Source organism: Thiobacillus sp. SCUT-2 (genome assembly GCF_035621355.1).
Classification (GTDB): Bacteria; Pseudomonadota; Gammaproteobacteria; order Burkholderiales; family Thiobacillaceae; genus Thiobacillus; species Thiobacillus sedimenti.
In genome coordinates, this window is sequence record NZ_CP141769.1 from 620,253 (window position 1) to 676,221 (window position 55,969).

Below are 55,969 nucleotides of genomic sequence, written 5' to 3' on the forward strand. Positions count from 1 at the left end.
GCATGCACCCGCCCTGTCAGTCTGAGGACGCGTTGCCTGGCGTCGTATGCCATCGCGCTCGCGCGCAGATCGAGCGTGTCGTCGTGAATCTCGACCGGCCCGGGCGAGCGCAGCTCATCGCGGTCGGGATAAACGAGCAGCCGCGCCGAGCGCAGCGTCATGCGCGACTGCCCGGGGCGGGCGGCACGCTCCACCTGCACGTCGCCGCGCAGCTCGACCTCGTTGCCGTCCGGCGATACGGTCGCCTCGCGGGACACCGCGGTGACGTCGCCCGACTGTTCATCCAGCTGGACGAAGCGCGGCGATTCCAGCTCGGTGCGCTTGCTGTTTGCGTAATGGCGCAGCCGTTTGGCCGACAGGCGATAGTGCGGCTTGCCGGTCGCGTCGGTGCGCATGGCGTCGAAATTCTCCATGATGCCCTCGGGATCGCTGCGAGTCGGTGCATTGCCGTTGCCCGGCGTCTCCACCAGGCGGTCGATCCAGAAGCTCAGGATGCCCAGCAGCAGCAGGATGGCCAGCGGCAGCCACAGCGTTCCGCGCGAGATCATGCCGTCCCCGGCCGGGGCGCAGCTGCTGCGCGTCGTGTGCGACCGGTCATTTCAGATACGGCGCCAGCGCCGCGTCGAGCGTCCCCTGCGCGCGCATCAGGAACTCGCAGGCTTCGCGCACCGCACCGCGGCCGGCTTCGCGCGTCGTCGTGTAATGGCTGTAGGCCTTGACCAGGTCGGGTGCGGCCGGCACCGTGATGGCCAGGCCTGCGCGCCGCATGACCGGGAGGTCGACCACGTCGTCGCCCATGTAGGCGGTGGCTTCGCAGCCGATCTTCAGGTCGCGGCACAGCGACTCGTAGACGGCCAGCTTGTCGTGCGCGCCCTGGTGGACGATTTCGATACCGAGGTTCTTCGCGCGGTGTTCGACGACGCGCGAGCTGCGTCCGGTGATGATGGCAAGTTCGACGCCGCTGCCCTTGAGCATCTTGAGGCCGTGGCCGTCCAGCGAGTTGAAGCCCTTGTATTCCTGGCCGTCGTCGGCGAGGAACAGCGTGCCGTCGGTCATGACGCCGTCGACGTCGAAGGCGATCAGCTTGATTTTTCGCGCGCGCGCGAGGAGGTCGGCTGTCATCACACCACTCCCGCTTTCAGCAGGTCGTGCATGTTGAGCGCGCCGACCAGCAGCTTGTTTTCGTCGACCACCAGCAGGCCGTTGATCTTGAGGCTTTCCATTTTTTCCACCGCCGCGACGGCGAGCTCGTCCGCGCGGATCGTCTTCGGGTTTCGGGTCATGAGGTCGGCGATCTTCGACTGCTGCAGATCGAGCGGGCGCTCCAGCGCGCGCCGCAGGTCGCCGTCGGTGAAGAGGCCTGCCACCTTTCCGGCGGCGTCGACCACGGCGGTCATGCCGAGGCCCTTCTGCGTCATTTCGAACAGCGCGGCCTTGAGCGTCGCGTCGAGGCCGACCTGGGGCAGCGCGTCGCCGCCGTGCATGACGTCGCGCACGTGAATGAGCAGGCGGCGGCCGAGGCTGCCGCCCGGATGGGTGCGCGCGAAGTCGTCGGCCGAGAAGCCGCGGGCGTCGAGCAGCGCCACGGCGAGCGCGTCGCCCAGCGCGAGCGCGGCGGTGGTGCTTGCCGTGGGGGCCAGGTTGAGCGGGCAGGCTTCCTTGTCGACGCCGGCATTCAGATGGACGTCGGCCTCGCGCGCCATGGTCGAATTCGCGTTGCCGGTCATTGCGACGAGCTTGGCGCCGCGGCGCTTGATCAGCGGCACGATGCTGACGATCTCGCTGCTCTCGCCCGAGTTCGACAGCGCCAGCACGACGTCGTCGTGGGTGATCATGCCGAGGTCGCCGTGGCTGGCTTCGCCGGGGTGCATGAAGAACGCGGGCGTTCCGGTCGAGGCCAGGGTGGCGGCGATCTTGCTGCCGACATGTCCCGACTTGCCCATGCCCGACACCACGACGCGGCCGGTGCAGGCCAGGATCAGGTTCACCGCCTCGGCAAAGCCGGCGTCGAGGCGGGCCGATATCGCATGCAGCGCATCGGCCTCGATCTCGAGGACCTGACGCGCCAGGGCGAGCAAATGTTCGGGCGAAGTGGCTTGGGGACGCATGGGCGGCAAGTATACTAAAGCCTGCCTGTCCCACCCCGTTTTCCCCGATGCATTCCAGCCTCCAGCTCGTCCTGATTCTGCTTGCCGTGGCCGTGCTGGTGGCCGCTGCCGCGCGGGCCCTTCGGCTGCCGACCATGCTCGGCTACCTGCTGACGGGCATCGCCATCGGGCCGTTCGCACTGGGCTGGATTCCGGACCGTCCGGACGCGCGCTACCTCGCCGAATTCGGCGTCGTCTTCCTGATGTTCTCGGTCGGCCTCGAATTCAGCCTGCCGCGCCTGATGACGATGCGCCTGACCGTATTCGGCTTCGGCGGCGCGCAGGTCGTCGCCACCATCGCCCTCACGGCCCTGATCGCCTGGCTGCTGCACCTGCCGCTGCTTGCCGCGCTGGCGCTGGGCGGCATCATGTCGATGTCGTCGACCGCGATCGTGTCGAAGCTGCTCGCCGAGCGCCTGGAACTCCAGACCCCGCACGGCCGGCAGATCTTCGGCGCCCTGCTGTTCCAGGACCTCGCCGTCGTGCCGCTGCTGATCCTGATCCCGGCCTTTGCGCAGGAATCCGGCGCCATGGCGACCAAGCTGGCGCTGGCTGCGCTGAAGGCGGTCGCCGTACTCGGCTTCCTGCTGTTCGTCGGGCAGCGGATCATGCGGCCGTGGTTCCAGTGGGTGGCGGGCCACAAGTCGCCCGAGCTGTTCACGCTCAATCTGCTGCTGTTCACGCTCGGCCTTGCCTTCCTGACCGAGAGCGCAGGGCTGTCGCTGGCGCTGGGCGCCTTCCTCGCGGGCATGCTGATTTCCGAAACCGAATACCGCTACCAGGTGGAAGACGACATCAAGCCCTTCCGCGACGTGCTGCTCGGCCTGTTCTTCGTCACCATCGGCATGCGGCTCGACCTGATGCAGGTGCTGCTCAACTGGCGCGACGTGCTGCTGCTGGTGATGGCGATTCTCGTCGGCAAGGGGGCGCTGGTCGCCGGGCTGGCGATGGCCTTCGGAAGCAGCCGCCCGACCGCGGTGCGCACCGCGCTGGGGCTGGCGCAGGCGGGGGAATTCGGCTTCGTGCTGCTGGCGCAGGCGGCGGACCTGCATCTGCTCGGCGCCGGCATCACCCAGCCGGTGCTGGCGGCGATGGTCGTGTCGATGCTGATCGCACCGCTGGTCTTCCATCGCATGGACGTGTTGACGCGGCTGATCGCCGGCAGCGAGTGGGCGGGCCGCGCCAAGGAGGTCCACGACATTGCGGTCAAGACCTTCGGCAAGAACCAGCACGTGATCGTCTGCGGCTACGGGCGCAGCGGGCAGAACCTGGCGCGGCTGCTGGAGGCCGAGGGGCTGAGCTTCATCGCGCTCGATTCCGATCCCGAGCGCATCCGTGCGGTGGCGGCGTCCGGCGTGTCCGTGGTCTACGGCGACGCCAGCCGGCGCGAGGTGCTGGTCGCTGCCGGCCTCAGCCGTGCGCAGGCCGTGGTCGTGACCTACGCCGACGTCCACTCGAGCATGGCGATCCTGCGCCACGTCCGGGAACTGCGGCCGGAGCTGCCGGTGATCGTGCGCACCATCGACGACACGCACATCGATGCGCTGAAGGCCGCGGGCGCGGCCGAGGTCGTCTCGGAGGTGATGGAAGGCTCGCTGATGCTGGCCTCGCATGCCCTGATGCTCCTCGGCGTGCCGCTGTCCCAGGTGCTGAAGCGCATCCGCGACGTCCGCGAAACGCGCTACGCGATGATGCGGGGCTTCTTCCGCGGCGCCAGCGACGTCGACGACGAACTGGACCAGGACGCGCAGCCGCGCCTGCACACGGTGCTGATCACCCAGGGCGCGGCCGCGCCCGGCCACACGCTGGAGGAACTGAAGCTCGACGACCTGCTGGTGGAGGTCGTCGCGATCCGCCGCCAGGGCATCAAGGGCGTCGACCCGCAGCCCGATACGCGCATCCAGGTCGGTGACGTGCTGGTGCTGCGCGGCGCCGCAGACGGACTCGCGGCGGCCGAGTTCAGGGTGCTGCAGGGGTAGGGGGCAACAAAAAGCCCGCCGAGGCGGGCTTGGGTTGGCGGGTGGGGGAATCAGACCCCCATGCAGACCGTGTAGGCAGTGGAGTCGACGATGCTGGCGGTGGCGACCGGTGCGCCGGCGGGGCTCGTGACGGTGCCGACCATCAAGGAGCCGGTCGCGGTGTTGCCGTCGTCCAGTTGAGTGTCGAGCTGCTTGGCATACTTGCCCAGTATGCTGCCTGAGCAGATGAAATAGGTCCCGTTCATCCCCGTGAACGGGGCGGTGCTCTGGATGCCGACGATGCCACCTACCGCGTTGCGTTGTTGAAAAGTCGATGCAGTGAGATCAGTGGCCCCGGGGGCGAGTCCTGCCATCCGCACATGTTGCCAAAAGAGAACGGAATTCGAGGATGAGGCCCCATTTGGCGCGTCATCCCAATTGCCTCCGATTATGCCGTCGCCGTCCCCGTTTGTTGCCGAGGCGCCAACGTGTGTCTGCGCGGCATTGTCATCACCCGGGAGCGCCCTGAATTTGTCCTGATAGCCGTAGATGAACACCGGGACATTGCGGAAATCCGTGGCGAGATTCTTCACGCGGGCGCTGTTGATCAGTTCCTGGCCCTTGAGGATGCCGCCGAGCAGCAGGCCAATGATGACCAGGACGATCGCGATCTCGATCAGGGTGAAGCCCGACTGGCGTCGCGCGAAGTGGGGGTGCGGCATGGCGCTCTCCGTTGTTATTGGCCAGTCGTGCATTTGCAATTTGCGTGCCACCTGGCGCAAATTGCTAAACGATTGATGATAAATTACAAATTTCCATAAAACAGGTCTGGATGGGCATCCGGTTGACGAAATTGCGACGGCGGTGCGGGATTTCCGTCATGGGCGGCCTGCAAGAAGGGCCGCCTACTCCATTTCCTCCAGGCAATGCCGTTAGCAAGGGCATGCCGATCGTCTCCCTGTCCGAACTGCATTCGCATCCATGACCGAACGTACCGAAACGGTGCCCGGGCGGGCCTGGCTGCCGGCGCTCGCAAGCCTTTTCACGCGCGTGGCGCCAGGCCGCTGGCTGGCGCTGATGCTCCTCGCCCTGCATGTGGCCGTGGTTTACGACGCGGATCTCTCGGTGACCCGTGCGTTCCTGCTCGCGCACTATGGCCTGTTCCTGCTCTGGCAGCCGCTGGTGCGCAGCGAGGCGCGCATCGAGCCGCGCCTCGCGCTGCCGGTGTTCGCGATGGCGGCGCTGCTGGTCCTGGTCGACAGCACCTGGGTCATGGCCCTGTGGCTCGCGATCCTGGCCGGCCTGGTCGGCGCGGTGGCGGCGTCGCAGAACGCGCGCAGCCAGCACCTCGCCTACCTGCTCGCGCTGGGTTATCTGCTCGCCTTGCTGCTGGCATGGGTGCTGCCGCAGAGCCTGGGTGGCACCTCGCTGCCGGAAGAACTCCGGGCGGCCGTGCGCTATGGCTTGCCCGTGTTGCCGCTGGCGATCCTGTTCCTGCCCGGCGGCTGGCAGCGCACGGCGTCGTCGACGCTGGACTTCATCTACGGCCTGATGCTGTCGCTGCTGATCGTGGTGATGGCGCTGGGCGTCTTCGCCGTGGTGGCGATTGCCAAGGTCAGCTATGCCTGGGCGCTGGTGCAGACGCTGCTGGGCATGGCGGCGCTGCTGCTGGCCTTGTCCCTGCTGTGGAATCCGCGCGCCGGCTTCGCCGGCCTGGGCCAGGTGACGTCACGCTATCTGCTGTCGGTCGGTCTGCCGTTCGAAGGCTGGGCGCAGCGGCTGGCGACCCTGGCCGAGCGTGAGCGCGATCCCGAATCCTTCGTCCGCGATGCGCTTGCCCGCCTCGACGAGCTACCCTGGATCCGCGGCGGGCACTGGCAGGCCGCGCGCGGCGAAGGCAGCTTCGGCGAGCCGGCCGCGCATCGGGTCGACCACGCGTTCCATGGCCTGTCGCTGACCTGGTATTCGGCGCGCCCGCTGACGCCGGCGCTGGCGCTGCACGTGCGGCTGCTGTCGCAGCTACTCGGCTATTTCTATGCCGCCAAGGTGCGCGAGCAGACGCTGCGCGAGCAGGCCTACAGCCAGGCGATCCACGACACCGGCGCGCGGCTGACGCACGACGTGAAGAACATCCTGCAGTCGCTGAAGACCCTGCTGGCCGCCGCGGACGTGTCGACGCCGGAAGACAGCGAACGCCTGCTGGCATTGATGAAGCGCCAGCTTCCGCAACTGGCGACGCGGCTGTCGCAGACGGTCGACAAGCTGAAGCAGCCGGCCGAGATGGACGTCGCGCATGTCCCCGCGCAGGCCTGGTGGGCGGCCTTGCAGACGCGCTACGAGCACGACGAAGTGCGCTTCGTCGGGGAGGAGCTGGACGACACGCCCTTGCCGCAGGATCTGTTCGACAGCGTGGCCGACAATCTCCTGACCAACGCCCTGCGCAAACGGCAGGGCCAGCCGGATGTCGCCGTCGAAGTCCGCCTGGCGCTGCATCCGCTGGTGTGCCTGACGGTGACCGACAGCGGCGCCGCCGCGCCCGAGCATGTGGCGCGCAACCTTTTCCAGAGTCCCGTCGCGTCGGATTTCGGGCTCGGCGTGGGCCTCTACCAGGCGGCGCGGCAGGCAGCGCGCACGGGCTTCCGGATGGAACTGCCGGAGAATCGCCCCGGCCGCGTGACGTTCAGGCTGCAGGCTACGGATTGCAGTCCGAACCCGTAGGACAGACGCGGGCGATCAGGTAGCTTCGCGAGGCCCAGGCGGCCAAATCGTCGAATTCCCCGCTGGCCGAGTCGGGCTTGGTCGGCGAACGGCTGATGTAGATCAGGTTCGTGTTGAGGTTTTCCGTTTCGTCGAGTCCACTTGGCGCCGCGAGGGTGTTGCCGTTGACGTTTCGCGCGCCCCACCCGTTGGGGCCGTGGGATACGAGCACGAACACGACGTCCTTGGCGACGTCCGGATTCGTCTTGTCGCAGGTGTGCGTGGTGCACACGGCGAGCATGTCGGGGAACACGGTGCTGGCCGAGAATCCGCTCGAGGTGTCGGCAAAGGCCGAGATGACGGCGTAGCGCAGACGGTTGCCCCAGGCGTCCTGCGGCGCGGTGCCCAGGTCGACCCATGGCAACAGGCCGTGCTGGGCGGCGCAACTCGTGCCGACGCGATCCTCGCGCCCGTCGCCGGTGGTGTCGGGGCACGGCAGGTAATGGTTGGTCGCCGGGCTGCTTGCGTAATGCGTCATGGCGTAGCCGAGAAGCGCCGTGCGCGCGTCCTCCAGCGTCCGGTTCGTCTCGGCAACCCGCCGCGCCTGGATTTGCGCCGTCAGCGGGACGGCCAGCCCGCCGATCAGGATGGTGACGATGATCAGCACGATGGCCATCTCGATCAGCGTGAAGCCGCGTGCGGTTCTCATGGTGCGGGTTCCTTGGCAGGGGGAAGCGGGGCCGGCGGGGTGGGCCGGACCACCTGATAGGGTTCGTAGATCCGCCCCTCGGCGCGAAGCTGGCCGGGTTTCAGGCCGGCGACGGCCGCGCCGTCGCGCGCGGCCTTGCCGTCGATCCAGCGCGTGGTGCGGCCGTCCGAGCGGACGACGATGCCGTCGTAGCGAAGCGGTGGCGGGGCCGTATCAGGCGAGGCCGGCGTGCCCGGGCCACGGGCTTCCGGGGCGCGCGCCCGGATCGCTTCGAGCCGGGCACGTTCGGCCGGCGTGAAGAACAGTCGGCCCGGGTCGGGCGGCGGCGCGGCGAGCGCGGCGCCGAGGCCCGCCAAGCACATGCCCAGGATGGCCAGGCAGCGTTCGATCATCGGCTTGCGGGAACGCGGCCGCGGGTCATTCATGGCGGCCTCCGGCGGCCGTCGCCACGGTAAACCAGAGCAGGTCGCACTGCGCACGCAGGTGCGGGCGGCTCGCATCGTCGGCGGTTGCGGCGTCGAGGCGCGACAGCTGGCAGCCCTGGACCCGCACCATGCCCGGTGCGCGCGCCTTCAGCGCCTCGAGGAATCGCAGCAGATCGGTTTCCACCAGCAACGGCAGCGTCAGCGTCATCCGTGTCTGCCCCAGCGGCAGGCCCTGAGCCAGCACGGCCGGCGCGGGCGTGCGGGGGGTCAGGCGGTAGGTCAGTCCATACAGCCCGGCATCCCGGTTGGCGAGCTGCACCGCTTCGATCCAGGCGAGCCGGTCTTCCTCGCCCACGAATCCGTGTGCGGCAAGGGCGCGGTAGTCGGCCAGATGCGAGGCGATGATCTGTTGCTGCTGGCGGCTGCGGTCGAGCTGCTGGCGAGCCTGGTTGACCGCGGTCTGCTGCTGGAGCAGCTCCGCGCGTGCCCGCGTGGCCTGGCTGAGCCCCCACAAGGTGCCGGCGCCGGCGAGCACCAGGGCAGCCAGGAGCAGCAGCAGCGGCAGCTTGAGGACCGCAAAGGGCGGGCGCGTCATGAGCGCGCCTCCCGGTACAGCAGGCGCAGGCTGAAACGGGCCATGGGGGCGCCGGCGGCATCGGCATCGAGTGTCTTGCCCGATAAGGTGCTGCCGGAATCGGCATTCACCGGGCTGCTGCGCAGCGTCACCTCGCGCACGCCGGGCATGGACTCGAGCATGTGGATGAAGGCTTCGATGCGTTGCATCGCGGCGCGGTAATTGCCGTCGAAGGAGGCCACGGCGGCGTCGATGTCGACCCGCACGCCGTCCCCGGCGGCCGGCGAATCGTCGCTCCAGTCGAGCCTGTCGAGCATGATGTCGGGTGCGGAAAGCAGGGGCTGGCCGACCACCGCGAGAAGCCGCGCGATGTCGGGTTGCGGGGCCGTCAGCCGGCGGGCCACGGCCACGGTCTGCACGAGCTGATCCGGCGTGGCGGCGTCGGCCGGGAAGCTGCGGGCGATGGCGCGATAACGGGCGTCGTATTGCTGATGTTGCTGTGCCAGCAGGCGTGCCTGGTCGGCCAGGTCCTGGGCGTGCAGCCAGAAGGCTGCGGTGAGGCCCAGCCCCGCCAGCGCGACGAGCCCGGCGGCGCCATGCAAGGCGCGCCGCCAGCGAAATTCCGTATGGTGCTGCAGCAGTTCGGGCGGGGCCAGGTTCAACTTCGGCACTTCGCCGGCGATCGCCGCCAGGGGCGCGACTTCCGGCGTCGCGGCCAGGAAGTCGTCGGGAATGCGCAGCGCGTGCGCGAGCGCCGGCATGTCGATCAAGCGGGTGCTGAAAGCCGGGTCCGCGTTGAGCGGCGCCTGGGCGCTGTCCAACTGCCCGCTCGGGTCGAGCAGAAGCACGTGCAGACGGGCCTCGCGGGGCAGGATGCGCTGGCCGCTGAGATACAGCTGGGTCTTGGCGATTTCGTCGGCCGCGTTGCCCGGCAGCTGGGTCGGCGATTCGCCGCCGATCAGCCGCGAGAAGCGCAGCAGCCCATTGTGGTAGTAGGACAGCCGCAGGCCGCTGCCGAGGCGGCATGCCAGCAGCGTGTGCGCGGACTGCTCGCGCAGTTTTTCCAGAAGGTGCTGGTACGCCAGGGCCATCGGGGCGATGCCCGCGAGCGGAACGCGTTCGCGATGCAGGATGCCGAGCCAGGGCGTCAGCCATTCCGCGTCCGGCAGCGCGGCCAGCAGGTAGCGATCGTCGCGGCGGCCGGTCGTCTCGCGCGTCTGCCGCCATGCACCGGTGAAGCGTGTGTTGCGGAATACCTGCTTGAGCTTGCGCGCAAGCAGTTCGTCGCGGGCATGCCCTTGCACGTGCGGCATGACCTCGCACCGATAGTCCTCGTCCACGGTGTCGGCGACCACCAGCGTGGGCAGATGGGCGTGCCGGGCGATGATCTTGCGGAACGCGCCCAGGCCTTCGGCATTGGGCAGAAAGTCGCCCAGCCAGTGCATGTGGCCGGGGCGCCAGTCGAGCACGCCGACCTGGCGCGGCGTGGCGAAGAGGAGAAGGCGGTGGCCGAGCATCACAGCGGCATGTTCCCGATGAGGTCGTAGACCGGCAGCAGCACCGACACCAGGATGCCGCCCAGCACGAGGCCGAGGATGGCGGTCAGCATCGGCTCGAGCACGCGCAGGCCGTTCTCGATCGAATCGAGCACCTCGCGGTTGTAGAAGAACGTGACATTGTCGAGCGCTTCGTCGAGCGCGCCGGTCGTCTCGCCGACGCGCAGCATGCGGATCACCAGCGGCGGGAACAGCGCCAGCGACTGGAAGCTCTCGGACAGCCCGCGGCCGTCCGCGATCTGCTGCCCCGCGCGCCGCAGGCCGGCGGCAATCACGCGGTTGCCGGCGATCAGTTCGCAGGCACGGAGCGCCTCGAGCACGGTGACGCCCGAACGGTACATCATCGCCAGCGTGTTGGTGAAGCGGGACAGCACGATCTTCTGGACGATCGGGCCGACGATGGGCAGGCGCAGCTGGGTGCGGTCCCACCATTCCCGCCCGGCTTCGCTCTTCCGCACCCACAGCGGCAGCCCCACGCTGATCGCCAGCACGACGAGGAGACCCAGCAACCAGTAGGAGCGAAGCGCATTCGAGACCGCCATCAGGACGAGCGTCGGCATCGGCATGGCCACGCCCATCGTTTTGATCAGGCCCAGGACCTGCGGCACCAGGTAGACCAGCAGGAACACGATTGCGGCGCCGACGACGGCCAGAACCATCGCGGGATAGATCATCAGCCGCTTGGCTTTCGCCGCAACTTCCTCCTGCCACTTGAGCGACTCGGACAGCCGCTCGAAGACCGCATCGAGCAGGCCGGTCTGCTCGCCGGCGCGCACGCTGTGGACGAACACGGCGCCGAAGACCGAGGGGTGCGCCGCCAGCGCCTGCGACAGCACCTTGCCGCCCTCGAGGTCTTCCAGGAGCGCGGTCAGCACGTCGCGGAAACCGCGCTTCTCCATGCTGTCGCGCAAGTCGCGCAGGCCCTCGAGCAGGGGAATGCCCGCGCGCGTGATGTAGCGCATGTGGATGCAGAAGGTCACCAGGTCGCGTCGGGTGACGCGCTCGCGACCGGTCGGTGCGTATTGCCGCGACAGCTCCGACAGCGTGACGAGGTCGAGCCCCATGCGCTTGAGGCGCAGTTCGAGATCGACATCGTTGACTGCCGACAGCGTACCCCGGACGGTACGGCCGGTCTGGTCGATCGCGCGGTAGTCGAAGAAGGGCATCGCTAGTCGCCTCTCGCGCCGGCCCGCGGGAGGGGGGCGACCGACGGGCCGCTGCAGGAACGGAGCAACGCACGCGGCTCACGAAGGCGAGCGAGCGGGGCCATCGTCACACGCGCCCCGTCAGGTCAACCACGCGCGACACCTCCGACAGCGACGTGACGCCATCCAGCACGCGCTGGACGCCGTCTTCGGCGAGCGGATGGTAGCCATGCTCGAAGGCGGCACGACGGATCTCGTGCAACGGCGCCTTGTTGGCGACGAGCTCGTCCAGCTGCGGGTCCATGCGCAGCAGTTCGATCAGGGCGAGCCGCCCCTTGTAGCCCTTGTTGCTGCATGCCGGGCAGCCGGCGGCGCGATAGATCCGCGGCGGGGCGGCAGGGTCGGCGCCGAGGATGCGCGCCTCGTCTTCGTCCGGCGTGTAGGCTTCCTTGCAGTGCGGACACAGCTTGCGCACCAGGCGCTGGGCGATGACGCCGATGATGTTGCCCGACAGGATGCCGGGCTGGATGCCGATGTCCATCAGGCGCGGGAACACGCCGAGGGCGGAGTTGGTGTGCAGGGTGGTGAACACCTGGTGGCCGGTCATGGCGGCGCGGAAGGCCATCTCGGCGGTGTCCTTGTCGCGGATCTCGCCGACCAGGATGATGTCCGGGTCCTGCCGCATGATCGAGCGGATGCCGTTGGCGAAATCGAGCTTGAGCGTTTCGTTGACCGAGCTCTGGCGCATCAGCGTGACCGGGTACTCGACCGGATCTTCCAGCGTCATGATGTTGACGGTCTCGTTGTTCAGGTGCGAGAGCATCGAGTACAGCGTGGTCGTCTTGCCCGAGCCGGTCGGGCCGGTGACGACGAGGATGCCTTCGGGGCGCGCCATCATCAGCTGCAGTTCGCGCAGCGCGTCGGCGGTGAAGCCCATCTGCTCCAGCGGCATGATCGACTTCTCGCGGTCGAGGATGCGCAGCACCACGTTTTCGCCGTGGATGCCGGGCTGCGAGGAGACGCGGAAATCGATCGGACGGCCGTTCAGCGTGAGCGACATGCGCCCGTCCTGCGGCGCGCGCGTCTCGGCGATGTTCATCCCGGACAACACCTTCAGCCGCACCAGGATGCCCGGCCAGTAGGTCTTGTGCAGGCTGCGAATCTGTTCCAGCACGCCGTCCACCCGATAGCGGATCCGCAGGAAAGCATGCTCGGGCTCGAAGTGGATGTCGGAGGACTCGCGCTTGACCGCGTCGGTCAGCAGCGCGCCGACCAGGCGTACCACCGGCTGCGTGTATTCCTCGGTGTCGGGATTGAGACTGGCATAGTCGACCTCGCCGGTCTCGATTTCGCGCAGGATGCCGTCGAGCGAGAGGTCGAAGCCGTAGAACTTGTCGATGCACTCGAGCAGCTGCGCCTCGGCCGCCAGCAGGGTGTCGATCTCGAGCTGCCCTCCCAGCGCAGCCTTCAGCTGGTCGAGCGCGACCACGTTGAACATATCGGTGGTGGCGAGCGTCAGCACGTTGCGGGCCGCATCGTGCGCGATCGGCAGCAGGTGGTGGCGGCGCGCAAATTCCTCGGGTACCAGCTGCAGCGCCTCCGGGTCCGCGACGACCTGGCTGAGATCGATGCCCTGGCTGCCCAGCGCGTTGGCGAGCTGGTCGCGCAGCACCGCCTCGGTGATGAAGCCGAGCGAGACCAGCTGGCGGCCGATCGGCAGGCCGGTGGTCTTCTGTTCCTTCAGGCCGATGCGCAACTGGTCGAGCGTGATCAGGCCCTGGGTCACCAGGGTCTCGCCCATGCGGAGTTTCTTGCGGCGTTCCATCGCGGGCGCCTATCGAAGCGACTGGAGTTGCTGCACGCGGGTTTCGGCCTGGGCACGATCGAAGCGATGCGCGCCGCTGCCCGCGAGCGCCTTCTGGTAATACGTCAGCGCGCTGGGATACTGGTGCAGTTGATCGAGGCTGACGGCGAGGTTGAAGGCGTAGTCGCGGTTGCCGGGCGCGCCCCGGTAGGCCTCGAAGTAGGCTGCCTGGGCCTCGCTCCAGCGCCCCTCGCCGGCGTAGAGGTCGCCGAGCGTCTGGTACAGCTGCGGGCTCGGGTCGCGGTCGAGCAGGGTCTTCAGGCGGCTTTCGGTTGCCTGGCCGTCGGCGCTGCCCAGCAGGTCGAGCAGGGCGGCCTGTGCGACCGCATTGCGGGGATCGATGTCGAGCACCTGGCGATACAGGGCCTGGGCGTCGGCGTCGCGATTCTGCGCGCTGGCGATCACCGCCAGGCCGAGCAGGGCGTCCGGATTGCGCGCATGGGCCGCAGCCTGCCTATACAGGCGCTGCGCGTCGCTCAAGGCGCCACGCTGATACGCGGCGTAGGCCTGGGCCAGCAGCGTCGTCTCGGCGTCCGGCCGGAACACCGGCGCGCCGATCGCCGCTGCCGTGGCGGCGCGCGGGGCGGGCTCGGCCGCGCTCGCGCGCGGCGCAGGTGCATGGCCGGGGTGCGCCGCCGGTGCGGTCGTGGCAGGGGCGGTCGTGGGCTGCGCGGTCGAGTCGAGCGGAGCCGGCGTCGTCGCGCGCGGGACGGAAGGCGACCCCGGCGCGGAGGGTTTCGGCAATGCGGCGGGCACACCGGGCAGGACGGGCGGGGCGGGCTCCGCGATGCGGGGCGATGGCGGCTGCTGCGGTGCCGTCTCGACCGGCTGCAATGCGAAGTAGAGATAGACCCCGTAGCCGAGCGCAATGATTGCGGCGACGACGGCGGTGAGTGGTACCAGCGACAAGTGCGGCAAGCGCAGCCGAAAGCGGGGGGGCGTACCCGCCGTGGCGTCGCTGCTGCCGAACAGCAGGCCGGGGGGCTCCACCCATTCGCGCGCCTTCGCGGTACCCGGAACCGCCGGTTCGAGTTCGAGATCGCCCTCGATGCGCAGTTCCGGCTCGGCCGTGCCGCTCCCCCCGCGCGCGGGGTTTGCCGCCTCGGCCTGCTTCAGGGCCTTGAGCAGCAGGCTCACCGGGCGCTCCGTGCGCGCGCGGCGCTCATGGCGCGCTCCGCGCGGTGGGCAGCAGGCGCTGGAACTGCCGCAACTCCTCGCTTTCCAGCGTCGGGTTGGAAACGACGATGGGGCGCAGGAAGATCACCAGCTCCGTCTGGTTGTTCATGCGCTCGTGCTGGCCGAATACGGCGCCGATGCCTTCCGGGCGGGACAGAACCGGCAGGCCGTCGCGCGCATTGTTGCTGTCGTCCTGGATCAGGCCGCCGAGAATGACGGTCTGGCCGCTGCGCACCTGCAGCAGCGATTCCATCTCGCGCACCTGGATGACAGGAATGGAGTTTTTGACGCCTCCGGCTTTAAGATCGGGATTGGGGTCGTCTACGGCCCCCACCTTGCGTGAGATGGTGGGACGCACGGTCAGCGACACCATGCCGTTCTCGTTGATCTGCGGCAGCACCGACATCACGATACCGACTGGCACCGTATGGGCGGTCGTCGTAAACGTAGTTGTCGTGTTGTTGGCATTCTGGTTGGTGTCCGCCTTGAGCGTGAAATACACCAGATTGTCGACCACCTTGAGCAGGGCGGTCTGGTTGTTCAGCGCCATGAGTTTGGGGCTGGACAACACCTTGGTCTTGCCGAACGATTCCAGCAGGTCGATTGCTGCCGTGAAGCCGTTGTTGCCGGAATTGGTGTAGGTGGCCTGGATAAAAGGCGACAGCGCCCCCGCCAGCGCACTGGCGCCGCCGCCTGCGGACGTGGTGATCTTCCAGCCGGTGGTGCCCTGCAGCGCTTTCGACCAGTCGATACCCGCGCGGTACTGGTCCTTCAGCGTCACTTCGACGATGGTCGCTTCGATCAGCACCTGGCGTTGCGCGGACTGCATCACGCGGTCGAGGTATTGCTGCACCAGTTCCTGCTGGCGCGCGGTGCCGAGCACCGTGACCGTGCCGGCGACCGGGTTGACGGCAACGTCGTATTTCCCGTCGCCGGACGGCCGGTTGGCGAACGCCGCGTTGAACAGGCTGGCGGCGCCGGGGCCGGCCTTGCTCGCGGCCTCGGCCTGGGAGACCCGCTCGGCGCGCTCGGCCTTCTCGGCCTCCAGCTGGGCGGCCCTTTCCTCGGTGCTCTGGGTGACGGCGCGCGTGCCGGCGAGGATGGTGCGGATGTTGTCGGCGAGCACCGCCCACAAGTCGTTGTTCGAGCGGCTGGCGACCGTGGTGGTCGAGGAGTTGCCGCTCGTCGCGCCCGGCGCGAGGCCGGAGGTGCCTGTGCCGATGTTGCCGACGCCGGTGCTGGCGATCTGGGCCGCCACGCCGACGCTGGAGGTGGTGTCGCGGGCGACGTTGACGTAGTTGACCGCATAGGTCTTGGCGTAGGGGGTGTCGGGCATGATCGACACCGTGCGGCCGTTCATCTCGTAGCGCAGGTCGGCCTGCCGGGCGATGCGGTCGAGGATGGCGGGCAGCGGCTCCTGCACGGCATTGAGCGAGACGCGCCCCGAGATGCCGGGGTAGAGGTCGATGTTGTACTTCGTGTCGCGGGCGATCGAGAACAGCAGGTCCTTCACCGGCACGTCGTTGACGACGACGGTGTAGGTCGGCACGGGCGGGCTCGGTTTCGGCGGCATCAGCGCCGGCACCGCCTTCACGGGCGCGGGCGGCGGCGCCACCGGCGCGGCGGCGGGGCGCGTGATATGGTCGGGGGAGGTATCGAACGCCCGCGGCGGGACGCAGCCCGCCAGCGCGACGGCGGACAGCGCCAGGCCGGTCACTATGGAGCGTTTCAACAGCGCATTCCTCATCAGCGAGCCCTTATCCCAGTGGCAAGACTACCGCGCGCATTTTGCCGACCGTGCGCAGAAACGGCGTACCGGCGGGGGCGGGAGGCAGGGCATGCAGTGCCGCCAGGGCTGCGTCGCGGCTGGGAAACTCGCCGGCGAGGATCATCCAGGCGGGCGCGCCCTGACTCAGCCCGTGCAGCACCCGCACCGGTCGCGGCGTGGCGGCATCCAGCCCACCCAATAATACGGCTGCCTCGGCCGCTTCTTTAGCGGAAGCGATCTGGATCACGCGGGTGCCGGGCGCGGCGGTGGCCAGCCAGCGCTCGGTCTGCCGGGCCAGCTCGGTCACCCGGGCCGCCGGGTCGGCCAATGGCGGACGGGGCGCGTCGGCGGCGCGTGCCGGTGTGGCGGGCGACGCCAGCGAGTGCGCCTGCCAGGCGACGAACGCCAGCAGCCCGAGGCCCGTCGCGACGCCGGCCGCCAGCGCGGCCCAGCGCGGCAGCTGCCTGCCGCCCGCCGCCCGTTCCGCCGTCCGGATGTCGGCATCGCCGGCGGCGGCATCGAGGTGCGCCGGGGTGAGCGTATGGGTTTGCGCGGCGTAGGCGGCGAGCAGGGTCTTGTCGGCCAGCACGTTGATGCGGCGCGACAGGCCGCCGGAGAGCCGGGTCATGCGCGCGATCAGCGCCGGGGGAAAGAGGTCGGGGCCGCGGTAGCCCGCCACCGACAGCCGGGCGCGGAGGTACTCGGCGACCTCGTCCTGGGTCAGCGGCGAGAGGTCGAGGCTCAGCGTGACGCGGTCCTTGAGCTGGCGGATGCGCGGGTCGGCAAGGTGGGCATCGAGCTCGGGCTGCCCGAACAGCACGATCTGCAACAGCTTGTCGGTCGCGGTTTCCAGGTTGGTGAGCAGCCGCAGGAACTCCAGGTTGTCCAGCGCGATGCCCTGTGCCTCCTCGACGAAGACGACGACGCGGCGTCCGGCCTCGTGGCGGGCCAGCAGCGTGGCGTTGAGTTGCGCCAGCCGGGCCTGGCGGCCGGTCTCGGGCGCATCGACGCCGAGGTCGGCGAGGATCGCCGCCAGCATGTCGTCGGGCGACAGCGTGGGGTTGCCCAGATAGACACTGTCGACGGTGGCGGGCAGCTGCGCCGCGAGCTTGCGGCACAGCATGGTCTTGCCGCTGCCGACCTCTCCCACGACCTTGATGATGCCTTCGCCCTGGCCGATGGCATACACCAGCGCCGCGAGCATTTCCCCGCGCTGGCCACCGGGATACCAGTATTCGGTGTTCGGCGTGATGCGAAAGGGCGCTTCTTTCAGGCCGAAATGGTCGAGATACACAGCGACGGCTTAGTCGGTTCCGTAGGTTTGCATGCGGCTGTACAGCGTCGTGCGGTTGATGCCGAGCAGCTTGGCAGCCTGCGACAGGTTGCCGTGGGTCATGGTCAGAGCCGCCTCGACATAGGCTTTTTCCCACTGGCGCAGGGTGACGTCGAGGTTGAAGTTGGCCAGCGTCTGCAGCTGCTTGCGGGCAAGTTCGATGAGGGCCTTGCTGTCGCTGGCCAGCGGAATTTCCTGCGGATAGGCCTGGTCGGTGTCGAGCTCGGCTTCCAGCTGCTGGGCGTTGACCGCCATGCCCGGATACTTCGTCGTGAGCCGGATCGCGATGTTGCGCAATTCCCGGACGTTGCCGGGGAAGTGGTAGTCCTCCCACATCTGCTGCGCGCGTGCGTCGAGCGCGAACGGCAGGCTCTTGGCCTCGCGCGCATAGAAATCGCGGAAGTGGTTGAGCAGCACGAGCTTGTCCTCACCCATCTCGCGCAGCGGCGGCACGGCAATCGAGAACACCGACAGCCGGTGGTAGAGGTCGGCGCGGAAGCGGCCGGCCTTGATCTCGGCGCGCAGGTCGCGGTTCGTGGCGGTCACCACGCGGGCATTGGAGAAGCGCGGCTGCGTTTCGCCGACGCGCTGATATTCGCCATTCTCCAGCACGCGCAGCAGCTTGGCCTGCAGTTCCAGCGGCAGCTCGCCGATCTCGTCGAGGAACAGCGTGCCGTTCTCGGCCTCCTCGAAATAGCCGGCGCGCGCGCTGGTGGCGCCGGTGAACGCGCCCTTGGCGTAGCCGAACAGCGTCGGCTCGACCAGGGTGGGCGAAATCGCCGCACAGTTCAGCGCCAGATAGGGCTTGTGCGAACGCGGCGACAGCTGGTGCAGGCTCGCGGCGACGCGTTCCTTGCCGCTGCCCGACTCGCCTTCGATCAGCACGGGGAAGGGCGCGGCCGCGTACTGCTTGATCTGTTCGCGCAGCTTGTCCATCGCCGGGCTGCTGCCGACGATGCCGGAATCCTTGGCGGGAGCCGGGGTCTTCTCGGCACTGCGTTCCGCATCCTGCACCATCAGGGCATTGAACAGCAGCGACTTCAGGCGCTCGGGTTCGCATGGCTTGGCGACAAAATCGATGGCGCCGAGGGCGCGCGCGTGGCGTGCGTTCGCTTCGTCGCTCTGGCCCGACAGCACGAGGATCTTGATGCTGGGCGAGACGCCGAGCAGGTCGGCGATCAGGGCGAATCCCTCGTCGGGCTTGTGCGGCTGCGGCGGCAGGCCGAGGTCCACCAGCGCGAGTTGCGGCGGCTCGTCGAGCTGCATCAGCAGGCTCTTGACCTGCGCCCGCGACTCGGCGGCGGAAATCTCGAAATCCCTGCTGAGGACGTAGGTGAGCGTGTCGGAGATCAGCGGATCGTCATCGACGATCAGCAAGCTAGGCTTGTTCGTTTGGACCACATATCCTCCGGGTCGATTGGTGCCGCAACGCCTCTGCCTCTGTGGGCAGACTTGAATTGTCGTGCGCATGTCGGTTTTTCGACGATTGTGCCAGAGAGCCCGTGAAAGTAAAACGGGGGCGGCACGGCGGGGAGGCGCGCCGCGAGCATCCTGCTGCCGCGGCGCTGTCCGGGGGAACGGGCGATCAGGTGCTGACGGGTTCGGCCAGCACCCGCGTCCAGCCCTCGCTGCGGTCGACGGGATTGCCGAGCGCAACGAACCTGCGCTCCTGCGACGCGCCCCCGTGAAGCTGGAAGACCTTGCCCAGCGCGAAGTGGACGGGGTCGAGGATGAGGGTGGCCGGGTCGCTGTCGAGCCACAGCCCGGGGTGCGGCAGGCTGGCACCGCTGTTGTCGAAGCCGTTGACGGTATAGCCCGAGTCGACGGTGTCGTGCAGCATGACCAGCGCCGGCCTTGCCGCGAGGGTTTCGATGCCCACCGAACTGGTCTCGTCGTTGAGCCGGGACAGCCGCCGCACGATGCCAAGCCGCCATTCGTGATCGTCGTGCGACTTGATGCCGATCAGCGCGCCGACCCGCAGCCAGTCCTTGTCGCGCGTCTCGACGATCGCGCCGTAGCCGTATTCGCTTTCGTCGTGCATCACCCAGCGCTCGACGTCCGGGGAGTTCTGGAAGGCCGGCATTTTCAGTTGGGAAACCCGTTCGCGCGTGCGGTCGGTGATGAAACCATAGACCTGGACGTCGTCCGCTTCGTTGTAATTGATGCCGATGCCATAGGGCGACACGCTGGCAGGGGCGGCGGCGGCCTTGATCTGGCCGATGATGGCATTCAGGCCGTGTGCGACGTCGAGCAGCCGCTTGACGGTCTCGCGCGGCGCACGGCGCTGTTCCCGGTTGGCCAGGGAGGCCCATTGCCGGTGCAGGTGTTCGAGCAGTTCCTGGCTTTCCGCCGTGCGGGCCAGTTCGGTGAGGCCAAGCCCGGTCGGCGCCGTGCCGTCGCGCAGGCCTGCCTGGATCTGCTGCAGCCGCTGCAGCAGGTCGGCGGTGGCCCAGAAGCGCAGGGGCTTGTCGCTGTCGGCCTTGCGTACACGGCGCGGGCCGTGGTCGGCCGACAGGTCGACGACGAAGTTGTGGACGTTGGTGTCGATGCGCTCGTCGAGCCGGAGCATGCCGTGCCAGCCGCACAGCCAGCGGTCGACCAGATCGAGCTGTCTCGGATAGAGGGTGCCCGAGTTGGCCAGGTTCAGCATCAGGATATGCAGGTAGGCCGTTTCGCAGCTGCAGTCGGCACTGTCGTCGGCGTATGCCCGCTGGGTTCGCCGCGGGAAACCGCCGGTTTCGGCGATGCGATAGAGATTGTGCAGGCGCAGCCAGAGCTTCTCGCCGGCGGGGAGGTAGCGGATCGCCCGCCATTTCAGGAGCTGGCCGAAGGTGCGGATGGCGCGTAGCGTGAGGAGGGGGATCGTCTCGTCCTGGAGGGCGCCGGCGCCTTCGCGCGACAGGTGCAGCACGAAGGTGTGGTAACCGCGCGCAATTTCCCAGTAGAGGCCGTACACGGCGTGCCAGAGCTGGCTTTCGAGCGGCCGCGACATGCGCGGATTGCGCAGGTACTGGCGCACCAGCGTGTCCTGCAGGTCACGGCACCTTTCGTCCAGCAGCATGAAGACCGCGAGGCGATCTTTCGTGTATTCCGTCGAGTTTTCGTTAAACCGCCGGAGTGCCCCGAGAATCGCTTCCTGGCACTTGAAGGCGTCGCCGATGGGCAGGGACTCGAGCCAGCGGGTTGCCGTCTTGAGATTGGCCAGCGGGTCGTCGGTTCGCTTGCCGAAAGGCGCCAGCTGGGCGAGGCGCGAAGCAAATTTGTTTGCCAGTGAAGTCATGGTGTGCGAACTATCCGGTGGTCACGATGCGCGTTTCGACGCTTTACGGCAAATTTAGCAATATCCGTACCGGGACTCCAGTCAGGCGAGGCGGCCCTGCACCCAGTCCCGCACCGAGGCGAGCGCCGCCGGCAGGCCCGCCGGGTCGTTGCCGCCGGCCATGGCCATGTCCGGCTTGCCGCCGCCCTTGCCGCCGACCTGGGTGGCGACGAAATTCACCAGTTCGCCGGCCTTGATCCGGCCGGTGAGATCGGCGGTGACCGCCGCGATCAGGCTGACCTTGCCGTCGGCCACCGTCCCCAGCACCAGCGCGCAGGATTTCAGCTTGTCGCGCAGCTTGTCGGCGGTCTCGCGCAGCGCCTTGGCGTCGACCCCGTCGAGCTGGGCCGCCAGCACGCGCACCCCGTTGAGGTCGACGGCCTGCTGCAACAGCTCGTCGCCCTGGCTCGAGGCGAGTTTCGACTTCAGGCGCTCGACTTCCTTTTCGAGCGCGCGGCTGTGGTCCAGCAGCTGGGCCACGCGCTCGGCGGCGTCGGCCGGGGTGACCTTGACCGCCTGCGCGATGGCGCCGAGATGCTTTTCCGTCTCGGCGAGATAGGCGAGCACGCCGGTGCCGGTGGTCGCCTCGACCCGGCGGACGCCGGCGGCGACGCCGGTTTCCAGCAGGATCTTGAAGGCCCCGATGTCGCCGGTCCGGGCGACGTGGGTGCCGCCGCACAATTCGCGCGAGCTGCCGATGTCGAGCACCCGGACGACGTCGCCGTACTTCTCGCCGAACAGCATCATCGCCCCGGTCTTCTGCGCCTCCTCGATCGGCATGACGCGCGCCTGCGTCGCCGTGTTGGCGAGGATCTCGGCGTTGACGCGCGCCTCCACCTCGCGGATCTGCGCGTCGGTCATCGGGGTGGGCTGCACGAAGTCGAAGCGGGTCTTCTCCGAATCGACCAGCGAGCCTTTCTGCTGCACGTGCTCGCCGAGCACTTCGCGCAGCGCCTTGTGCATCAGGTGCGTCACCGAATGGTTGCGCATGGTGCAGGCGCGCGCGACGTCGTCGACGCGGGCCAGCACGCTGTCGCCGACCGCCAGCGTGCCGGTCTTGACGATGCCGTGATGGCCGAACACCTGGGCCTGGATCTTCTGCGTGTCCTCGACCTCGAAAGCGCCCTGCGTGCTCTGCAGCGCGCCGCGGTCGCCGACCTGGCCGCCGGATTCGGCGTAGAAAGGCGTGTGGTCGAGCACGACCACGCCGAGTTCGCCCTCCCGCAGTTCGTTGACTGCCGAACCGTCCTTGTATAGCGCGAGGACGGTGGCGTCGTGCGTCAGCGTGTCGTAGCCGTGGAAGGTGGTCGCTTCGCCGGCGTATTCGAGCGCGGCGCCGAGCTTGAACTTGCCGGCTGCGCGGGCCTGCGCCTTCTGGCGTGCCATCGCCGCGTCGAACGCGGCGGTGTCGACGCCCACGTCGGCCTCGCGGCAGATGTCGGCAGTGAGGTCCAAGGGAAATCCATAGGTGTCGTGCAGCTTGAACGCCAGTTCGCCGTCGAAGGTGCCGCCGGCGGGCAGCGCCTTGAGCGCGGATTCGAGGATGCCCATGCCGTGCTCGATGGTCTCGAAGAAGCGCTCCTCTTCCTGGCGCAGGATGTCCATCACGCGATCCTGGGCCTTCACCAGTTCCGGATAGGCCTCCCCCATCACCGCTGCCAGATCCGGCACGATGCGGTGGAAGAAGGCGGCACGGGCGCCGAGCTTGTAGCCATGGCGGATCGCGCGGCGGATGATGCGGCGCAGCACGTAGCCGCGGCCTTCGTTGCCCGGGATGACGCCGTCGACGATCAGGAAGGAACAGGCGCGGATGTGGTCGGCGATGACCTTGAGCGAGTTGTTCGCGAGGTCGGCCGTCTGCGTCTCGCGCGCCGCCGCCTTGATCAACGCCTGGAACAGGTCGATGTCGTAGTTCGAATGCACATGCTGCATGACCGCCGAGATGCGCTCGAGGCCCATGCCTGTGTCGACGCTGGGCTTGGGCAGCGGATGCATGGTGCCGGCCTCGTCGCGGTTGAACTGCATGAAGACGTTGTTCCAGATCTCGATGTAGCGGTCGCCGTCCTCGTCGGGCGAGCCGGGCGGGCCGCCGGCGACCTCGGGGCCGTGGTCGTAGAAGATCTCGGTGCAGGGACCGCAGGGGCCGGTGTCGCCCATCGCCCAGAAATTGTCCGAGGCATAGCGCGCGCCCTTGTTGTCGCCGATTCTGACGATGCGCTCCTTCGGCACACCGACGTCGTTGTGCCAGATGTCGTAGGCCTCGTCGTCCTCGGCGTAGACCGTGACCCACAGCTTCTCGGTCGGCAGCTTCAGCACCGTGGTGAGGTATTCCCACGCGTACTTGATCGCGTCCTGCTTGAAATAGTCGCCGAAGCTGAAGTTGCCCAGCATCTCGAAGAAGGTGTGGTGGCGCGCGGTGTAGCCGACGTTCTCGAGGTCGTTGTGCTTGCCGCCGGCGCGCACGCAGCGCTGCGAGGACACCGCCCGGGTATAGGTCCGCTTGTCCTGGCCGGTGAAGACGTCCTTGAACTGCACCATGCCGGCGTTGGTGAACAGCAGGGTGGGGTCGTTGCCGGGGACCAGCGGGCTGGACGGCACGACGGTGTGCCCCTTCGAGGCGAAGAAATCGAGGAAGCTCTGGCGGATGGCGCTGCTTTTCATTTTTTGAAGAGGGTGAGCGTGAACGACGGACAATAAGCGATTGTATCCGCTAAAGTTCCGGGCTCACAGGCGGCACGGGAAGGAAAAAATGGACGAAGCGGCGGTCGACGCGGCGATGCGCGAATGGATCGAAAAGGCGGTGATCGGGCTGAACCTGTGCCCGTTCGCCAAGGCGGTGTACGTGAAGAACCAGGTGCGCATCGTCGTGAGCCGCGCGCCGCATCTGGACGGTCTGCTGGAGGAGCTCGACCGCGAGCTGGATTTCCTCGCGGCGGCCGATCCGGCTGCGGTCGATACGACGCTCCTGGTTCATCCGACCCTGCTGGCGGATTTCCTCGATTTCAACGACTTCCTGCAGATCGCGGAGGCGGCGGTCGGCGAGCACGGGCTCGAGGGCGTGATCCAGATCGCCAGCTTCCATCCGCGCTTCCAGTTCGAGGGGACCGCGCCCGACGACATCGGCAACTTCACCAACCGCGCGCCATTCCCCACGCTGCACCTGCTGCGCGAATCGAGCATCGAGCGCGCGGTCGCGGCTTTTCCGGAAGCCGAAACGATCTTCGAGCGCAACATCGAGACGCTCCGGCGGCTCGGCGAAACGGGCTGGGCGGCCCTGTGGCGCAGGGGCGACGACTGAGCCAAAAAAAAAAGGGGCCGCGGCCCCTTTTTTGTCCGTTGGCGCTGCGCGCCCGCGTCAGGAATACGAATTGTTGTAGTCGGCGATGCCGGGGTTCTGCTTGCCGACGCCGACGATCCTGGGCGAGTTCAGCTTGACGCCCTTGATGACCTGCTTGTCGCGCAGATAGGCCGACACCACCTCCCAGATCGGCTCGCCCTGCACGCCCTCGCCGACCGGCGCCCAGCCGGCGACCTTGTAGGTCTTGTCGGCGTCGACCGGCTTGCCCTTCAGCATCATGTTGCTGATGCGGTTGCCGATCGTCTTGGTCGGGTCGATCGTGTACTCGATGCCGCCGACGCGGACCATGTCGCCCCCCTGCTGGTAGTAGGGGTCGGCGTTGAAGAGGTTGTCGGCCACGTCTTCCATGATGCTCTTGATGGTCGCGCCGGTCATCTCGGTCAGCGTCGTCTCCGGATACGTGATCGCGGTCTGGTCCATCAGGCGCTCCATCGTGATGGCGTCGCCCGGCAGCAGCGTGGTGCCCCAGCGGAAGCCCGGCGAGAAGGCCGCATCCGCACCCTTGACCGCCATCAGCGCGTCGACGATGAGCTGGTCCCAGGTGCCGTTGAAATTGCCGCGGCGATAGAGGAAATCGTCGGTGACCGCGAGCTTCTCGTTGAGCTTGTCCTCGTAGGGCGCGCGCACCTTCTTGATCAACGCGTCCATCCCCGGGTCGGCCGGCAGCAGGTTGGAGAACACCGGCAGCAGGCGGTACTTGTAGCTCTGGATCTTGCCGCCGCGCACGTCGAAGTCCATGACGCCGAGGAACTTGCCGTTGGACCCGGCATTGGTGACCAGCGTGACGCCCTTGGCGTTCTTGACCTGGACCGGACGCGGCACCCCGTCGTGCGTGTGGCCGCCGAAGATGGCGTCGATGCCGGTGACGCGGGTCGCCATCTTGAGGTCGACGTCCATGCCGTTGTGCGACAGCACGACGACGACCTGGGCGCCCTTGGCGCGCGCCTCGTCGACCCACTTCTGCATGCTGTCGTCACGGATGCCGAAGCTCCAGTCCGGCACCATGTAGCGCGGGTTGGCGATCGGCGTGTAGGGGAAGGCCTGGCCGATCACGGCGACCTTGACGCCGTTCATTTCCTTCATCACGTAGGGCTTGAAGACCTGGTCGCCGAAGTCGTTGGTGACGATGTTCTGCGCGACGAAATCGACGCCGGCGTTCTTGAAGTCCTTGTTGACGATCTCCGTCACGCGGTCGGCGCCGAAGGTCGCCTCCCAGTGTGGGGTCATGACGTTGACGCCGAGCGCGATCCCGGCGTCGACCATGTCCTGGGCGTTGGTCCACAGCGAGGTCGCCGAACCCTGCCAGGTATCGCCGCCGTCCAGCAGCAGGGCCCCGGGGCGCTGCACGCGCATCCTGTCGACCAGCGTCTTCAGGTGGGCGAAGCCGCCGACCTTGCCGTAGACCTTCGCCGCTTCGGTGAAGTCGAGGTAGGTGAACGCATGCGCCTCGGCGGTCCCGGGCTTGATGCCGTAATACTTCAGCAGGTGCTGTCCGACGAGATGCGGCGGCTTGGCGTAGGCGACGCCGACGCCGAGGTTGACGTTGGGTTCGCGGAACCAGACCGGGGTCAGCTGGGCGTGGCAGTCCGTGAAGTGCAGGAAGGACACGTTGCCATGGCGCGGCACATCGTAGAAGTTGGCGGGGGCCTGGCCGGCCAGGGCGGACTTGCTGTCCAGGGCCATGCCGGATGCTGCGGCGACAGCGAGCAATTGCAGAAACTCGCGGCGGTTCATGTGCATGGGAGTGTCCTCAGAAAAAGCATGGCGGACATTGTCGGTGGCACAAAACGGCCCGTAAATAGTAGCTCCCGCTCATTTCCTGCCGGCAGGAAATGAAAAAGCCCGGCGAACCGGGCTTTTTCGTGGGTCGGCGCCGCTTACTTGCGGAACACCGAGGCCTTCATCGGCAGTCCGTTGGACATCGCCGAGTGGAAATACTCCAGATCGTTCATGGCGGTGCTGTCCTCGGCGGGCGGCACGGCGCGGATCATCTTGAAGCAGCCGGTATAGCGGCCCTGCAGGGTCACGAGGTTGTCGCCGCCACGGAACACGGGCCAGTGGACGGCCTGGCCAATGACCGGAGAGAGCACTTCGGAACGCAGGCGGGTGCCGGCATTCTGGATGTGGCACGTCGCGCACGCGAAGTTGAGCTGACCCGTGCGGCGGAAGAACATGTTCTTGCCCTCTTCGTAGGCAGCCATGGCCTTCGGACCCTGAACCTTGACGTTCATGATCATGCCGTCAGACAGCGTACGCATGTACGCCGTCAGCAAGCCGATGGTCTTCGGATCGCTCAGCTTGAACGGTGCCTCGCCATTCGCCACGCGGCAGTCGTTGATGGCATCTTCCAGCGTCACGACCTTGCCCTTGGCCTCGTCGAACATCGGATAGTTGCCGGCGATCTGCTTGCCGCCATTGGGCAGGCAGTCGGCGTAGGTCTTGCCATTCTTGAAGGGCGTCTCCCACAGCTTGCGGCCGGCGTCGATCTGCGAATCGAAGGGCGGGAATTCCATGATCGCGTCGTACTGCGCCTTGCTGTCGGGATCGAACGCCAGCGCGCCGTAGACGTAGTCGTCGATCTTGACGTTGGGGTACTTGGATGTGAAGTACTTGATGAGATTCTGCTTGTCCTGTTCGGGCGAAGCATGGGCAGTAGCGACGCCCAGCGCGATGCCCAAGCCGGCCATCCCTGTCAGCAGTTTCATGATGATTTTTTGTTTCATGCCGTCCTCCAGAAACCTGATGATTGACGCGGGAGCGGGACCGCGGGTCCCGCTCGGGTTCAGGCCGACTCAGCCGATGACGGCTTCGGCGCTGTTCTTGTCGCCTTTGTTGTCGACCCAGTTGACGACGACCTTGTCGCCCTTTTTCGGGCCCTTCACCTTGAACCCGAGGTAGGGGTTCTTGGAGACGCCGCCGGAGAGACCGGCGTCCAGCACTTTCGCGCCGTTGACGGTCGCGGTCACGTCGGTGATGTAGTGGGCGGGCACCAGTTGGCCGGTTTTGGCGTCCTTGCGCAGGCCGGTTTCCATGGGGTGGTTCATCAGCACTTTGACATCGGCAACATCGCCGGCCATCGTGGCTCGAATACGCATCGGTTCAGCCATTGGGCTTTCCTTTCCTTGTAACAGATGTCCCCGGTGGGGAACTCAATTCGACAAATTCGGTGGGTGCGACGTGAGGCGATTCAGCCGCCGCAGCCACCGATGGTGACCTTGACTTCCTTGGCGGCGGTGTAGGACTTGCCGCCAGCGGTGATCACCGCGCGCACCAGCGAGGTCTGGCCCATCTTGATGCGGGTCGAGATATAGCCTTCGGCGCCGCCCATCAGGCCGAAATCGGCGACCAGCGGGGTCTGGTTCTTCTCGGCCAGGATCGCGATGGCAGAAGTGCCGGGGATATTGCTGGTGACTTCCACCGGGACGACCGCGCCGTTTTCGGCGATGTCCGGTGCCTTGATGGTGATGTCCTTGGAGTCGGCCGGGGAGACGGCTCCCATGTTTTTCAGGGCGTCGCCGACGCTCTTGGCCTCGAAGGCGCTGCGCGGGACGCCCGCGAGGGCCTGGGTGGGCTTCAGCAGCCCGGCAGCCACGGCCACGGCCACGGTGCCGGCGCCGGCAGCGCCTTTCAGTACGTTTCTACGAAGTGCATTCATTGAGCGTATCTCCTGATTGAACAATGCAACGGGTAATTACAGACCGTAGATGAAGTCGGTCACTTTATCGATCTCCGCTTCGGTCAACACCCCGTGCTTGCCGAAAGGAATCATGCTGCTGGAGGGGTTGGCGACGGTCGCATCCCAAATCTGGGCACGCAGCTTCGCCTTGTCGGGATAGCGGGCGCTCATGGCGATGAGGGGCGGACCGATCAGGCCGGGCGATTCGGCATCGGGTACGGTCGGCATGGCGTGGCAGGCAAGGCAGTTGCCCTTGGTGCGGTCAAACGCGATCTGCTTGCCGGTAAGCTCCTTCGCGGCATCGGCCGCGAGCGCGCTGCCCGTCAGCGTGATTGCGCCCAACGCGCAGGCCGTGATTAGCTGATGCATCTTTCGCATGGTCATCCTCCTGGTTCTTGACGTGGTAGTGAAAGCGTCTGCCGCTTGGAAGTGCCGTGCAGTCAACGCTATCCAGTGATGGATGGGTTCAAGGATAGTGGAATTGCTTTTTGCCACGCAAGGCCGCACGGGCATATTTCCGGCCCAATCGCAGGGTAAATTCCTACCAGCGGCGGCGGCGCGCTCGAAAACGCTGCGCGCGGCCTATTTCTTCTTGCGCTGTTCCTTTTCCATTTCCACCCATTCGCGGCGCTGCGCTTCCGCCGCGGACATCTCGTGGAAATCGCCATCCCCGGCCTTGATGCCGAGGTTGATCTGTTCGATCGCGGCGACCAGGTCGCCGCTCAGGGCGTCGGCTTCGGCCTGCGCGCGATGGCTCTGCAGGCGGTGGCCGAGCTGCGCGTGTGTCTGGGCTGCGAGGCGCCACAGCCGACGATCCTGCGGGTAGAGCGCCAACTGCCCGTTGGCGACCGCGAGGGCGTCCTGGCTGCGCTGCGCGCTCAGCAGCGCTTCGAGATAGCCATACTGCAGCGGGCGGTATCCGGGATAGGCCGTGGTCGCCTGCTGGTAGCGCTGCAGGGCAAGTGGCAGGTTGCCCGCGGCGGATGCCGCATAGGCGCCCAGCTGCAGGATCATCGGATCGGCGTTCTTGCCGGACGGGAGTTTCTGCAGTTCCGCCTCGGCTTCCTTGAACCGTCGTGCGCGCAGCAGGGCGCTGACCAGGCCGTAGCGGGCGGCGACCTCGCTGCTGTAGCGCTTGTCCTTGAGCATGCCGCGTGCGGCGATGACCGCGTCGTCCGGCGTGTTTTCCCGTGCGCGCAGGCGTGCGCGCACCAGCTGGAACTCGAGGCTGCCCTGCACCTGCCGATACGGCGCGGAGTCGCTGCGCGCTTCCATGTCGGCGATACGCTCGCTGGTGAGAGGGTGGGTGCGCAGGTAGGCCGGGGCGCTGGTGTCGTAGAACCGGTTGGCGCGCTGGAGCCGCTCGAAGAACGTGCTCATTGCGCGCGGATCGAAGCCGGCCCGCGTGAGCATGTCGTAGCCGAGGCGATCGGCTTCCCGCTCGTATTCCCGCGTGTAGGCCAGCTGATTCTGGATCGAGTAGGCCTGGGTCGAGGCGATGGCGGCGCCGGCGACGTTGGGATTGGAGCGTGAGGCCAGCAGCGCGAGCGCCAGCGCCGCCATCGTCGGCCAGTAGCTCTGGCTTTGCGCCTCGACCATGCGGGCGAGATGGTTCTGGGTGACGTGGGAGATCTCGTGTGCGATGACGCCAGCCAGCTCCGACTCGCTCTGCGCCGCGAGCAGGAGCCCGGTGTGGACGCCGATGTTGCCGCCGGGCAGCGCAAAGGCGTTGATGGTGGGGTCGTCGACGACGAAGAAGGTGAAGGTGCGCTGGTTGCGCCCGCTCACCGACACGAGCCGGTAGCCCAGCTGGTTGAGGTAGGTCTCGATCTCGGGATCGTCGAGATAGCGCGGGTCAGCGTAGACGTCGCGCATGATGGCGCGTCCGAGCGCCTGTTCGTCCTGATCGGAAAAGTATTGCCGCGACACTTCGCCGAGGTCGGGCAGGTCGGCCGCCAGCACGGGCTGAACGGCGAGCATGAAGGCGAGGAACAGGCGCAGCATCAGCGAGGCGTGCCGCAGCGGGCAGGGAGAGGCGTCGTCATTTGGTTTAGGATGCCGGAATTCCCGACTAGGTTCCTGACTATGAGCGAATTCACCCATTTTGACGAGCGCGGACAGGCCGTGATGGTCGACGTGGCGGACAAGGCCGAGACGCGCCGCGTCGCCGTTGCGGATGGGCGTATCCGCATGTTACCCGAAACGCTTGCGCGCATCCTGAAGGGGCAGGCCGCGAAGGGTGACGTGCTCGGCATCGCGCGCGTGGCGGCGATCCAGGCGACCAAGCGAACCGCCGAGCTGATCCCGCTGTGCCATCCGATCGCCTTGACCAAGGCGCGCGTCGAGTTCAGCCACGATGCCGTGGAGTCGTGGATCGCCTGCACGGTGACCGCCGAGACCGTCGGCAGGACGGGCGTGGAAATGGAGGCGCTGACCGGCGTGTCCGTTGCACTGCTGACGATCTACGACATGTGCAAGGCGGTCGACCGCGGCATGGTGATAGGCGACGTCCGCCTGCTGGAGAAGCAGGGCGGCCGCTCCGGCCACTGGCGGGCGCCGGCCTGAGCGGACGCTGGTCATAACGTTCTCTTGCGTGCCCCGGGGGCTGCGGCAAGATTGCCGCGTCCTGTTCCAGAGCCTGCCTATGCCGCGTTTCGGATTGATGTTGATCGGCCTGTGGGCGTATGCCTGCGCCACGTATGCCGCCTTGCCCGATTCCCAGGTCTTTCCGGCCACGGGTGAACGGCTGCTGCTGTGGATGGCGTCCGAGCACGGTCGCAGCGAAGCGGAACTGGATGCCGCGCGGAAACTGGCCACGCAGGGCGTCGAGGTCTGGTCGCTGGATTCGGCAAATGCCTATTTTCTGCCTCCGTTGCCGAGCAGCATGGACGCGCTGCCCGTTGCGGACGTGGCCGACTGGCTGCGTGCGGCGCAGGCAAGCGGCAAGCAGGTGACGGTAGTCGCGGTGTCGCGCGCGGCCGTGCCCGTGTTGCGGGGGGCGGCCCTGTTGCCGCCTGAACGGCGCAAACACCTGTGCGTGATGCTGGTGCATCCGAATCTCTACACGGACGTCGAGCCCATGGCCGATCCGGACTATCTGCCGCTGGCCGATCTGTCCGGCCTGCAGGTGCGGGTCCTGCAGCCGCGTCGCTCGGCGGCGACACCGTGGCTCGCAGGCTTGCTCGACCATCTGATGCTTCACGGCGCCGACGTGACCGACGTGGTGCTGGAGAATCTGCGCGAGAATTGGTGGGCGCGGGAGACGCCGACGGCGTTCGAGCAGGCCGAAAGTCGGCGCCTGGATGCCCTGCTGCTGCGCCAACTGACGGACTGGGGATGCAAGTGAAACATTTATTGAATGTGATGGCGATCGGCCTGCTGTGGATCGCGGGCGCGCAAGCCACCGGCTTCGAAAAGCGCGCGGCCGTGCCGGCGCCGGACCTGCAGGCGCGTGAGGTGAACGGCTCCGTGCGCAGCATGGCGGACTTCCGCGGCAAGGTGGTCGTAGTCAATTTCTGGGCGACATGGTGTCCCCCCTGCCAGCGCGAGATGCCCTCCCTGGAGCGCCTGCGGGCGAAAATGGCTGGGCGGCCGCTGGCGATCGTCGCGGTGTCCAGCGCCGAGGCGCCCGATGACGTGAAGGCCTACCTGTCCCGCATGAAGCTCGGGTTTCCGGTGTGGCTCGATCCTGACAGCGACAATACCCGGCGCTGGAAGGTCTTTGCCCTGCCGACCACGTTTCTGCTGGATCCCGCCGGTCGGGTACGTTATGTCCTGACCGGGCCGGCCGAGTGGGACGAGGGCGAGGCCCTGGCCTTGATTGAGTCCTTGCTGGCGGAAAGGCCGGAAAGCGCGAAACAGACGAAATAAAGATGCGCAAGTCTTGAATAAATAAGGATTTTTCATTGGTTGACCTTATGCCCCCATCAAGCATTTTGCTTGCCATGACGCGGGCAGCGCGTGCAAAATAACAAAATATTCGGATTGTTTAATATAGCCGTCCCCGCAGCATCCAGCGCCGATGCGCTGGCGCTGCTTCCAGCAGTCACCTAGTGTGTTATATCCGGGTAGGGAAAGGTCGGCTCCTGAAAAGGAGCCGTCGGGGGCTTTTTTGAACCTAGAGACCGCATGAACGCCAAGATCAAACTCGAAAATCACGACGCGCAGGAAATCAAGTACACCACTTGTTATATGTGTGCCTGTCGCTGCGGCATCAAGGTGACGCTGGAGGACAACAAGGTCCGCTTCATCCAGGGCAACCGCAATCACCCGACCAACCAGGGCGTGCTGTGCGCCAAGGGCTCGGCGGGCATCATGAAGCAGTATTCGACGGCGAAGCTGACCCAGCCGCTGATGAGGAAGCCCGGAACCGAGCGCGGCGAGGGCATCTACGAGGCGATCTCCTGGGAGCAGGCACTCGACATCCTGACCGACCGTCTGGAGGAGATCCGTTCGACGGACCCCTCGAAGCTGGCCTTCTTCACCGGCCGCGACCAGATGCAGGCGCTCACCGGCCTGTGGGCGCAGCAGTTCGGCACCCCGAACTGGGCGGCGCATGGCGGCTTCTGCTCGGTCAACATGGCGGCGGCCGGCCTCTACACCATCGGCTTCTCGTTCTGGGAATTCGGCGCACCGGACTGGGACTACGCCAAGTACTTCATCATGTGGGGCGTCGCCGAGGACCACTCCTCGAACCCGATCAAGATTGGCCTCGAGAAGCTCAAGCGCAAGGGGGGCAAGTTCGTCACCGTCAACCCGGTGCGCACCGGCTACTCGGCGATCGCCGACGAATGGCTGCCGATCAAGCCCGGCATGGACGGCCTGCTCGCCATGTCGATGGTGCACGTGCTGCTGAAGCACGAGAAGTTCGACTACGAATTCCTGGTGCGCTACACCAACGCCTCGTGGCTGGTGGTGCAGACCCCGGGCCAGAAGGGCGACGGTCTCTTCCTGCGCGACGAGAACAACCAGCCGCTGATCTGGGACATCGAGAAGGAAGCGTTCCGCAACGGCATGGATGGCGACATCGCGCCGGCGCTGTTCGGCGAATATGTCGCGCCCGACGGCCGCCGCGTCAAGACCGTGATGTCGATGGTCGCCGAGCGCTACCTCGATTCGCGCTACGCGCCGGAAAACGTCGCGCTGGAAGTGGGCCTGCCCGCCGAGACGATCGAGCGCATCGCGCTGGAAATGGCGCACGTCGCGTTCAAGGAAACGGTCGAGCTGCCGATCGAGTGGACCGACGTCTGGGGCAGGAAGCACGACAAGGTCGTCGGCCGTCCGGTCGCGATGTACGCGATGCGCGGGATCTCCGCGCACTCCAACGGCTTCCACGCCTGCCGCGCGGTGCACTTCATCCAGATGCTGCTGGGCGCGCTCGACGCGCCGGGCAACTTCCGCGCCCGCGCGCCGTACCCGAAGCCGATTCCGCCGCACCAGTTGCCGGAAAACAACATCGACATCATCAACGCGCCGAACACCCCGCTGTCGCGTCCGCCGCTCGGCTTCCCGACGCGCCCGGAAGACCTCGTGGTCGACGAGTTCGGCAACCCGCTGCGCATCGACAAGGCCTACTCGTGGGAGGTGCCGATCGCCTCGCACGGCCTGATGCACATGGTCATCACCAACGCCACCAACCATGACCCGTACGCGATCGACACGCTGATCCTGTTCATGGCCAACATGGCGTGGAACTCGACCATGAACACCAAGAACATCCAGGACATGCTGCGGATGAAGGACCCCGAGGAACCGGGCGAGTACAAGATCCCGTTCCTCGTCGTCATCGACGCGTTCCACTCGGAGATGACCAACTTCGCCGACCTGATCCTGCCGGACACGACCTACCTCGAGCGCCACGACTGCATCTCGCTGCTCGACCGTCCGATCTCCGAGCCGGACGCCGCCGCCGACGCGATCCGCTATCCGCTGGTCAAGCTCGACCGCGACGTGCGCCCGTGGCAGGAAGTCATGGTCGAGCTCGCCTCGCGCCTGAAGTTCCCGGCCTTCACCAACCAGGACGGCAGCCGCAAGTTCAAGGACTACCCCGACTTCATCGTCAACTACGAGCGCTCGCCCGGCATCGGCTTCCTCTCCGGCTGGCGTGGCAAGGACGGCACGAAGTCGCTCAAGGGCGAGCCGAACCCGAAGCAGTGGGACAAGTACATCGAGAACCAGAGCTTCTTCGCGCACCACTGGCCCGACAACCAGAAGTACATGCGCTACGCGAACAAGGACTACCTCGACGTCGCGGCCGACGCCGGCTTCGTTGGCAAGCCCGAACCGATCATCATGCAGTTCTATTCCGAGCCGCTGCAGAAGTTCCGCCTCGCCGGCATGGGCCTGTACGACGGCCCGCAGCCGAACAACCAGGTCGACCGCGAGCGTCTCGTGAAGTACTTCGACCCGCTGCCGATGTGGTACGAGCCGCTCGAGCAGCAGCGCGTCGACGCCAAGGAATACCCGTTCTTCGCGCTGACCCAGCGCCCGATGTTCATGTACCACTCGTGGGATTCGCAGAACGTGTGGCTGCGCCAGATCATGGCCCAGAACTACCTCTACATGAACGCCCGCAAGGCGGCCGAGATGGGCATCCAGGACTTCGACTGGGTGTGGGTCGAGTCGCACAACGGCAAGATCCGCTGCCAGGTCAAGACCATGGAAGGCACGCAGGAAGATACCGTGTGGACCTGGAACGCCATCGGCAAGCAGAAGGGCGCCTGGGGCCTCAAGGAAGAGGCGTCCGAAGCGACCAAGGGCTTCCTGCTGAACCACCTGATCTCGGAGCTGCTGCCGGAGAAGGCCGGCGAGCGCCGCGTCACCAACTCCGACCCGGTCACCGGCCAGGCGGCGTGGTTCGACCTGCGCGTGAAGATCTGGAAAGCGGAACCGGGCGAGACCGGCTCGTGGCCGCAGTTCGACGTGCTCAAGCCCTACCCGGGCGACGAGCGCTACGAGCGCCCCGACGTGCTGCGCTACGACGCCCGCAGCCACGAGAAGAACTAAAACCGCCCAGCCAGAACATCAAGACGAGAGAGCATCATGAGACTAGGTTTGGTCATTGACCTCGACGTGTGCGTGGGCTGTCATGCCTGCGCCATCGCCTGCAAGGAATGGAACGCCTCCGGCACCATCGGCCCGCTGTCCGACTACCAGCCCTACGGCGCCGAGCCGTCGGGCGTGTGGTTCAACCGGATCCGCCATTTCGAGATGGACGAGTATCCGAACAACAAGACGATCAACTTCCCGATGTCGTGCATGCACTGCGAGGACGCCGACTGCGTCACCGTGTGCCCGACCGGCGCCTCCTACAAGCGTGCCGAAGACGGCATCGTGCTGATCGACCAGAACAAGTGCATGGGCTGCAACTACTGCTCGTGGGCCTGCCCGTACGGCGCGCGCGAGCTCGACCGTTCGTCCGGCACCATGAAGAAGTGCACCCTGTGCATCGACCGCATCTACGACGAGAAGCTGCCGGTCGAGGAGCGCCAGCCCTCGTGCGTGCTGACCTGCCCGGCGCACGCGCGCATGTTCGGCGACTTCGACGATCCGGACTCGGCGGTGTCGCGCGTGGTGCGCGAGCGCGGCGGTTATCCGCTGATGCCCGAGCTCAACTACAACCCGACCAACACCTATCTGCCGCCGCGCCGCAAGCCGGTGATCGAGATCGAGACCAAGCCCAAGGGCGGCCTGAAGGAAAGCATCAAGCAGTTCGCCAACAGACTGGTGCGCCGCTGAACCGCGCTGAATTAATTAGGAAATCACCATGCATCCAGCCTTTTCAGTCATTTTCTTCACCGTCGCGTCGGGTGCCGGCTTCGGCCTGTTCTCGCTGCTGTTCATCACCGACGTGTTCAAGCTTGGCGGCGGCTTCAGCCGCGAACAGCTCGTGATCGGCGGCATCGTGGCGATGGCCCTGATCGTCTTCGGCCTGCTGTCGTCGACCTTCCACCTTGCGAATCCCAAGAATGCCTGGCGTGCGGTCAGCCGTTTCCGCACCTCGTGGCTGTCGCGCGAGGGCGTGTTCGCCATCGTCTTCATGCCGCTGGCGCTCGTCTATCTCGCCAGCATCTGGTTCGAGGCGCCCGCCTGGCTGCGTGACACCGTCGGCTTCATGACCGCCGTGCTCGCCTGGGTCACGGTCTTCTCCACCGGCATGATCTACGCCTGCCTGAAGACCATCCGCCAGTGGAACACGCCGCTGGTGCCGGCCAACTACCTGGCGCTGGGCTATGCGAGCGGCAGCCTGCTGCTGCTGGCGGGTGCGGTCCTGGCGGGCCTCCAGACCCTCCCGTTCATCGCGATGGCGGCGCTGATCGTGTCGATTGCAGCGGTGCTGAAGGCGATCTACTATTTCTGGATTCGCAGCCCCGGCCTGACCCCGACGATGAACACCGCGACGGGCCTGACCCGCGCCAAGCTCAAGCTGCTGGACACCGGCCATACCCACGGCACCTTCCTCACCCAGGAGTTCGGCTTCCAACTCGCGCGCGAAAAGGCGAGCCTGCTCAAGGTGGTCGTGTTCGGGCTGGGCTTCGCCGTACCCGGCCTCATGCTGGTCTGGGTGTTCAACGAGCAGGGCGGGCAGGGCGCGGCCATCGTCGCGGCGCTCGCGGGCATCGCGGGTGCGGCGGTCGAGCGCTGGCTGTTCTTCGCAGAAGCGCGCCATGTGGTGAACCTGTACCACGGCGCCCAGCGCTGCTGATCGCAACCCCCTCGTCAGGATGGGGGGTGCCTTGGCGGAGCGCCCGCTTTGAGATATATTAGCGAGTTCTAATTTATCCTTTGCAGGAGTGTGACACGAATGTTCGGATTGTCAGGTTTCAAGGAAGTCGATCCCGGCTACGTCGCTGAACTCGCCGCCAAGGGCGCGCACCTGATCGATGTCCGCACCGAGGCCGAAGTGGCCCAGGGCGTCATCGACGGCGCGATCCACATCCCGCTGCACCTGCTGCCGCTGCGCGCGGCAGACATCCCCCAGGACAAGCCCGTCGTGATCTACTGCCGCTCGGGTGCGCGCTCCGCACAGGCCTGCGCGTTCATGGCGTCGAAAGGCTATGACAACATGCACAACCTCGCCGGCGGCATCATGGCCTGGGCCCGCTCGGGAAACACGATCAGCCTGCCGCGCTGATCCAGACGAAGAAGCAAGAACTGGCCGGTTTTTCCCATTGCGCAGCGATATGAGTTGCAATAGGGGAACTTCTGGTTTAAGGTACCGCAGCATTTTTTTAGTACATGCCGATTTAATGTAAGGAGAACAAAAGATGAACTTTGATAAAGAACTGGACGCGCGCGGCCTCAACTGTCCCCTGCCCATCCTGCGTGCCAAGAAGGCCCTGGCTGAAGTCGCCAGCGGCCAGGTGCTGAAGATCCTGTCGACCGACCCGGGCTCGGTCAAGGACTTCGCCGCTTTCGCCAAGCAGACCGGCAACGAGCTGCTGTCCACCGCCGAAGCGGGTGGCGAGTTCACCTTCTTCATGAAGAAAAAATAATACGAAACGAAACCGGCGCCGTCTGTTCAAACGAACACACGGCGCTGTTTTTTTAACCGGTACAGGAGAGACAGAGCATGGATACCAAAAAAATGGCCATCATCGCCACCAAGGGCACGCTGGACTGGGCCTACCCCCCGTTCATCCTCGCTTCGACGGCGGCCGCGCTGGGCTATGAGACCCAGATTTTCTTCACTTTCTATGGCCTCCAGCTCGTCCGCAAAGACCTGTCTGGGCTGAAGGTCAGCCCGCTGGGCAACCCCGGCATGCCGATGAAGATGCCGTTCGGCCCGAAGTGGTTCAAGAGCATCAACTGGAACATGCCCAACGCCATCCAGTCGCTGATTCCCGGTTACGAGAGCGTCGCCACGGCGCTGATGAAGCAGACCATCGCCAACAACGGCGTGGCCACCATCCCCGACCTGCGCAGCCTGTGCCAGGAAGCCGACGTGAAATTCATCGCCTGCCAGATGACCGTGGAACTGTTCGGCTTCGACCATTCCGACTTCATCGACGGCCTCGAATACGGCGGCGCCGCCACCTTCTTCGAGTTTGCCGGCGAAACCGACATCTGCCTGTTCATTTAAGAATCGGCACATTCAGTCCGCTAAAGAGAGCCGAAGCAATTCGGCTCTCTTTTTTGTGTCTTTTGTACCACATCGGTCGTGCATCGTCCGCTCCATTACGGCCGCTGCCTTGTCTAAAAGCAAGCACGGGCGTAGCCTTCGGGGCGGGTCATACAAAAAGTTGATCTGTAGCAATTTCGCCCAAAGGAGACATCAATGAAGTTCACCCGCGTATTCGCATTCATGGCGCTGGCCGGCCTGGCCGGCAGCGCCTATGCCACCAACGGCTATTTCTCGCACGGCTACGGCATGAAGGCCAAGGGCATGGCTGGTGCCGCCACGACCAATACGGACGACGCCTTTGGCGGCGCCAACAACCCGGCTGCGATGGCTTTTGCCGGCAACCGTTTCGACCTGGGTGTCGACCTGTTCAGCCCGCGTCGCGAGGCCACCATGTCTAACCCGATGAGTACCGTGACGGTCAAGAGCGACTCCAACTACTTCTTGATCCCGGAATTTGGCTACACGCATCAAATGAATAGCGATCTGGCGCTGGGCGTAACCGTGGTTGGCAACGGCGGCATGAACACCGACTATCCCGCATTCGCTAACGGCTACAACATGTTGGGCGGCCAAGGCCGGCTCGGCATCGATCTGATGCAGTTGATTGTCGCGCCGACCGCCGCATACAAGATTACCCCCAACCACTCGATTGGTATTTCGCCTCTGATCGGCTACCAGAGGTTCCGGGCCGAGGGTATGGCGGACCCCAGCACGTTCCCCCCTGCCCCTACCCCGATCCCGAACAAGGGCTATGACGATTCCTTCGGCTACGGGGTGCGCGTGGGCTACCTCGGCAAGATTACCCCGACGGTGACGATTGGTGCCGCGTATGCCAGCAAGATGAACTTCGAGCGGTTCAAGAAGTACAACTGGCTGTTCCTTGAGAACGGCGACTTCGACATCCCCGAGAACTACAACCTCGGTGCGTCGTGGCAGGCAACCTCGGCGCTGAAGCTGGCGCTGGACTACCAGCGCATCAACTACTCGGGCGTGAAGGCCGTGGGTGCGCCGCCCACGCAAGGTGGCTTCGGCTACGACGACGTCAATGTGTGGAAACTGGGTGCCGAGTATAAGCTCAACTCGGCCTGGACGCTGCGCGCGGGTTACAGCCACACGAACAACCCGATCAAGGGGGCGAGCGCAGCCGACTGTGGCGCGGGTTCGGAAAACTGCATGGAGGTGACAACGAACATCCTGGCGCCCGCCGTCATCAAGGACCACGCCACGCTGGGCTTCACGTACACGCTGGCATCTGGCAACGAACTGACCATGGCGTACATGCACGCCTTCAAGAACGACGTGTCTGGCTACAATGCGATGTCGACAGGAACTGATACCATCCGCATGTATCAGGATTCGTTGGGCATCCAGTACAGCTGGAAGATGTAAGCATCAGCGATTTCATGCTGCTTAAAAGCCGGGATCGTAAGATCCCGGCTTTTTTTCGGCTGGATAGGTCGGACCCGGATGGGCGGAGCACAAAAAAGCGCGATCCCCGTCGCGCCTTTTTGCTGGGCAGCCTGAAAATCAGCCCAGCCGTGCGTGCTGCGCCTGCAGCTTGTCGAGCATGGCGCCGAAGTCGGCGAGTCGGCCTTTTTCCTGTTCAACGACGGCGGCAGGGGCCTTATCGACGAAGCTGGGATTGGCGAGCTTGCCTTCGGCCTTTCTGATCTCGCCCTGGATGCGGGCGATTTCCTTGGCGAGCCGCGCACGTTCGGCTTCCTTGTCGATTTCCACCACGAGCATCAGCCGCATGTCGCCGACCAGTGCGACCGGAGCGTCGGCGTCGGCGAGCGTCGCGACGGCGCTCACCTCGGAGAGCTTGGCGAGCGCGCTGATGTAGGGGGCGAGGGCACCCACCACGCCCGCATCGCCCTCGACGACAAGCGGCACCCGCTGCGCGGGCGACAGGTTCATCTCGCCGCGCAGCGTGCGGCAGGCGTTGACCAGTTCCTTCAGCAGTTGGATCCGCGCGGCGCTGTCGGGATGGCGCCGCGAGTCATCGACCTGCGGATAGGACGCGAGCATGAGGCTTTCGCCCGCCACGCCGGCGAGCGGCGCGACCTTCTGCCACAGCTCCTCGGTGATGAACGGGATGACGGGATGCGCCAGCCGCAGCGTGGCTTCGAGCACCGTGGCAAGTGTGCGGCGGGTCGCACGCTGCTGCTCCGGCGTCCCGTTGTTGAGCTGGACCTTGGCGAGCTCGAGGTACCAGTCGCAGTACTCGTCCCAGACGAATTCGTAGACGGCGCGGGCCGCCTGGTCGAAGCGGTAGGCGGCGAAGGCGTCGTGGACGTCGGCAACGGCCTGCTGCAGGCGCGTGGCGATCCAGCGATCGGCGTCCGAGTATTCAAACCCTCCCTCTTCCCCGCTTGCGGGGGAGGGGGGCGCGTCTTGCCCGCAGTCGTGGCCTTCGAGGTTCATCAGCGCGAAGCGGGTGGCGTTCCACAGTTTGTTGCAGAAGTTGCGGTAGCCCTCGGCGCGCTGCAGGTCGAACTTGATGTCGCGGCCGTGGGTGGCCAAGCTCGCGAAAGTGAAGCGCAGCGCATCGGTGCCGTAGGCCGCGATGCCCTCGGGGAATTCCTTGCGGGTGCGCTTCTCGATGCCGGCGGCCTGCTTGGGGTTCATCAGGCCCTGGGTGCGCTTGGCGACCAGATCGTCTACGGCAATGCCGTCGATGAGATCGATCGGGTCGAGCACGTTGCCCTTCGACTTGCTCATCTTCTGGCCTTCGGAGTCGCGCACCAGCCCCGTCACGTAGACCTCGCGGAACGGCACCTTGCCGGTGAAGTGCAGCGACATCATCACCATGCGGGCGACCCAGAAGAAGATGATGTCGAAGCCAGTCACGAGCACCGAGGTCGGCAGATAGCGTTCGAGCTCGGGCGTCGCATCCGGCCAGCCCAGCGTCGAGAAGGGCCACAGCGCGGACGAGAACCAGGTGTCGAGGACGTCGTTGTCCTGCGTCAGTTCGCGGCCGCCGGCCTGTTTTCTCGCTTCCTCCGCGGTGTGGGCGACGTAGAAGTTGCCGTCTGCGTCGTACCAGGCGGGGATGCGATGGCCCCACCACAGCTGCCGCGATACGCACCAGTCCTGGATGTTTTCCAGCCACTGGCGGTAGGTCGTGGTCCAGTTCTCGGGGACGAATTTCAGCTCGCCCGAATCGACCACGCCGAGCGCCCGCTTCGCCAGGTCTTCCATGCTCATGAACCACTGGTCGGTGAGCATCGGCTCGATCACGGCGTGGGTGCGGTCGCCGCGCGGGATCATCAGCTTGTGCGGCTTGGCCGAAACCAGCAGACCTCTGGCCTGCAGTTCGTCGAGCAGCTTCTGGCGCGCGTCGTAGCGGTCGAGGCCCTGGTATTCGGTGGGGCAGAGGTCGTTCATCTTCGCGTCGAGCGTCAGCACGTTGATCGCCACCAGCTTGTGGCGCTGGCCGACCTGCCAGTCGTTGAAGTCGTGCGCGGGGGTGATCTTGACGACGCCGGTGCCAAAGTCGCGGTCGACGTAGTCGTCGGCGATCACCGGGATGCTGCGCTCGGCAATCGGCAGGCGCACGTGCGTGCCGATCAGGTGCTTGTAGCGCTCGTCGTCGGGGTGGACGGCAACGGCGGTGTCGCCGAGCAGGGTTTCGGGCCGGGTGGTGGCGACGGTGAGGTGCCCGCTGCCATCCTCGAGCGGGTAGTTGATTTCCCAGATGAAGCCGTCTTCCTCGGAACTGACGACCTCGAGGTCAGAGACTGCGGTGCCGAGGACCGGGTCCCAGTTCACCAACCGCTTGCCGCGGTAGATCAGGCCCTCGCGATACAGACGCACGAAGACCTCGGTGACGGCCCTGGACAGGCCTTCGTCCATGGTGAAGCGCTCGCGGCTCCAGTCGGGGCTGGTGCCCAGCCGCCGCATCTGGCGGGTGATGGTCGAGCCGGAGTGTTCCTTCCATTCCCACACCTTTTCGAGGAACTTCTCGCGGCCGAGATCGTGGCGCGAGACGCCTTGCGCGTCGAGCTGGCGCTCCACCACGATCTGCGTGGCGATGCCGGCATGGTCGGTGCCTGGCTGCCATAGCGTGTTGTCGCCCATCATGCGGTGGTAGCGCGTCAGCGCGTCCATCAGCGTGTGCTGGAAGGCGTGCCCCATGTGCAGCGTGCCGGTGACGTTGGGCGGCGGCAGCATGATGCAGTACGAACGGGCGTCGGGCGCATCGCCCGCTCTGAAGTAGCCGGCGCTTTCCCACTGCGCGTACCAGCGCTTTTCGATTTCGGCCGGTTCGAAGGATTTGGCGAGTTCCATGGCGTGCGCGCAAAACCGCCATTATCCCAAAAAAAGGCCTGGAACGAGACCTAAAGAAGCCTGGGGCGCGCCTGCAGGCATCGCCGGCCGCGTCTTCCCGCGGGGGCGTTCCATGCGTTCAGGGCGACGGATCGCGTGGCTGCTTGAGCTTCTCGGCCACCGCGTCGCGCACGATTTCGCGCACGTTGACGTCGAGCTGCGAAAGCAGCGTGGCGACGGTCTGGTCGATGTTCTTGCGCAGCTCGGCGGCGACCTGCTTCTCCATCACCTCGGAGAGGCGCGGGGCGAGTTCGCTCATGAGTTGTTCCGCCAACGTGTCGCTGACGATCGCCGGCGGCGCCTCGTCAGCCGGGGCCGGAGCTGGGGCGGCCGACTCGGCGACACGGGGCGCCGGCGCGGGCGTTGCGGCGGGCGTCGGGGGTGGGGTTCCGCGTGCGATCACCTGCGTCAGGACGGGCAGCCAAGCGCCGGGCGGGGCGGCTGGCTCCGCGGCGGCGGCTGGCGCGGGCGGCCGGGGGGAGGCCGGCTCGTCGTCGGCGCTGCCGCGGTGTTTCTTCAGCAGCGCGTCCATCTTGCTCAACAAGGGGCTATCGCTCATCGAGGCCTCCCTAGCCGGCGTTCTGCCGGAGATCGTGCGTTTTCAGCGCGTAGCCGCGCGCCTGGTAGAAGCGGTAGCGCGTCCGGCCCTGTTCGCGCCCGGCATCGTCCTGACCGACGATCTCCACCAGGCGCTCGAAGCGGCCGAACGCCGGCGGCTGTTCGCTGTGCAGGTTGATCATCACGTCGGCCTGGCGCAGGGCATCGGCATCGGTTCCGATGAGGACGGGGGTTTCGCTCGCCAGCGCGTCGCGGTCCCGGCAGTGCGGGACGAAGCTCAGCGCGGGCGTCGCCCACAGCAGGCGGTCGATGGCGTCGGCGACGGCGGCGTCGGGCGCGTAGATCATCACCTGCTTGCCCTGGCCGTGTGCCTTGGCCGCGACGCGGCGGGCGACGTCGAGGGGATCCTCGGCAAAGGTATAGAAGGTGATTTCGGTCACGACGGCAGCTTACCTCTGGGCGCGGTTCAGCAGGAAATGCACCAGCAGCGACACGGGGCGGCCGGTCGAACCCTTGTCGCGCCCGCCCTTGTACGCAGTGCCGGCGATGTCGAGGTGGGCCCAGTGATACTTCTTGGCGAAGCGCGACAGGAAGCAGGCCGCCGTGATCGACCCGGCCGGACGGCCGCCGATGTTGGCCATGTCGGCGAGGCTGCTCTTCAGCTGGTCCTGGTAGTCGTCCCACAACGGCATGCGCCAGACGCGGTCCCAGGCGTGGTCGGCGGCATGCTCGATCTCGCGCGCCAGCGGGTCGTGGTTGCTGTAGAGTGCGCTGGGGTGGGCGCCGAGCGCGATCACGCAGGCGCCGGTGAGGGTGGCGAGGTCGACCACCGCGTCGGGCTCGAAGCGCTCGGCGTAGGTCAGGGCGTCGCACAGGATGAGGCGGCCTTCGGCGTCGGTGTTGAGGATCTCGATGGTCTGGCCCGACATCGAGGTGACGATGTCGCCCGGCTTGTTGGCGTGGGCGTCGGGCAGGTTCTCGCACGACGGAACGAGGCCGATCACGTTGAGCGGCAGGCCGAGCTCGCCGATGGCGCGGAAGGCGCCGAGTACCGCGCCGCCGCCGCTCATGTCGTAGTTCATCTCGTCCATCTCGGCGGGCGGCTTGAGCGAAATGCCGCCGGCGTCGAAGGTGATCGCCTTGCCGACGAGCACGACCGGCTTGTCGTTCTTGTTGCCGCCCTCGTGCTTCAGCACGATGAAGCGCGGCGGCTTGTCGCTGCCCTTGCCGACCGAAAGGAAGGAGCCCATGCCGAGCTTTTCGCAGGCGGCCTGGTCGAGGATTTCGCAGCCGAAGCCGTAGGCCTTCGCCAGCTTTTTCGCCTCGGTGGCCAGGAACTCGGGCGTGCAGACGTTGGATGGCGTGTTGCCGAGATCCTTGGCGAGGGTGATGCCGCGGGCGATGGCGAGGCCATGGGCGAGGCCCGCCTCGCCGAACTTCAGCTCGCCCCGCCGCGACACCGCGAAGATCACCCGCTTGAGCGGACGGCGGGCTTCGCCCGGCTTGCTCTTCATGCGGTCGAAGCGATACAGCGCATCGTGGGCGCTGACGACCGCCTGCTCGATGTTCCAGGTGACGTCGCGCTTGCGCACGGGGATTTCGCTGAGGGTGATGACGGCTTCCATCGAGCCGGTGTCGCGCAGCGTCCTGACGGCGCTCGCAATGGCGTCGCGATAAGCCTTTTCGTGGAAGTCGCGCTCCTTGCCAAGACCGACGAGCAGCACGCGGTCGGCCAGGATGTTGGGCACCCGGTGCAGCAGCAGGGTGCTGCCGGCCTTGCCGTCCATGTCGCCGCCGCGCACGATGTCCGAGAGGTAGCCGTCGCTGGCGCGGTCGATGTCGATCGCGGGAGGCGACAGTTTGCGGCTCTCGAACACGCCGACGACCACGCATGCGGTGCGCTGCTTTTCGGGGGCGCCGCTTTTTATGCTAAATTCGACTTCGATTTCCCTGTTTTCCATGTCCGTGCTCAAAAATCCACAATTTGCCGCTGCGCCGACGATCGACGCCGCCATGACGGCGATTATTGGCGCGGGCACGGTGGAATGTCAAAAGTGCGCCCTTTCGGGGGGCAAAACCATGGTTCCGCCATGCTCTACCGGCGCGCGCTGACCCGCGAGATGACCCTCACCGCCGGCGCCGTCCTGACGGTGCTGATCGCGATTGCGCTGGTGGTGCTGTTCATCCGCCTGCTCGGTGACGTGGCGCGCGGCGAACTGGCGAACGAGGCGGTGTTTTCCTTCCTCGGGTTCTCGCTGCTGTTCTTCCTGCCGGTCCTGATGACGATCGCGCTGTTTGCCGGCGTGCTGCTGCCGCTGGCGCGCATGTGGCGCGACAGCGAAATGGTGATCTGGTTCAATGCCGGCATCTCGCTCACGCAATGGATACGGCCGGTCCTGGCGTTCGCCGTGCCGTTTTCCCTGGTGATCCTGCTGGTGACGCTGGTGCTCAACCCATGGGCGCAGACCAAGAAATTCGAGTACCGTCAGGACCTGCGCAGCCGCAGCGAAAGCGCGCTGATCGCGCCCGGGCTGTTCGCCGAAGCGAGCGGCGGACAGCGCGTCTACTACGTCGAATCGCTCAATCCGCTCACCGGCATCGTGCGCAACGTGTTCATGCAGTCGCTCGTCGACGGCCGGCTGGGGCTGGTGGTCGCGCGCGAGGGTAGCCAGGTCGAACTGCCGGACGGGTCGCGCTATCTGGTGTTCCGCAACGGTCGCCGATACGAAGGCGTGCCCGGCCAGCTCGACTATCGCGTGGTGCAGTTCGAGCGCTACTGGATGCGGCTCGATCCGGTTCCGGTGGGCGGCAAGGAAACCGGCATCCGCCAGGCGCCCCTGAAGGAACTGCTCGCCGATCCGTCGCCGCAGGCGCGGGCGGAGCTGCTGTGGCGGGTCGGGGTGCCGGTGATGGCGCTGGTGCTGGCCGTCCTGGCGATTCCGCTCAGCTTCGTCAACACGCGGGCGCGCCGCTCCTACGGGCTCGTCGTCGCGCTGCTGGTCTACTTCGTCTACAACAACCTGCTCTCGCTGTCGCAGGCCTGGGTGGCGCAGGCCAAGTTGAACCCCTGGGGCGGGATGGTCGCATCGCACGTGATCATGCTGTCGGTCGTGGTCGTCCTGTTCTACCTGCGCGTCCGCCAGTCGGCGCCGCGGCGGAGACGGCCATGAGGCTGCTCGCGCGCTATCTCGGGGGGCAGGTGCTGTTCGCCTCCGGCTTCGTGCTGCTGGCGCTGCTGGTGCTGTTCGCGTTTTTCGACGTGATCCAGGAACTCGGCAGCCTGGGGCGCAATTACGGACTTGCGCAGGCAACCGTCGTGGTGATGCTGAACGTCCCCGGGCACCTCTACGAAATCCTTCCGGTCGCGGTGCTGATCGGCACGCTGTTCGCGATGTCGCGGCTGGCCGGCAACTCCGAGTATGCGGTGATGCGCGTGTCGGGCCTGTCGAACTGGCGCGTGGCGGGCTACTTCAGCGTGATCGGCGTGCTGCTGGCGCTGCTGGTGCTGGTGATCGGCGAGTTCATCGCACCCTGGTCGGAGCAGGCGGCACAGCGCTACAAGCTGCTCGCCACCCATTCCGTCGTCGCGCAGCAGTTCCGCACCGGCCTGTGGGTCAAGGATCGCAACGCCTTCATCAACGTGCGTGAGGTGATGCCCGACAACACCTTGCGCGACATCGAGATCTACGGCTTCGAACCCGACGGCCGGCTGGGCTGGATCCGCGGGGCGGCGGAAGCGCACTGGCGCCGCGACCAGACCTGGGATCTGCGGGGCGTCGTCGAAACCCGCTTCGATGCGGACGGCATTCATGCCGCCCACCGCGACCACGAGGACTGGCAGTCCGTGCTCACACCCGACATTCTCAGCGTTCTCCTCGTCGCACCGGAGAAGATGTCCGCGCGCACGCTGTGGCGCTACGTCGAGCACCTCCGGGAAAACGGCCAGAAGGCCACGCGCTACGAGCTCGCGCTGTGGTCGAAGTTCATCAGCCCGTTCGTGATCCCGATCATGATGCTGATCGCGATGCCGTTCGCGATCCAGGGGCCGCGCAGCGGCGGCACCAGCGGCAAGATCTTCGTCGGCATCCTCGCCGGGCTCGGCTTCCACCTGCTGAGCCGCCTGTTCGGCCATCTCGGGCTGCTCAACGACTGGCCGGTCATCGTGGTGTCGGTGCTGCCGCTGCTGATATTCCTGGCGATCGCGCTGGCGGGAATCCGGTGGGTGGACCGGCGCTGACGCCGCTGCCGGAGCGGCTCGCCGACTGCCTGAAGGTGCGCGAGCCTGCCGCCAAGGTGGACTGCGTGCATGGGCTTTACGCCGATTGGCAGGCCGGCCGGGTCGACGTGGCGGCCGATGCTGCTCGCACGCCGGTCGATCGCCCCGGCCAGCCCGACAGGCCCGAGCTGGTGCCGCCCGACAAGGTGCCGCGACGCCGTGCCGACACGCCGGCCGGCCGTGCTGCGCTGGTCCATGCCCTCGCGCACATCGAGTTCAACGCGATCAACCTTGCGCTCGACGCCGCCCACCGCTTCGCCGGCATGCCGAAGGACTTTTACGCCGACTGGCTGAAGGTGGCGGACGAGGAGGCCCGGCATTTCGATCTGCTGGCGGCGCATCTGGGGACGCTCGGTCATGCCTATGGCGACTTCAGGGCGCACACCGGGCTGTGGGACATGGCGCGGAAGACCGCGCACGACCCCTTGGTGCGCATGGCACTGGTGCCGCGCGTGCTGGAGGCGCGCGGGCTGGACGCGGCGCCGCTCATCGTCGCGAAGCTGAAGGCGGCCGGCGATACGCGGCTGGTCGAGATCCTTGGCATCGTCGAGCGCGACGAGATCGGCCACGTCGCCATCGGCAGCCGCTGGTACGGATGGCTGTGCGCGGCGCGTGGCGTGGAGCCGGAAGCGACCTTCCGCCGCCTGCTGGTCGATTACGACGCGCCGCCGCTGAAGCCGCCCTTCAATCTGGCCGCGCGCCGCCGGGCGGGATTCAGCGAAACCGAGCTTGCGTGGATGGCGGCGGTTTCAGAGGCCGAGCGTCGTCGCTGAGACCTGCTCGGGCGCGCGCTGCCACATCGATTCGAATTCGTGATTCAGCTCGGTCGCGCGGGCGGGATCGTCCTCGTGGACCGTGCCATGGATGGCAGACTTGTCGGCACGCAGCAGTACGCCGCGGCGGTCCGCGAGCACGAAGGCCTGGTCGGGGCGCGGCGCGTCGGGATCGGCCTTGCGGATCTCGAGCACATGGCCGAAATCGCGCAGCAGCAGCATCAGGCGCGGGTGGTCGCGCGCGACGCGGCTGATGTCGTCGAGCAGCAGTTCGATGCGGCGGCCGCCGCCCGCCACGCACAGTGCGCGCAGCGCCGCGAGCCGCGTCGGGTCGTCGATGTCCAGCAGGTCGAGGTCGCGATCATAGAGCCGCAGCTGGCGGCGGGTGCCGGCCAGCAGGGCATCGAAGGCGGCGCGAAAGCCGGAGGGCGTGTCGAACGGATTCATGCTGCGTCGATCTCCAGCCAGCCGGCTTCATACCATTCGTAAAGCTGCTCGCGCAGCGCGGCCGGAACCGGCGCGGCGAGGCGTCGACGGTCGGCCAGCTGCTTCAGGGCGGCGACGGCGTCAGCGCGGGGCGTGAAGGCTTCGCCGTTGATGAAGAAACGTCGGCCGGTGAACAGCAGGCGCGAGCGCGGGTCGAGCGCGACGCCGCTCCGGTTGGCCTGTTTGTTGAATGCGGCACGGTTGAGCGGGGTGGACGGCGGTTCGAAGAACACGTTCGGCTTGGGCTCCGAGAGGTAGCGTCCGGCGAACTCGGCGACGTCGCGGCGGTTCCAGCGGATCCTGGCGATCATCGCCTCGATCTGGTCGATCATCGCGCGGCCGATTTCGCCGGGGTGGGCCTGCCGCCGCAGGTCGGGGTCGGCATAGCGGCCTTCCAGCGCGAGCGTGTCCTGCAGGTGCATCAGGAAGCCCTGCGCGAGTTCTTCCGCCGTGGGGGCGCGGAAGCCGATCGAGTAGGTCATGCACGCGTCCTCGGCGACACCGAAGTGGGCGACGTGGGGGGGCAGGTAGAGCATGTCGCCGGGGCCGAGCACCCACTCGTCCTCGACCTCGAAATGGCGCAGGATCTTCAGCGGCGCATCGTCCAGGAGCGCAAGGTCGGTCTGCGTGCTGATCTGCCAGCGCCGGTGGCCCATCCCCTGAAGGAGGAAGACGTCGTAGGAGTCGAAGTGCGGGCCCACGCTGCCGCCCGGCGCCGCGTAGCTCACCATGAGGTCGTCCAGGCGGGCGTGCGGGATGAAGTCGAAGCGCCCGAGCAGCGCATCGGCCTCGGGCAGGAAATGGTTCAGCGACTGCACGAGCAGCGTCCATTCGGCCCTGGGCAGGCGCTTGAAGTCGCTCTTGCGGAACGGGCCGTGATCGAGCTGCCAGTCGGTGCCGCTGCCCCGGATCAGGCGCGATTCGACGTCGTCGCGGCAGGCCAGCTGCTGCATCTCGGCGGGGGACAGGAGTCCGCCAAAACCCGGGACGGCGTTACGGATCAGCAGCGGGCGCTTGTGCCACACCTCGCGCAGGAAACGGGAGGGGCTGAGGCCCCCCAGCAGGAAATTCGTCATGGTCGCAATTATAGCGATGCGGCCCGACGGGGCCTGATAGAATGCCGCAAGAAAGATACGCGGCGGAGTCCCGATGCTGAAAGCAGGCGATCGCGCGCCGGATTTCTCGAATCCGGACGCGGACATGAACATCGCAGAACTGTCCCAGTTCCGGGGGCGGACGCTGGTGCTGTATTTCTACGTGCGCGACGACACGCCGGGCTGCACGACCGAGGCGCTCGAGTTCTCCGAACTGGAAGGAGAGTTCGCCAAGCTGGGCGCCACGGTGCTGGGGGTCTCGCGCGACGACTGCATCCGGCATGGCGAATTCCGCGACAAGCACGGTATCGGCGTGCGGCTGCTGGCCGACAAGGACCAGACCACGAGCGAGGCGTACGGCGTGCTGCAGGACAAGGAGGTGGACGGCGCCATGCGCAAGAGCATGGTGCGCTCGACCTTCGTCATCGACAAACAGGGCATCATCCGTCATGCCCTGTACGGCGTTTCCAGCCGCGGCCATGCGGCGGAGGTGCTTCAACTGGTAAAGGAACTGAAGTGAACATTGGCAAGGACACGGTCGTCACCATCACCTACATCGTCCGCGACCTGGACGGCAAGCTGCTGGAGGAGAGCGACGAACCGGTCAGCTACCTGCATGGCGGCTACGACAACATCTTCCCGCTGGTCGAGCAGGCGCTCGAAGGCAAGGTGATCGGCGAGACGATCGATCTCAAGTTGCAGCCTGCGGATGCGTTCGGCGAATTCGACGAAGATCTCGTGCGCGTCGAGCCGCGCGAGGCGTTCCCGCCGGAGATCGAGATCGGCATGCAATTCGTGGGGTCGCCGCTCGAGGGCGGCGAGGAACTGCTCTATACCGTGACCGACATCGCCGAGGAAAAGGTGGTCGTCGACGGCAATCATCCCTACGCCGGGCAGGCGGTGCACTTCCAGTGCAAGGTCGCGGGCGTGCGCGCCGCGACGCCGGACGAGGTGGCGCACCGCCACGCACACGGCGAGCACGGCCATCACCACCACTGAGCCCCGCCCGCATTCGACGGCCGAGGGCGCCGGGCTGCTAAAATGCCCGGCTAACCTGTTTTCTAAGACTGTTTGATGAAAATCACCTTCCTCGATTTCGAGCAGCCGATCGCGGAACTCGAAGCCAAGATCGAAGAACTGCGCTTCGTGCAGGACGATTCCGCCCTGGACATCTCGGAGGAAATCCGCCGTCTGCAGAAGAAAAGCCAGACGCTGACCAAGGATATATACGCCAAGCTCAATGCCTGGCAGGTTTCGCAGGTGGCGCGGCATCCGCAGCGCCCCTACACGCTCGACTACGTGCAGGGCCTGTTCACCGATTTCGTCGAGCTGCACGGCGACCGTGCCTACGCCGACGACGCGGCGATCGTCGGCGGCATGGCCCGCTTCAATGGCGAGCCGGTGATGGTGATCGGTCACCAGAAGGGTCGCGACACCAAGGAAAAGATCTTCCGCAATTTCGGCATGCCGCGCCCCGAAGGGTATCGCAAGGCCCTGCGGCTGATGCGTCTGGCAGAGAAATTCGGCCTGCCGATCTTCACCTTCATCGATACGCCGGGGGCCTATCCGGGCATCGGCGCCGAGGAGCGCGGCCAGTCCGAAGCCATCGCGCGCAACCTCTACGTGATGGCCGAACTGAACACGCCGATCATCTGCACCATCGTGGGCGAAGGCGGATCCGGCGGCGCGCTGGCGATCGGCGTCGGCGACCGCATGCTGATCCTGCAGCATTCCACCTACTCGGTGATCTCGCCCGAAGGCTGCGCCTCGATCCTGTGGAAGAGCGCGGACAAGGCTTCGGTTGCGGCCGAGACGCTCGGGATCACTGCCGATCGCCTGAAGGCCAACGGGCTGGTCGACCGCATCGTCGAGGAACCCTTGGGGGGGGCGCAGCGCGACTGGGATGCCATGTTCCAGTCGATGCGGCGTGCGCTGACCGACACGCTCGCCGACTTGCGCAAGCAGCCGCTCGACGCCCTGTTGAATGCGCGATATCAGCGATTGCGGGCGTATGGCAGCTACAAGGAATCTCCCGCCAAATAGGCTGGCGATTTCGGCGGTGGCGGCGGTGCTGGGCCGCCACGTTCCGCCGCACGCGCGACTGGTTCTGGCGCTCTCCGGCGGACTCGACTCGGTCGTCCTGCTGCATGCCTTGCTGGCGCTGCGCGACGCCCATCCCTTCGAGTTGCGTGCCCTGCACGTGCATCACGGACTGTCGCCGCATGCCGACGCCTGGGCGGATTTTTGCGGCAGCCTATGCACAGCCGGCGGGGTCGAATTGGCGGTCCATCGCGTGCAGATCGCGCGCGACGATCCGGCCGGCGTCGAGGCCGCAGCCCGGCGCGAGCGGCAGCGCGTCTTCGCCGCTGCCGACGCGGACTTTCTGCTCACGGCGCACCACCAGGACGATCAGGCCGAAACGCTGCTGCTGCAGCTGCTGCGCGGCGCCGGACCGAAGGGCCTGGCGGCGATGGCAGAGCAGGTGGCGCCACGAGGCTGGCGAGCGGTCCTGTTGCGTCCCTTTCTGAACGTCGCGCGCGCGGAGCTGTCGCGTGCGGCGGAAGCGGCGGGCCTCGCGTGGGTCGACGACGAGAGCAACGTCGACGTGCGCTATCGCCGCAATGCGCTGCGGCATGAAGTGATGCCGCTGCTGGCGCGGCACTTTCCCGGCGCCGGCCGGACACTGGCGCGGGCCGCGGCACTGCAGGCGGATGCGGCGGAGCTGCTCGACGATCTGGCCCGGCTCGACGGCTGCGAGGCGATCGCCGGCGAGCGCCTCGACTGCGCCGCGCTGGCGCGCCTGCCTCCCCCCCGTGCCCGCAATCTGCTGCGTCACTTCTTCGAGCAGTCTGGCCAGCCGATGCCGCCCGCCCGCCGCCTCGACGAAGCCTTGCACCAGCTGCGCGACGCGCACCCGGACGCGCGGGTACGGGTCGATTTCGGTCCGGTCGCGTTGTGGCGTTATCGCGGCGGCGCCTACCTGGTGCCGCTCGGGCCGCCGCCGGCGCCCCCCGTTCGCTGGCAGGGGGAAGCGCGGATCTGGGTGCCCGCCGCAGGCGTGGCTGTGCAGATGGCGACCGTGGTCGGCGCCGGACTGAGGCGCGCTGCGCTCGAGGCCGGGAACGTTACCCTGGGGGTGCGGCAAGGCGGCGAACGGCTCCGGCTTCATGCCGACGGCCCGCATCGGAGCCTGAAGAACCTGCTGCAGGAGCATGCGATTCCGCCGTGGGCGCGTGGCCGGCTGCCGCTTCTGTGGTGCGACGGGCGTCTGGTGTGGGTGGCCGGCATCGGTTTCGACGCCGACCACGTCGCGGCGCCTGGCGAGGCGGGGGTGCTGCCATGCGTGGTCGAATCGGCGCCGGAACAAGACAGCAGGGGGCCGGGCGTGCTATCCTAGCGGGCTGATTTTCATGGTTTTTTGAACCGTTTTCTCATTCCTCTGGAGCATGCACATGGCTGTTCAGCGTACCTTTTCCATCATCAAGCCCGACGCCGTCAAAAAGAACGTGATCGGCAAGATCGTCAGCCGCTTCGAGAGCAACGGCCTCAAGGTCGTCGCCTCGAAGATGAAGCATCTGTCGCGCCAGGAAGCCGAAGGGTTCTACGCTGTGCACAAGGACCGTCCCTTCTTCAAGGACCTGGTCGACTTCATGGTGTCCGGCCCCGTGGTGCTGCAGGTGCTGGAAGGCGAGGACGCGATCGCCAAGAATCGCGCGCTGATGGGTGCAACCGACCCGAAGAAGGCCGAGCCGGGCACCATCCGTGCCGACTTCGCCGAGAGCATCGACGCCAATGCCGTGCACGGCTCCGACGCCCCCGAAACTGCGGCGATCGAGATCGCCTACTTCTTCCCCGCCTGCGAAGTCTACGCGGGCCGTTGATGTGAAACTCGCGAAGCGAGACCTTGTCCCCCTCTCCCGCTTGCGGGAGAGGGCGGGGGAGAGGGAAACGCATGCCGCAGAATCTGCTCGATCTTGACCTCGCCGGACTGACCGCCTGGCTCGGCGAACGCGGCGAAAAGCCGTTCCGCGCGCGCCAGGTGTTCCACTGGATCCACCAGGCGGGCGTCGCCGATTTCGCGCAGATGACCGACATCGCCAAGAGCCTGCGCGAAAAGCTGCAGCAGCAGGCGGTGGTGGCGGCACCGGAAATCAAGTATTCGCACGTGTCGGCCGACGGCACGCGCAAGTGGCTGTTCGACGTCGGTGTCGGCAATGGCATCGAAACGGTGTTCATCCCGGAAGACGACCGCGGCACGCTGTGCGTGTCGTCTCAGGTCGGCTGCGCGCTCGAATGCACGTTCTGTTCGACCGGCCGCCAGGGCTTCAACCGCAACCTGACCGTGGCCGAGATCGTCGGCCAGCTGTGGGTCGCGCAGCACAGCCTGAAGACCGAGCCCAACCGCACGACAGGCGAGATCGCCGAGCGCCCCGTGTCCAACGTCGTGATGATGGGCATGGGCGAACCGCTGGCGAACTTCGAGAACGTCGTGACCGCGCTCGGCATCATGCTCGACGACCATGCCTACGGGCTGTCGCGGCGTCGGGTGACGGTGTCGACCTCGGGTCTGGTGCCGGCGATGGACCGGCTCGCCGAACGCTGCCCGGTGGCGCTGGCGGTGAGCCTGCACGCACCGAACGACGCCTTGCGCGACCAGATCGTGCCGATCAACAAGAAATACCCGCTGGCCGAACTGATGGCGGCGTGCCGGCGCTATCTCGTGCACGCGCCGCGCGACTTCATCACCTTCGAGTACGTGATGCTGGCCGGCGTGAACGACCAGCCCGAGCATGCGCGCCAGCTGATCGAACTGACGCGCGATGTGCCGTGCAAGTTCAACCTGATTCCGTTCAATCCGTTTCCGGATTCGGGTTACGAGAAGCCGCGTGCCGAGGCGCTGCGCGTGTTCCGCGAGATCCTGCAGGACGCAGGTTATGTGGTGACCACCCGCAAGACGCGCGGCGACGACATCGACGCCGCCTGCGGCCAGCTGGCCGGAAAGGTCGCGGACAAGAGCGGTCGCGTGATGAAACGAATGCACAAGGAGGCAGCGTGAGGAGATGGATCGGCGTGGTGGCGGTGGCGGCGTGCCTGACCGGGTGCGCGGCGCAGCAGGTCGACAGCGGCGCTGCGGCGAGCGAGGCCGACAGCCAGGGCCACGAGCGGGCGAAGGTGTTCACCGACCTGGCCGGGGCCTACTTGTCGCGCGGGCAGTACAAGGTGGCGCTCGACGAGCTGCGCAAGGCGATCACGGCCGACAGCCGCTTCGGCCCGGCCTACAACGTCTACGGCATGATCTACATGGATCTCGGCGAGGACCAGCTGGCGGAGGAGAACTTCCGCCGCGCCATCGACCTGAACCACAACGATTCGGACACGCGCAACAACTACGGCTGGTTCCTCTGCACCCGCGGGCGCTATGACGAAGGGCTCGCGCAGTTCACGGCGGCCTTGCGCAACCCCTTGTACACCCAGCCCGAACTGGCCATGGCCAATGCCGGATTGTGCGCCGAGAAGAAAGGCGACATTGCGCTGGCCGAGGCGAACCTGTCGAAGTCGCTCAAGCTGCAGCCCGACAACGCGGGCACCCTGCTGAAGCTGGCGGGCCTCTATTACCGGCAGGGGCGGCTGCAGGAGGCGCAGCGCCAGCTGGCGCGCCATGACGAACTGGCGCCGCCGTCGGCCGCAAGCCTGTGGCTGGGCGTGCTGCTCGAGCGCAAGCTCGGCGATCGCGCGCAGGAAACCGCCTACGCCGCTCAGCTGCGCAAGCGCTTCCCGGATTCGAACGAAGCGCAGCGACTGATGTCTGGACAATTCGAATGAGCGAAGCCGGGAGCGCGTCGATCGGGCAGGCCCTGCGGGACGCGCGCGAAGCCCAGGGAATTTCGCTGGATGACGCGGCCGTCCGCCTGCGCCTGATGCAACGCCAGATCGAGGCGATGGAGCGGGACGACTTCGAGAGCCTCGGGCAGCCCGTTTTCGCCCGCGGCTTCGTGCGCAACTATGCGCGGCTGCTGGGGCTTGCGCCCGAGCCCTTGCTCGGCCGGATGGAGGGTGCGCCGGCGGAGCCGCCTGCCGTCAGCCGCGTCGAGCCGATCCCGTCGCGGCCCTGGTTTGCCTCCCCGTGGCTGATCGTGTCGCTGCTGGCGCTGGTGCTGGCCGTTGCCGTCCCGGTCGCGCTCTACATGTGGCTCAGCAGCGAGCCCGAGGAGCCCGCGCGCACGGCTGCGCCGCTCGCCCGGCATCCGGCAGAGGGCGCGCCGGCAACGCCAGGTGCGGCCAAGCCGGAGGCGGCTGCCCCGGCGACCACGGCAGCGAACTCGCCCGCAGCACCGCCCGTAGTCGGCGACGGGCAGGGTGAGTCCGGCGACCCGGCCTCGCCCGCGCCGGTGGCCACTGAGTCGGCGCCGGCCGGAAGCGTGCTGCATCTCGAGTTCGTCGGCGATTCGTGGACCGAAGTCCGGGATGAGAGCGGACGCATGCTGATGCGCCAGCTGAACCATGCGGGGGGCAGCGCGGATGTGCGCGGCCAACCGCCCTTCGATCTGGTCATCGGCAATGCGGCGCAGGTGCAGTTGACCTACAACGGCCGTGCCATCGACCTCAAGCCGTTCGTCGACGGAAC

At 66.7% G+C, this 55,969-nt stretch carries 53 protein-coding genes (2 of these 53 only partly in view); 25 read left to right on the forward strand and 28 right to left on the reverse strand.

The genetic code is table 11. The annotated features are described in order from the left end of the window. The 3 genes in view from lptC to VA613_RS03045 are tightly spaced (at most 46 nt apart) and all read right to left on the reverse strand, a layout consistent with a single transcriptional unit that may run on beyond the window. Positions 1–548 carry the 5' portion of an LPS export ABC transporter periplasmic protein LptC gene (lptC, locus tag VA613_RS03035; RefSeq protein ID WP_324780387.1) on the reverse strand. The gene continues 25 nt to the left of window position 1, outside the view, so only the first 548 of its 573 coding nucleotides appear in the window; its start codon is at positions 546–548; its stop codon lies off the left edge, out of view. A 46-nt stretch (positions 549–594) separates the two neighbouring features. Continuing rightward, positions 595–1,122 (reverse strand): KdsC family phosphatase, encoded by a 528-nt coding sequence (locus tag VA613_RS03040; protein ID WP_324780388.1) that lies wholly within the window; start codon positions 1,120–1,122, stop codon positions 595–597. After that, positions 1,122–2,108, reverse strand: coding sequence for a KpsF/GutQ family sugar-phosphate isomerase (locus tag VA613_RS03045; protein WP_324780389.1), 987 nt, complete (start codon positions 2,106–2,108; stop codon positions 1,122–1,124). Before VA613_RS03045 ends, VA613_RS03040 begins: the two co-directional genes overlap by 1 nt. Positions 2,109–2,155: 47 nt before the next feature. Between VA613_RS03045 and VA613_RS03050 the strand changes: the two genes are divergently transcribed. Then, positions 2,156–4,126 (forward strand): monovalent cation:proton antiporter-2 (CPA2) family protein, encoded by a 1,971-nt coding sequence (locus VA613_RS03050; protein ID WP_324780390.1) that lies wholly within the window; start codon positions 2,156–2,158, stop codon positions 4,124–4,126. A 50-nt stretch (positions 4,127–4,176) separates the two neighbouring features. Here VA613_RS03050 and VA613_RS03055 read toward each other — a convergent pair whose 3' ends face one another. Further along, entirely contained in the window at positions 4,177–4,827 is a 651-nt protein-coding gene (locus VA613_RS03055; RefSeq protein WP_324780391.1) for a prepilin-type N-terminal cleavage/methylation domain-containing protein, read from the reverse strand. Positions 4,828–5,086: 259 nt separating this feature from the next. Between VA613_RS03055 and VA613_RS03060 the strand changes: the two genes are divergently transcribed. Further along, positions 5,087–6,823 carry a sensor histidine kinase gene (locus tag VA613_RS03060; RefSeq protein WP_324780392.1) on the forward strand — a complete coding sequence of 579 codons (1,737 nt, stop codon included), beginning with the start codon at positions 5,087–5,089 and terminating at the stop codon, positions 6,821–6,823. Here the strand turns inward: VA613_RS03060 and VA613_RS03065 are convergent. The 12 genes from VA613_RS03065 to alaS form a co-directional block, all read right to left on the reverse strand. Next, the gene (locus VA613_RS03065) at positions 6,798–7,511 is read right to left on the reverse strand and encodes a type II secretion system protein (protein WP_324780393.1); all 714 of its coding nucleotides are present in this window, start codon (positions 7,509–7,511) and stop codon (positions 6,798–6,800) included. The two genes, VA613_RS03060 and VA613_RS03065, sit on opposite strands and share 26 nt — an antisense overlap. After that, the gene (locus VA613_RS03070; RefSeq protein WP_324780394.1) at positions 7,508–7,936 is read right to left on the reverse strand and encodes a hypothetical protein; all 429 of its coding nucleotides are present in this window, start codon (positions 7,934–7,936) and stop codon (positions 7,508–7,510) included. Before VA613_RS03070 ends, VA613_RS03065 begins: the two co-directional genes overlap by 4 nt. Further along, the gene (locus tag VA613_RS03075) at positions 7,929–8,531 is read right to left on the reverse strand and encodes a hypothetical protein (RefSeq protein WP_324780395.1); all 603 of its coding nucleotides are present in this window, start codon (positions 8,529–8,531) and stop codon (positions 7,929–7,931) included. Before VA613_RS03075 ends, VA613_RS03070 begins: the two co-directional genes overlap by 8 nt. Then, complete coding sequence (locus VA613_RS03080; RefSeq protein WP_324780396.1) at positions 8,528–10,027, reverse strand: monoheme cytochrome SoxX; 1,500 nt, start codon at positions 10,025–10,027, stop codon at positions 8,528–8,530. The genes VA613_RS03075 and VA613_RS03080 overlap by 4 nt, the downstream gene beginning before the upstream one ends. Continuing rightward, complete coding sequence (locus VA613_RS03085; protein ID WP_324780397.1) at positions 10,027–11,232, reverse strand: type II secretion system F family protein; 1,206 nt, start codon at positions 11,230–11,232, stop codon at positions 10,027–10,029. Before VA613_RS03085 ends, VA613_RS03080 begins: the two co-directional genes overlap by 1 nt. A 106-nt stretch (positions 11,233–11,338) precedes the next feature. Then, positions 11,339–13,036 (reverse strand): GspE/PulE family protein, encoded by a 1,698-nt coding sequence (locus tag VA613_RS03090; protein ID WP_324780398.1) that lies wholly within the window; start codon positions 13,034–13,036, stop codon positions 11,339–11,341. Positions 13,037–13,045: 9 nt separating this feature from the next. Continuing rightward, positions 13,046–14,212, reverse strand: coding sequence for a tetratricopeptide repeat protein (locus VA613_RS03095; RefSeq protein WP_324780399.1), 1,167 nt, complete (start codon positions 14,210–14,212; stop codon positions 13,046–13,048). A 25-nt stretch (positions 14,213–14,237) separates the two neighbouring features. Next, positions 14,238–15,983 carry a pilus (MSHA type) biogenesis protein MshL gene (mshL, locus tag VA613_RS03100; RefSeq protein ID WP_324780400.1) on the reverse strand — a complete coding sequence of 582 codons (1,746 nt, stop codon included), beginning with the start codon at positions 15,981–15,983 and terminating at the stop codon, positions 14,238–14,240. 25 nt (positions 15,984–16,008) lie between these two features. Beyond that, positions 16,009–17,313 carry an ExeA family protein gene (locus tag VA613_RS03105; RefSeq protein WP_324780401.1) on the reverse strand — a complete coding sequence of 435 codons (1,305 nt, stop codon included), beginning with the start codon at positions 17,311–17,313 and terminating at the stop codon, positions 16,009–16,011. A gap of 9 nt (positions 17,314–17,322) precedes the next feature. Continuing rightward, the gene (locus VA613_RS03110; RefSeq protein ID WP_324780402.1) at positions 17,323–18,729 is read right to left on the reverse strand and encodes a sigma-54-dependent transcriptional regulator; all 1,407 of its coding nucleotides are present in this window, start codon (positions 18,727–18,729) and stop codon (positions 17,323–17,325) included. A gap of 208 nt (positions 18,730–18,937) precedes the next feature. After that, positions 18,938–20,632, reverse strand: a complete 1,695-nt coding sequence (locus VA613_RS03115) for a hypothetical protein (RefSeq protein ID WP_324780403.1) — start codon at positions 20,630–20,632, stop codon at positions 18,938–18,940. Between the two features lie 81 nt (positions 20,633–20,713). Then, complete coding sequence (alaS, locus tag VA613_RS03120) at positions 20,714–23,332, reverse strand: alanine--tRNA ligase (protein WP_324780404.1); 2,619 nt, start codon at positions 23,330–23,332, stop codon at positions 20,714–20,716. Positions 23,333–23,420: 88 nt separating this feature from the next. On the opposite strand from alaS, the gene VA613_RS03125 reads away from it, so the two are divergent. Then, positions 23,421–23,969: a DUF1415 domain-containing protein gene (locus VA613_RS03125; RefSeq protein WP_324780405.1), complete on the forward strand. Its 549-nt coding sequence runs from the start codon at positions 23,421–23,423 to the stop codon at positions 23,967–23,969. Between the two features lie 57 nt (positions 23,970–24,026). Here the strand turns inward: VA613_RS03125 and soxB are convergent, their stop codons facing one another. From soxB to VA613_RS03155, 6 genes are all read right to left on the reverse strand, one after another. Further along, on the reverse strand, positions 24,027–25,769 hold the full coding sequence (gene soxB / locus VA613_RS03130; RefSeq protein ID WP_324780406.1) for a thiosulfohydrolase SoxB: 1,743 nt from the start codon (positions 25,767–25,769) through the stop codon (positions 24,027–24,029). A 137-nt stretch (positions 25,770–25,906) separates the two neighbouring features. Beyond that, positions 25,907–26,752: a sulfur oxidation c-type cytochrome SoxA gene (soxA, locus tag VA613_RS03135; RefSeq protein WP_324780407.1), complete on the reverse strand. Its 846-nt coding sequence runs from the start codon at positions 26,750–26,752 to the stop codon at positions 25,907–25,909. A 69-nt stretch (positions 26,753–26,821) separates the two neighbouring features. Then, complete coding sequence (gene soxZ / locus VA613_RS03140) at positions 26,822–27,136, reverse strand: thiosulfate oxidation carrier complex protein SoxZ (RefSeq protein ID WP_324780408.1); 315 nt, start codon at positions 27,134–27,136, stop codon at positions 26,822–26,824. 80 nt (positions 27,137–27,216) lie between these two features. Further along, positions 27,217–27,684, reverse strand: a complete 468-nt coding sequence (gene soxY, locus VA613_RS03145; RefSeq protein ID WP_324780409.1) for a thiosulfate oxidation carrier protein SoxY — start codon at positions 27,682–27,684, stop codon at positions 27,217–27,219. Positions 27,685–27,720: 36 nt separating this feature from the next. Continuing rightward, positions 27,721–28,083 (reverse strand): sulfur oxidation c-type cytochrome SoxX, encoded by a 363-nt coding sequence (gene soxX / locus VA613_RS03150; protein ID WP_324780410.1) that lies wholly within the window; start codon positions 28,081–28,083, stop codon positions 27,721–27,723. Between the two features lie 204 nt (positions 28,084–28,287). Further along, entirely contained in the window at positions 28,288–29,709 is a 1,422-nt protein-coding gene (locus VA613_RS03155; RefSeq protein WP_324780411.1) for a beta-barrel assembly-enhancing protease, read from the reverse strand. 81 nt (positions 29,710–29,790) lie between these two features. Here VA613_RS03155 and moaC point away from each other — a divergent pair, with 81 nt between their 5' ends. The 10 genes from moaC (at position 29,791) to VA613_RS03205 (ending at position 39,217) form a co-directional block, all read left to right on the forward strand. Next, complete coding sequence (gene moaC, locus VA613_RS03160; RefSeq protein ID WP_324780412.1) at positions 29,791–30,270, forward strand: cyclic pyranopterin monophosphate synthase MoaC; 480 nt, start codon at positions 29,791–29,793, stop codon at positions 30,268–30,270. A 79-nt stretch (positions 30,271–30,349) separates the two neighbouring features. Next, a complete protein-coding gene (locus tag VA613_RS03165) occupies positions 30,350–31,051 on the forward strand; it encodes a hypothetical protein (RefSeq protein WP_324780413.1) in 702 nt (233 codons plus the stop codon). Continuing rightward, the gene (locus tag VA613_RS03170) at positions 31,042–31,575 is read left to right on the forward strand and encodes a TlpA family protein disulfide reductase (protein WP_324780414.1); all 534 of its coding nucleotides are present in this window, start codon (positions 31,042–31,044) and stop codon (positions 31,573–31,575) included. The genes VA613_RS03165 and VA613_RS03170 overlap by 10 nt, the downstream gene beginning before the upstream one ends. A 258-nt stretch (positions 31,576–31,833) precedes the next feature. Continuing rightward, positions 31,834–34,710 carry a molybdopterin oxidoreductase family protein gene (locus VA613_RS03175; protein ID WP_324780415.1) on the forward strand — a complete coding sequence of 959 codons (2,877 nt, stop codon included), beginning with the start codon at positions 31,834–31,836 and terminating at the stop codon, positions 34,708–34,710. Between the two features lie 36 nt (positions 34,711–34,746). Next, a complete protein-coding gene (locus VA613_RS03180; RefSeq protein WP_324780416.1) occupies positions 34,747–35,442 on the forward strand; it encodes a 4Fe-4S dicluster domain-containing protein in 696 nt (231 codons plus the stop codon). Positions 35,443–35,470: 28 nt separating this feature from the next. Next, positions 35,471–36,409 (forward strand): dimethyl sulfoxide reductase anchor subunit family protein, encoded by a 939-nt coding sequence (locus VA613_RS03185; RefSeq protein ID WP_324780417.1) that lies wholly within the window; start codon positions 35,471–35,473, stop codon positions 36,407–36,409. 99 nt (positions 36,410–36,508) lie between these two features. After that, a complete protein-coding gene (locus VA613_RS03190; protein ID WP_324780418.1) occupies positions 36,509–36,838 on the forward strand; it encodes a rhodanese-like domain-containing protein in 330 nt (109 codons plus the stop codon). Between the two features lie 133 nt (positions 36,839–36,971). Continuing rightward, positions 36,972–37,199 carry a sulfurtransferase TusA family protein gene (locus VA613_RS03195; protein WP_018508573.1) on the forward strand — a complete coding sequence of 76 codons (228 nt, stop codon included), beginning with the start codon at positions 36,972–36,974 and terminating at the stop codon, positions 37,197–37,199. 77 nt (positions 37,200–37,276) lie between these two features. Then, entirely contained in the window at positions 37,277–37,786 is a 510-nt protein-coding gene (dsrE2, locus tag VA613_RS03200) for a sulfur carrier protein DsrE2 (RefSeq protein ID WP_324780419.1), read from the forward strand. 195 nt (positions 37,787–37,981) lie between these two features. Beyond that, a complete protein-coding gene (locus tag VA613_RS03205; RefSeq protein ID WP_324780420.1) occupies positions 37,982–39,217 on the forward strand; it encodes an OmpP1/FadL family transporter in 1,236 nt (411 codons plus the stop codon). 138 nt (positions 39,218–39,355) lie between these two features. Here the strand turns inward: VA613_RS03205 and VA613_RS03210 are convergent, their stop codons facing one another. The 4 genes from VA613_RS03210 to VA613_RS03225 all read right to left on the reverse strand — a co-directional run bounded on the left by VA613_RS03210 (position 39,356) and on the right by VA613_RS03225 (position 44,676). Next, positions 39,356–42,118 (reverse strand): valine--tRNA ligase, encoded by a 2,763-nt coding sequence (locus VA613_RS03210; protein WP_324780421.1) that lies wholly within the window; start codon positions 42,116–42,118, stop codon positions 39,356–39,358. Positions 42,119–42,236: 118 nt separating this feature from the next. Next, complete coding sequence (locus VA613_RS03215) at positions 42,237–42,716, reverse strand: hypothetical protein (RefSeq protein WP_324780422.1); 480 nt, start codon at positions 42,714–42,716, stop codon at positions 42,237–42,239. Between the two features lie 10 nt (positions 42,717–42,726). Next, positions 42,727–43,155, reverse strand: coding sequence for a DNA polymerase III subunit chi (locus tag VA613_RS03220; protein WP_324780423.1), 429 nt, complete (start codon positions 43,153–43,155; stop codon positions 42,727–42,729). Positions 43,156–43,164: 9 nt separating this feature from the next. Further along, positions 43,165–44,676, reverse strand: a complete 1,512-nt coding sequence (locus VA613_RS03225) for a leucyl aminopeptidase (RefSeq protein ID WP_324780424.1) — start codon at positions 44,674–44,676, stop codon at positions 43,165–43,167. Here VA613_RS03225 and VA613_RS03230 point away from each other — a divergent pair. The 4 genes from VA613_RS03230 to VA613_RS03245 are packed head-to-tail and all read left to right on the forward strand — an operon-like array spanning position 44,675 to position 47,764. Then, a complete protein-coding gene (locus VA613_RS03230; RefSeq protein WP_324780425.1) occupies positions 44,675–44,827 on the forward strand; it encodes a hypothetical protein in 153 nt (50 codons plus the stop codon). The two genes, VA613_RS03225 and VA613_RS03230, sit on opposite strands and share 2 nt — an antisense overlap. Further along, positions 44,806–45,885 (forward strand): LPS export ABC transporter permease LptF, encoded by a 1,080-nt coding sequence (lptF, locus tag VA613_RS03235; protein ID WP_324780426.1) that lies wholly within the window; start codon positions 44,806–44,808, stop codon positions 45,883–45,885. The genes VA613_RS03230 and lptF overlap by 22 nt, the downstream gene beginning before the upstream one ends. Then, positions 45,882–46,952, forward strand: coding sequence for an LPS export ABC transporter permease LptG (gene lptG / locus VA613_RS03240; protein WP_324780427.1), 1,071 nt, complete (start codon positions 45,882–45,884; stop codon positions 46,950–46,952). Before lptF ends, lptG begins: the two co-directional genes overlap by 4 nt. After that, positions 46,934–47,764: a ferritin-like domain-containing protein gene (locus VA613_RS03245; RefSeq protein ID WP_324780428.1), complete on the forward strand. Its 831-nt coding sequence runs from the start codon at positions 46,934–46,936 to the stop codon at positions 47,762–47,764. The genes lptG and VA613_RS03245 overlap by 19 nt, the downstream gene beginning before the upstream one ends. On the opposite strand, the gene VA613_RS03250 is transcribed toward VA613_RS03245, so the two are convergent. Both VA613_RS03250 and VA613_RS03255 read right to left on the reverse strand, forming a co-directional pair. Next, positions 47,741–48,211, reverse strand: a complete 471-nt coding sequence (locus VA613_RS03250; protein WP_324780429.1) for a DUF7931 domain-containing protein — start codon at positions 48,209–48,211, stop codon at positions 47,741–47,743. The genes VA613_RS03245 and VA613_RS03250 overlap by 24 nt on opposite strands. After that, positions 48,208–49,326, reverse strand: coding sequence for a cupin domain-containing protein (locus VA613_RS03255; RefSeq protein ID WP_324780430.1), 1,119 nt, complete (start codon positions 49,324–49,326; stop codon positions 48,208–48,210). Before VA613_RS03255 ends, VA613_RS03250 begins: the two co-directional genes overlap by 4 nt. Before the next feature lie 73 nt (positions 49,327–49,399). Here VA613_RS03255 and VA613_RS03260 point away from each other — a divergent pair, with 73 nt between their 5' ends. The 8 genes from VA613_RS03260 to VA613_RS03295 all read left to right on the forward strand — a co-directional run. Further along, positions 49,400–49,864: a peroxiredoxin gene (locus VA613_RS03260; protein ID WP_324780431.1), complete on the forward strand. Its 465-nt coding sequence runs from the start codon at positions 49,400–49,402 to the stop codon at positions 49,862–49,864. Next, the gene (locus tag VA613_RS03265; RefSeq protein ID WP_324780432.1) at positions 49,861–50,343 is read left to right on the forward strand and encodes an FKBP-type peptidyl-prolyl cis-trans isomerase; all 483 of its coding nucleotides are present in this window, start codon (positions 49,861–49,863) and stop codon (positions 50,341–50,343) included. The genes VA613_RS03260 and VA613_RS03265 overlap by 4 nt, the downstream gene beginning before the upstream one ends. 75 nt (positions 50,344–50,418) lie before the next feature. Continuing rightward, the gene (locus VA613_RS03270) at positions 50,419–51,387 is read left to right on the forward strand and encodes an acetyl-CoA carboxylase carboxyltransferase subunit alpha (protein WP_324780433.1); all 969 of its coding nucleotides are present in this window, start codon (positions 50,419–50,421) and stop codon (positions 51,385–51,387) included. Between the two features lie 16 nt (positions 51,388–51,403). Then, positions 51,404–52,741: a tRNA lysidine(34) synthetase TilS gene (gene tilS, locus VA613_RS03275; RefSeq protein WP_324780434.1), complete on the forward strand. Its 1,338-nt coding sequence runs from the start codon at positions 51,404–51,406 to the stop codon at positions 52,739–52,741. A 55-nt stretch (positions 52,742–52,796) separates the two neighbouring features. After that, on the forward strand, positions 52,797–53,225 hold the full coding sequence (ndk, locus tag VA613_RS03280) for a nucleoside-diphosphate kinase (RefSeq protein ID WP_324780435.1): 429 nt from the start codon (positions 52,797–52,799) through the stop codon (positions 53,223–53,225). A gap of 71 nt (positions 53,226–53,296) precedes the next feature. Then, entirely contained in the window at positions 53,297–54,400 is a 1,104-nt protein-coding gene (gene rlmN, locus VA613_RS03285; protein WP_324780436.1) for a 23S rRNA (adenine(2503)-C(2))-methyltransferase RlmN, read from the forward strand. Next, complete coding sequence (gene pilW, locus VA613_RS03290; RefSeq protein WP_324780437.1) at positions 54,397–55,167, forward strand: type IV pilus biogenesis/stability protein PilW; 771 nt, start codon at positions 54,397–54,399, stop codon at positions 55,165–55,167. Before rlmN ends, pilW begins: the two co-directional genes overlap by 4 nt. Next, positions 55,164–55,969, forward strand: partial view of a RodZ domain-containing protein gene (locus VA613_RS03295; protein ID WP_324780438.1) — the 5' portion only. Its footprint extends 28 nt past the window's final position; the window shows 806 of its 834 coding nt (coding positions 1–806); its start codon is at positions 55,164–55,166; its stop codon lies beyond the right edge, outside the window. The genes pilW and VA613_RS03295 overlap by 4 nt, the downstream gene beginning before the upstream one ends.

What these genes read in the sequence shown, in the direction of transcription:
- VA613_RS03040 (WP_324780388.1), bottom strand. Translation starts at nt 1,122, where the DNA reads ATGACAGCCGACCTCCTCGCGCGCGCGCGAAAAATCAAGCTGATCGCC.
- VA613_RS03045 (WP_324780389.1), bottom strand. Translation starts at nt 2,108, where the DNA reads ATGCGTCCCCAAGCCACTTCGCCCGAACATTTGCTCGCCCTGGCGCGT.
- VA613_RS03050 (WP_324780390.1), top strand. Translation starts at nt 2,156, where the DNA reads ATGCATTCCAGCCTCCAGCTCGTCCTGATTCTGCTTGCCGTGGCCGTG.
- VA613_RS03055 (WP_324780391.1), bottom strand. Translation starts at nt 4,827, where the DNA reads ATGCCGCACCCCCACTTCGCGCGACGCCAGTCGGGCTTCACCCTGATC.
- VA613_RS03060 (WP_324780392.1), top strand. Translation starts at nt 5,087, where the DNA reads ATGACCGAACGTACCGAAACGGTGCCCGGGCGGGCCTGGCTGCCGGCG.
- VA613_RS03065 (WP_324780393.1), bottom strand. Translation starts at nt 7,511, where the DNA reads ATGAGAACCGCACGCGGCTTCACGCTGATCGAGATGGCCATCGTGCTG.
- VA613_RS03070 (WP_324780394.1), bottom strand. Translation starts at nt 7,936, where the DNA reads ATGAATGACCCGCGGCCGCGTTCCCGCAAGCCGATGATCGAACGCTGC.
- VA613_RS03075 (WP_324780395.1), bottom strand. Translation starts at nt 8,531, where the DNA reads ATGACGCGCCCGCCCTTTGCGGTCCTCAAGCTGCCGCTGCTGCTGCTC.
- VA613_RS03080 (WP_324780396.1), bottom strand. Translation starts at nt 10,027, where the DNA reads ATGCTCGGCCACCGCCTTCTCCTCTTCGCCACGCCGCGCCAGGTCGGC.
- VA613_RS03085 (WP_324780397.1), bottom strand. Translation starts at nt 11,232, where the DNA reads ATGCCCTTCTTCGACTACCGCGCGATCGACCAGACCGGCCGTACCGTC.
- VA613_RS03090 (WP_324780398.1), bottom strand. Translation starts at nt 13,036, where the DNA reads ATGGAACGCCGCAAGAAACTCCGCATGGGCGAGACCCTGGTGACCCAG.
- VA613_RS03115 (WP_324780403.1), bottom strand. Translation starts at nt 20,632, where the DNA reads ATGACTTCACTGGCAAACAAATTTGCTTCGCGCCTCGCCCAGCTGGCG.
- alaS (WP_324780404.1), bottom strand. Translation starts at nt 23,332, where the DNA reads ATGAAAAGCAGCGCCATCCGCCAGAGCTTCCTCGATTTCTTCGCCTCG.
- VA613_RS03125 (WP_324780405.1), top strand. Translation starts at nt 23,421, where the DNA reads ATGGACGAAGCGGCGGTCGACGCGGCGATGCGCGAATGGATCGAAAAG.
- soxB (WP_324780406.1), bottom strand. Translation starts at nt 25,769, where the DNA reads ATGCACATGAACCGCCGCGAGTTTCTGCAATTGCTCGCTGTCGCCGCA.
- soxA (WP_324780407.1), bottom strand. Translation starts at nt 26,752, where the DNA reads ATGAAACAAAAAATCATCATGAAACTGCTGACAGGGATGGCCGGCTTG.
- soxZ (WP_324780408.1), bottom strand. Translation starts at nt 27,136, where the DNA reads ATGGCTGAACCGATGCGTATTCGAGCCACGATGGCCGGCGATGTTGCC.
- soxY (WP_324780409.1), bottom strand. Translation starts at nt 27,684, where the DNA reads ATGAATGCACTTCGTAGAAACGTACTGAAAGGCGCTGCCGGCGCCGGC.
- soxX (WP_324780410.1), bottom strand. Translation starts at nt 28,083, where the DNA reads ATGCGAAAGATGCATCAGCTAATCACGGCCTGCGCGTTGGGCGCAATC.
- VA613_RS03155 (WP_324780411.1), bottom strand. Translation starts at nt 29,709, where the DNA reads ATGCTGCGCCTGTTCCTCGCCTTCATGCTCGCCGTTCAGCCCGTGCTG.
- moaC (WP_324780412.1), top strand. Translation starts at nt 29,791, where the DNA reads ATGAGCGAATTCACCCATTTTGACGAGCGCGGACAGGCCGTGATGGTC.
- VA613_RS03165 (WP_324780413.1), top strand. Translation starts at nt 30,350, where the DNA reads ATGCCGCGTTTCGGATTGATGTTGATCGGCCTGTGGGCGTATGCCTGC.
- VA613_RS03170 (WP_324780414.1), top strand. Translation starts at nt 31,042, where the DNA reads ATGCAAGTGAAACATTTATTGAATGTGATGGCGATCGGCCTGCTGTGG.
- VA613_RS03175 (WP_324780415.1), top strand. Translation starts at nt 31,834, where the DNA reads ATGAACGCCAAGATCAAACTCGAAAATCACGACGCGCAGGAAATCAAG.
- VA613_RS03180 (WP_324780416.1), top strand. Translation starts at nt 34,747, where the DNA reads ATGAGACTAGGTTTGGTCATTGACCTCGACGTGTGCGTGGGCTGTCAT.
- VA613_RS03185 (WP_324780417.1), top strand. Translation starts at nt 35,471, where the DNA reads ATGCATCCAGCCTTTTCAGTCATTTTCTTCACCGTCGCGTCGGGTGCC.
- VA613_RS03190 (WP_324780418.1), top strand. Translation starts at nt 36,509, where the DNA reads ATGTTCGGATTGTCAGGTTTCAAGGAAGTCGATCCCGGCTACGTCGCT.
- VA613_RS03195 (WP_018508573.1), top strand. Translation starts at nt 36,972, where the DNA reads ATGAACTTTGATAAAGAACTGGACGCGCGCGGCCTCAACTGTCCCCTG.
- dsrE2 (WP_324780419.1), top strand. Translation starts at nt 37,277, where the DNA reads ATGGATACCAAAAAAATGGCCATCATCGCCACCAAGGGCACGCTGGAC.
- VA613_RS03205 (WP_324780420.1), top strand. Translation starts at nt 37,982, where the DNA reads ATGAAGTTCACCCGCGTATTCGCATTCATGGCGCTGGCCGGCCTGGCC.
- VA613_RS03210 (WP_324780421.1), bottom strand. Translation starts at nt 42,118, where the DNA reads ATGGAACTCGCCAAATCCTTCGAACCGGCCGAAATCGAAAAGCGCTGG.
- VA613_RS03215 (WP_324780422.1), bottom strand. Translation starts at nt 42,716, where the DNA reads ATGAGCGATAGCCCCTTGTTGAGCAAGATGGACGCGCTGCTGAAGAAA.
- VA613_RS03230 (WP_324780425.1), top strand. Translation starts at nt 44,675, where the DNA reads ATGTCCGTGCTCAAAAATCCACAATTTGCCGCTGCGCCGACGATCGAC.
- VA613_RS03225 (WP_324780424.1), bottom strand. Translation starts at nt 44,676, where the DNA reads ATGGAAAACAGGGAAATCGAAGTCGAATTTAGCATAAAAAGCGGCGCC.
- lptF (WP_324780426.1), top strand. Translation starts at nt 44,806, where the DNA reads ATGCTCTACCGGCGCGCGCTGACCCGCGAGATGACCCTCACCGCCGGC.
- lptG (WP_324780427.1), top strand. Translation starts at nt 45,882, where the DNA reads ATGAGGCTGCTCGCGCGCTATCTCGGGGGGCAGGTGCTGTTCGCCTCC.
- VA613_RS03250 (WP_324780429.1), bottom strand. Translation starts at nt 48,211, where the DNA reads ATGAATCCGTTCGACACGCCCTCCGGCTTTCGCGCCGCCTTCGATGCC.
- VA613_RS03255 (WP_324780430.1), bottom strand. Translation starts at nt 49,326, where the DNA reads ATGACGAATTTCCTGCTGGGGGGCCTCAGCCCCTCCCGTTTCCTGCGC.
- VA613_RS03260 (WP_324780431.1), top strand. Translation starts at nt 49,400, where the DNA reads ATGCTGAAAGCAGGCGATCGCGCGCCGGATTTCTCGAATCCGGACGCG.
- VA613_RS03270 (WP_324780433.1), top strand. Translation starts at nt 50,419, where the DNA reads ATGAAAATCACCTTCCTCGATTTCGAGCAGCCGATCGCGGAACTCGAA.
- ndk (WP_324780435.1), top strand. Translation starts at nt 52,797, where the DNA reads ATGGCTGTTCAGCGTACCTTTTCCATCATCAAGCCCGACGCCGTCAAA.
- rlmN (WP_324780436.1), top strand. Translation starts at nt 53,297, where the DNA reads ATGCCGCAGAATCTGCTCGATCTTGACCTCGCCGGACTGACCGCCTGG.